This window comes from Cellulosimicrobium sp. EB106-03-01-XG111, assembly GCF_058792115.1.
Map to the genome: position 1 here is coordinate 1 of NZ_JBYTEQ010000030.1, position 51,249 is coordinate 51,249.

41 protein-coding genes and 1 pseudogene are annotated in these 51,249 nt (G+C 74.1%); 14 read left to right on the plus strand and 28 right to left on the minus strand.

The window, feature by feature from the left end:
- On the plus strand, positions 1-726 hold a 726-nt coding region (locus AC3WT4_RS19005), incomplete at its 5' end, for a hypothetical protein (protein WP_492316220.1).
- 100 nt (positions 727-826) lie between these two features.
- On the opposite strand, the gene AC3WT4_RS19010 is transcribed toward AC3WT4_RS19005, so the two are convergent.
- The 3 genes from AC3WT4_RS19010 to fdxA form a co-directional block, all read right to left on the minus strand.
- The gene (locus AC3WT4_RS19010) at positions 827-2,125 is read right to left on the minus strand and encodes a citrate synthase (RefSeq protein WP_021482791.1); all 1,299 of its coding nucleotides are present in this window, start codon (positions 2,123-2,125) and stop codon (positions 827-829) included.
- 115 nt (positions 2,126-2,240) lie between these two features.
- Complete coding sequence (gene dapC, locus AC3WT4_RS19015) at positions 2,241-3,383, minus strand: succinyldiaminopimelate transaminase (protein WP_492316221.1); 1,143 nt, start codon at positions 3,381-3,383, stop codon at positions 2,241-2,243.
- Between the two features lie 19 nt (positions 3,384-3,402).
- Positions 3,403-3,720 (minus strand): ferredoxin, encoded by a 318-nt coding sequence (gene fdxA, locus AC3WT4_RS19020; RefSeq protein WP_024841122.1) that lies wholly within the window; start codon positions 3,718-3,720, stop codon positions 3,403-3,405.
- A 153-nt stretch (positions 3,721-3,873) separates the two neighbouring features.
- On the opposite strand from fdxA, the gene AC3WT4_RS19025 reads away from it, so the two are divergent.
- Entirely contained in the window at positions 3,874-4,176 is a 303-nt protein-coding gene (locus AC3WT4_RS19025; RefSeq protein WP_034651460.1) for a putative acetyltransferase, read from the plus strand.
- A gap of 75 nt (positions 4,177-4,251) precedes the next feature.
- On the opposite strand, the gene AC3WT4_RS19030 is transcribed toward AC3WT4_RS19025, so the two are convergent.
- From AC3WT4_RS19030 to AC3WT4_RS19070, 9 genes are all read right to left on the minus strand, one after another.
- Positions 4,252-5,253, minus strand: coding sequence for a prephenate dehydrogenase (locus AC3WT4_RS19030; RefSeq protein WP_492316222.1), 1,002 nt, complete (start codon positions 5,251-5,253; stop codon positions 4,252-4,254).
- Positions 5,250-6,197, minus strand: coding sequence for a prephenate dehydratase (locus AC3WT4_RS19035; RefSeq protein ID WP_108049894.1), 948 nt, complete (start codon positions 6,195-6,197; stop codon positions 5,250-5,252). The genes AC3WT4_RS19030 and AC3WT4_RS19035 overlap by 4 nt, the downstream gene beginning before the upstream one ends.
- Positions 6,194-7,093, minus strand: a complete 900-nt coding sequence (locus AC3WT4_RS19040; RefSeq protein ID WP_074809229.1) for a hypothetical protein — start codon at positions 7,091-7,093, stop codon at positions 6,194-6,196. Before AC3WT4_RS19040 ends, AC3WT4_RS19035 begins: the two co-directional genes overlap by 4 nt.
- Positions 7,094-7,123: 30 nt before the next feature.
- Entirely contained in the window at positions 7,124-10,408 is a 3,285-nt protein-coding gene (locus tag AC3WT4_RS19045; RefSeq protein WP_492316223.1) for a VanW family protein, read from the minus strand.
- A gap of 76 nt (positions 10,409-10,484) precedes the next feature.
- Complete coding sequence (locus AC3WT4_RS19050; RefSeq protein WP_492316224.1) at positions 10,485-10,934, minus strand: hypothetical protein; 450 nt, start codon at positions 10,932-10,934, stop codon at positions 10,485-10,487.
- A 10-nt stretch (positions 10,935-10,944) separates the two neighbouring features.
- Complete coding sequence (locus tag AC3WT4_RS19055) at positions 10,945-11,964, minus strand: PIG-L family deacetylase (RefSeq protein WP_492316225.1); 1,020 nt, start codon at positions 11,962-11,964, stop codon at positions 10,945-10,947.
- A 13-nt stretch (positions 11,965-11,977) separates the two neighbouring features.
- A complete protein-coding gene (typA, locus tag AC3WT4_RS19060) occupies positions 11,978-13,888 on the minus strand; it encodes a translational GTPase TypA (protein WP_074809226.1) in 1,911 nt (636 codons plus the stop codon).
- A gap of 181 nt (positions 13,889-14,069) precedes the next feature.
- Positions 14,070-15,812 carry a BCCT family transporter gene (locus AC3WT4_RS19065; RefSeq protein ID WP_492316226.1) on the minus strand — a complete coding sequence of 581 codons (1,743 nt, stop codon included), beginning with the start codon at positions 15,810-15,812 and terminating at the stop codon, positions 14,070-14,072.
- Positions 15,813-16,074: 262 nt separating this feature from the next.
- Complete coding sequence (locus AC3WT4_RS19070) at positions 16,075-17,907, minus strand: ABC transporter ATP-binding protein (protein WP_492316227.1); 1,833 nt, start codon at positions 17,905-17,907, stop codon at positions 16,075-16,077.
- Between the two features lie 65 nt (positions 17,908-17,972).
- Between AC3WT4_RS19070 and AC3WT4_RS19075 the strand changes: the two genes are divergently transcribed.
- Positions 17,973-18,551, plus strand: a complete 579-nt coding sequence (locus tag AC3WT4_RS19075; protein WP_492316228.1) for a PH domain-containing protein — start codon at positions 17,973-17,975, stop codon at positions 18,549-18,551.
- 65 nt (positions 18,552-18,616) lie between these two features.
- On the opposite strand, the gene AC3WT4_RS19080 is transcribed toward AC3WT4_RS19075, so the two are convergent.
- The 6 genes from AC3WT4_RS19080 to AC3WT4_RS19105 all read right to left on the minus strand — a co-directional run bounded on the left by AC3WT4_RS19080 (position 18,617) and on the right by AC3WT4_RS19105 (position 27,194).
- Positions 18,617-19,654 carry an ABC transporter permease gene (locus AC3WT4_RS19080; RefSeq protein ID WP_492316229.1) on the minus strand — a complete coding sequence of 346 codons (1,038 nt, stop codon included), beginning with the start codon at positions 19,652-19,654 and terminating at the stop codon, positions 18,617-18,619.
- Positions 19,651-21,180, minus strand: coding sequence for an ABC transporter permease (locus tag AC3WT4_RS19085; RefSeq protein WP_021482266.1), 1,530 nt, complete (start codon positions 21,178-21,180; stop codon positions 19,651-19,653). The genes AC3WT4_RS19080 and AC3WT4_RS19085 overlap by 4 nt, the downstream gene beginning before the upstream one ends.
- Positions 21,181-21,418: 238 nt before the next feature.
- Positions 21,419-23,284 carry an ABC transporter family substrate-binding protein gene (locus tag AC3WT4_RS19090; protein WP_492316230.1) on the minus strand — a complete coding sequence of 622 codons (1,866 nt, stop codon included), beginning with the start codon at positions 23,282-23,284 and terminating at the stop codon, positions 21,419-21,421.
- Positions 23,285-23,610: 326 nt separating this feature from the next.
- Complete coding sequence (ychF, locus tag AC3WT4_RS19095) at positions 23,611-24,696, minus strand: redox-regulated ATPase YchF (protein WP_257418162.1); 1,086 nt, start codon at positions 24,694-24,696, stop codon at positions 23,611-23,613.
- A 51-nt stretch (positions 24,697-24,747) separates the two neighbouring features.
- On the minus strand, positions 24,748-26,334 hold the full coding sequence (locus AC3WT4_RS19100; RefSeq protein ID WP_257418164.1) for a hypothetical protein: 1,587 nt from the start codon (positions 26,332-26,334) through the stop codon (positions 24,748-24,750).
- Positions 26,316-27,194 carry an ABC transporter ATP-binding protein gene (locus AC3WT4_RS19105; RefSeq protein WP_083385291.1) on the minus strand — a complete coding sequence of 293 codons (879 nt, stop codon included), beginning with the start codon at positions 27,192-27,194 and terminating at the stop codon, positions 26,316-26,318. The genes AC3WT4_RS19100 and AC3WT4_RS19105 overlap by 19 nt, the downstream gene beginning before the upstream one ends.
- Positions 27,195-27,314: 120 nt before the next feature.
- Between AC3WT4_RS19105 and AC3WT4_RS19110 the strand changes: the two genes are divergently transcribed.
- The gene (locus tag AC3WT4_RS19110; protein ID WP_257418167.1) at positions 27,315-28,823 is read left to right on the plus strand and encodes a DNA recombination protein RmuC; all 1,509 of its coding nucleotides are present in this window, start codon (positions 27,315-27,317) and stop codon (positions 28,821-28,823) included.
- Between the two features lie 52 nt (positions 28,824-28,875).
- Here the strand turns inward: AC3WT4_RS19110 and AC3WT4_RS19115 are convergent, their stop codons facing one another.
- Positions 28,876-29,955, minus strand: coding sequence for a 4-hydroxy-3-methylbut-2-enyl diphosphate reductase (locus AC3WT4_RS19115; RefSeq protein WP_342804001.1), 1,080 nt, complete (start codon positions 29,953-29,955; stop codon positions 28,876-28,878).
- A 197-nt stretch (positions 29,956-30,152) separates the two neighbouring features.
- Between AC3WT4_RS19115 and AC3WT4_RS19120 the strand changes: the two genes are divergently transcribed.
- The 4 genes from AC3WT4_RS19120 (at position 30,153) to AC3WT4_RS19135 (ending at position 34,269) form a co-directional block, all read left to right on the plus strand.
- Entirely contained in the window at positions 30,153-31,559 is a 1,407-nt protein-coding gene (locus tag AC3WT4_RS19120) for a polysaccharide deacetylase family protein (protein WP_257418168.1), read from the plus strand.
- A gap of 70 nt (positions 31,560-31,629) precedes the next feature.
- Positions 31,630-32,958 carry an exodeoxyribonuclease VII large subunit gene (gene xseA, locus AC3WT4_RS19125; RefSeq protein WP_492316231.1) on the plus strand — a complete coding sequence of 443 codons (1,329 nt, stop codon included), beginning with the start codon at positions 31,630-31,632 and terminating at the stop codon, positions 32,956-32,958.
- A gap of 58 nt (positions 32,959-33,016) precedes the next feature.
- Positions 33,017-33,310 carry an exodeoxyribonuclease VII small subunit gene (locus AC3WT4_RS19130; protein WP_074809210.1) on the plus strand — a complete coding sequence of 98 codons (294 nt, stop codon included), beginning with the start codon at positions 33,017-33,019 and terminating at the stop codon, positions 33,308-33,310.
- Positions 33,307-34,269: a carbohydrate kinase family protein gene (locus tag AC3WT4_RS19135; RefSeq protein WP_108049875.1), complete on the plus strand. Its 963-nt coding sequence runs from the start codon at positions 33,307-33,309 to the stop codon at positions 34,267-34,269. The genes AC3WT4_RS19130 and AC3WT4_RS19135 overlap by 4 nt, the downstream gene beginning before the upstream one ends.
- A gap of 84 nt (positions 34,270-34,353) precedes the next feature.
- On the opposite strand, the gene AC3WT4_RS19140 is transcribed toward AC3WT4_RS19135, so the two are convergent.
- The 4 genes from AC3WT4_RS19140 to AC3WT4_RS19155 form a co-directional block, all read right to left on the minus strand.
- The gene (locus tag AC3WT4_RS19140; RefSeq protein WP_074809206.1) at positions 34,354-35,607 is read right to left on the minus strand and encodes an ABC transporter ATP-binding protein; all 1,254 of its coding nucleotides are present in this window, start codon (positions 35,605-35,607) and stop codon (positions 34,354-34,356) included.
- Between the two features lie 91 nt (positions 35,608-35,698).
- Complete coding sequence (locus AC3WT4_RS19145) at positions 35,699-36,550, minus strand: carbohydrate ABC transporter permease (protein WP_034651432.1); 852 nt, start codon at positions 36,548-36,550, stop codon at positions 35,699-35,701.
- A complete protein-coding gene (locus AC3WT4_RS19150) occupies positions 36,550-37,596 on the minus strand; it encodes a carbohydrate ABC transporter permease (protein WP_257419253.1) in 1,047 nt (348 codons plus the stop codon). Before AC3WT4_RS19150 ends, AC3WT4_RS19145 begins: the two co-directional genes overlap by 1 nt.
- A complete protein-coding gene (locus tag AC3WT4_RS19155; RefSeq protein ID WP_257419252.1) occupies positions 37,593-38,885 on the minus strand; it encodes a sugar ABC transporter substrate-binding protein in 1,293 nt (430 codons plus the stop codon). Before AC3WT4_RS19155 ends, AC3WT4_RS19150 begins: the two co-directional genes overlap by 4 nt.
- A gap of 130 nt (positions 38,886-39,015) precedes the next feature.
- On the opposite strand from AC3WT4_RS19155, the gene AC3WT4_RS19160 reads away from it, so the two are divergent.
- Positions 39,016-39,693, plus strand: coding sequence for a carbonic anhydrase (locus AC3WT4_RS19160; RefSeq protein WP_043659766.1), 678 nt, complete (start codon positions 39,016-39,018; stop codon positions 39,691-39,693).
- A 121-nt stretch (positions 39,694-39,814) separates the two neighbouring features.
- Entirely contained in the window at positions 39,815-41,260 is a 1,446-nt protein-coding gene (locus AC3WT4_RS19165; RefSeq protein WP_257419251.1) for a class II fumarate hydratase, read from the plus strand.
- Positions 41,261-41,342: 82 nt separating this feature from the next.
- Here the strand turns inward: AC3WT4_RS19165 and AC3WT4_RS19170 are convergent, their stop codons facing one another.
- A complete protein-coding gene (locus AC3WT4_RS19170; RefSeq protein ID WP_108049867.1) occupies positions 41,343-41,831 on the minus strand; it encodes a MarR family winged helix-turn-helix transcriptional regulator in 489 nt (162 codons plus the stop codon).
- A 75-nt stretch (positions 41,832-41,906) separates the two neighbouring features.
- Between AC3WT4_RS19170 and AC3WT4_RS19175 the strand changes: the two genes are divergently transcribed.
- Complete coding sequence (locus tag AC3WT4_RS19175; RefSeq protein WP_492316232.1) at positions 41,907-43,283, plus strand: FUSC family protein; 1,377 nt, start codon at positions 41,907-41,909, stop codon at positions 43,281-43,283.
- Here AC3WT4_RS19175 and phoH2 read toward each other — a convergent pair.
- The 3 genes from phoH2 to AC3WT4_RS19190 all read right to left on the minus strand — a co-directional run bounded on the left by phoH2 (position 43,280) and on the right by AC3WT4_RS19190 (position 47,278).
- The gene (gene phoH2, locus AC3WT4_RS19180; RefSeq protein WP_232422972.1) at positions 43,280-44,560 is read right to left on the minus strand and encodes an RNA 5'-3' helicase PhoH2; all 1,281 of its coding nucleotides are present in this window, start codon (positions 44,558-44,560) and stop codon (positions 43,280-43,282) included. The genes AC3WT4_RS19175 and phoH2 overlap by 4 nt on opposite strands.
- Before the next feature lie 460 nt (positions 44,561-45,020).
- A complete protein-coding gene (locus tag AC3WT4_RS19185) occupies positions 45,021-46,661 on the minus strand; it encodes a DHA2 family efflux MFS transporter permease subunit (protein ID WP_492316233.1) in 1,641 nt (546 codons plus the stop codon).
- Positions 46,658-47,278 carry a PadR family transcriptional regulator gene (locus AC3WT4_RS19190; protein WP_257416969.1) on the minus strand — a complete coding sequence of 207 codons (621 nt, stop codon included), beginning with the start codon at positions 47,276-47,278 and terminating at the stop codon, positions 46,658-46,660. The genes AC3WT4_RS19185 and AC3WT4_RS19190 overlap by 4 nt, the downstream gene beginning before the upstream one ends.
- A 204-nt stretch (positions 47,279-47,482) precedes the next feature.
- Between AC3WT4_RS19190 and AC3WT4_RS19195 the strand changes: the two genes are divergently transcribed.
- From AC3WT4_RS19195 to nhaA, 3 genes are all read left to right on the plus strand, one after another.
- A complete protein-coding gene (locus AC3WT4_RS19195; protein WP_492316234.1) occupies positions 47,483-48,937 on the plus strand; it encodes an amidase in 1,455 nt (484 codons plus the stop codon).
- The gene (locus AC3WT4_RS19200; protein ID WP_257416971.1) at positions 48,904-49,488 is read left to right on the plus strand and encodes a DUF1697 domain-containing protein; all 585 of its coding nucleotides are present in this window, start codon (positions 48,904-48,906) and stop codon (positions 49,486-49,488) included. Before AC3WT4_RS19195 ends, AC3WT4_RS19200 begins: the two co-directional genes overlap by 34 nt.
- Positions 49,489-49,663: 175 nt before the next feature.
- Positions 49,664-50,980 carry a Na+/H+ antiporter NhaA gene (gene nhaA / locus AC3WT4_RS19205; RefSeq protein WP_257416972.1) on the plus strand — a complete coding sequence of 439 codons (1,317 nt, stop codon included), beginning with the start codon at positions 49,664-49,666 and terminating at the stop codon, positions 50,978-50,980.
- Positions 50,981-51,000: 20 nt separating this feature from the next.
- On the opposite strand, the pseudogene AC3WT4_RS19210 reads toward nhaA, so the two are convergent.
- Positions 51,001-51,249, minus strand: a pseudogene (locus AC3WT4_RS19210) (plasmid partitioning protein); the annotation flags it as partial.

The following is a 51,249-nucleotide window of genomic DNA, read 5'->3' on the forward strand; positions in this document are numbered from 1 at the left end:
GCGGTGTGGCTCCTCCCCCCCCCCCCCCCCGCGACCATCGGGCTCGCGACCGCGCTGCAGGAGTCGCGGCTCGTCAACATCGACTACGGCGACCGCGACTCCGTGGGCCTGTTCCAGCAGCGGCCCTCGCAGGGGTGGGGCACCGTCGCGGAGATCATGGACCCCGTCTACTCGACCAACACGTTCTACGACGCGCTCGAGACGGTCGAGGGCTACGAGGGCATGGAGGTCACCGTCGCCGCGCAGACCGTCCAGCGGTCCGCGTTCCCCGACGCGTACGCGCAGCACGAGCCCCGCTCGCGCGCGTGGGCGTCCGCGCTGACCGGCTGGTCGCCCGCGTCGCTCACGTGCGACCTCGCGGCGGTGCCCACGGCGGAGGTACCGGAGGACGGCGACCCGACCGAGCCGTTCCGGGAGCGCGCCGCGCGCGACCTCGGCGACGCGGTCCGCGTCGCACCGTTCGACGGCGGGACCGGGGGCACGGTCGCCGTCGACGCGTCCGCGCTCCCCGCGGCCGCGGAGGACGGCGGCGTCGAGCGCTCGGCGTGGGCCGTCGCCCAGTGGGCCGTCGCGACGGCCGACGCCACGAACGTCGTCGCCGTCGAGGTGGGCGACCGCCGCTGGTCGCGCGACGGCTCGACGTGGACGACCCCCGACCCGGCCGACCTCGCCCCGCTCGACCCGGGCACCCTGCGCGTCCACGTCGCCGTCCCCGACGCGTCCTGACCGACCGCCGCGGGACTGCGTCGGGCGCGGGGGGCGACAGACGGCGAACGCCGCGCCGCTCACCGGGAGGTGAGGGGCGCGGCGTCCGGAGGAGGGATCGTCAGCGGTCGGAGACGGCGACGTAGTCGCGCTCGGTCTCGCCGACGTAGACCTGGCGCGGGCGGCCGATCTTGGTCTGCGGGTCCTTCATCATCTCGCGCCACTGCGCGATCCAGCCGGGCATGCGGCCCAGCGCGAAGAGCGGCGTGAACATGGCGGGCGAGAAGCCCATGGCCTTGTAGATGAGGCCCGTGTAGAAGTCCACGTTGGGGTAGAGCTTGCGCTCGATGAAGTAGTCGTCGTTGAGCGCGATCTCCTCGAGGCCCATGGCGATGTCGAGGAGCTGGTCCTTCTTGCCGAGGGTGGAGAGCACGGCGTCGGCCGACTTCTTGACGATCGCCGCGCGCGGGTCGTAGTTCTTGTAGACCCGGTGGCCGAAGCCCATGAGGCGGACGCCGTCCTCCTTGTTCTTCACCTTCTTCATGAAGGTGTCGACGTCGTACTCCGCGCCCGCGATCTTGTCGAGCATGGTGAGCACCGACTCGTTCGCGCCGCCGTGCAGCGGGCCCGAGAGAGCGTTGACCCCGGCCGCGACGGACGCGTAGAGGTTCGCGTGCGAGGACCCGACGACGCGGACCGTCGACGTGGAGCAGTTCTGCTCGTGGTCGGCGTGCAGGATGAGCAGCTTGTCGAGCGCGTCGACCACGACCGGGTCCGCCTCGTACTGCTGGTACGGCGTCGCGAACGTCATGCGCAGGAAGTCGTCGACGTAGCCGCGCGAGTAGTCCGGGTAGAGCAGCGGCTCGCCGACGCGGCGGCGGTGCAGGTACGACGTGATGGTGCGCGACTTCGCGAGGAGCAGGACGGTCGCGAGCTCGACCGTCTCGTCGTCGAACGGGTCGAGCGACTCGGGGTAGAACGTGGACAACGCGTTGATCGCGGACGACAGCACCGCCATGGGGTGCGCGTTGCGCGGGAACGTGCCCATGAACGTGCGGAAGTCCTCGTGCACGAGCGTGTGGCGGTTGACGCGCTCGACGAACGCGTCGAGGGTCGCGGCGTCGGGGAGCTCGCCGTGGATGAGGAGGTACGCGACCTCGAGGAAGCTCGACCGCTCGGCGAGCTGCTCGATCGGGTACCCGCGGTACCGGAGGATGCCGGCCTCGCCGTCGATGTACGTGATGCTCGACTCGCACGACGCGGTGTTCATGAAGCCGGGGTCGACGGTCACGAGGCCGGTCGACTTGAGCAAGGAGGACACGACGATGCCGTCGTTGCCCTCGGTCGCCGCGACCACGGGCAGGTCCTGCGCCTGGTCGTCGACGAGGAGGCGGACCTTCGCCTGCTGAGTGGTGGTCATGGTTCCCTTCCTGCTGCTGCTCGCGCCGTTGCCGCGCGGTCGACCGTACCCCGCCTCACCCGCACGTGACCAATCAGGAACCGTCACGAGAACACCACACCCGCTGTGATCCAGGTCACGCCAGCGGGAGGCCTCCGGAGAGTCGAGCGGCGGCCTCGTGGACCCGCTCGTCGGTCGCGGTGAGGGCGACGCGCACGTGCCCCGCGCCCTCGGTCCCGTAGAACGCCCCGGGTCCGACGAGGACGCCGCGGTCGGCGAGCGCGGAGACCGTCCGCCAGCAGCCGCCCCCGGCCTCTCGGGCGGGGCGCGACCACAGGTAGAGGCCCGCCTCGGAGTGGTCGATCGCGAGGCCCGCGCCGGTGAGCGCGGCGACGAGCACCTCGCGGCGGCGGGCGTACACGTCGCGCTGCGCGGCGACGTGCGCGTCGTCGGACAGGGCCGCGACCATCGCGGCCTGGACCGGCGCGGGGACGATCATGCCGAGGTGCTTGCGCGTCGCGAGCAGGTCGGCGACGAGCGCGGCGTCCCCGGCGACGAACGCCGCGCGGTAGCCCGCCATGCTCGACTGCTTGGAGAGCGAGTAGGTGACGAGCAGACCCTCGTGCGAGCCGCCGCACACCGCCGGGTCGAGCAGGCTCGGGACGCCGGTCGTCGTGAAGGGCTCCGTCCACGCGAGCTCCGCGTAGCACTCGTCGCTCGCGACGACCGCGCCGATCTCGCGGGCCGCGGCGACGACGCGCGCGAGGTGCGCGGCGTCGAGGACCCGGCCCGTCGGGTTGCTCGGGGAGTTGACCCAGACCAGCCGCACGTCGTCGCGGCCCGCCCACTCCTCGACGTCGTCCGTCGCGAGGGGCGTCGCGCCGGCGAGGCGCGCACCGACGTCGTAGGTGGGGTAGGCCGTCCGCGGGTGCACCACCACGTCGCCCGGGCCGAGCCGCAGGAGCGCGGGCAGCAGCCCCACGAGCTCCTTGCTCCCGACGGTGGGGAGCACGGCGTCGGGGTCGAGGCCGGGGACGCCGCGGCGACGGGCGAACCACGCGGAGACCGCCTCGCGCAGGGCGGGCGTCCCGTGCGTCGTCGGGTAGCCGTGCGCGTCGGACGCGGCGGCGAGCGCGTCGCGCACCACGGCGGGCGTCGGGTCCACCGGGGTGCCGATGGAGAGGTCGACCACGCCGCGGGGGTGCGCTCGCGCGCGCTCCGCGTACGGGGTCAGCGTGTCCCAGGGATAGGCGAGACCGGAGAGGTCGGCGAGTCCCACGAGCGCCGGCGCCGAGGGCTCAGGCCTGCGGCGGCAGGGCGGCGATCATCGGGTCGTCCTTCTCGATGAGACCCATCTTCGCGGCGCCGCCGGGCGAGCCGAGGTCGTCGAAGAACTCGACGTTGGCGCGGTAGTAGTCGCTCCACTCCGTCGGCACGTCGTCCTCGTAGTAGATCGCCTCGACGGGGCAGACCGGCTCGCACGCGCCGCAGTCGACGCACTCGTCCGGGTGGATGTAGAGCGACCGCTTGCCCTCGTAGATGCAGTCGACAGGACATTCCTCGATGCACGCCTTGTCCTTGACGTCCACGCACGGCTGGGCGATCACGTAAGTCACGACCGAGTACCTTTCTGGTTCGTCCGGACCCGGCCCGGCGAGGGGCGAGGTCATGACAGGGGCATGCACGACTAGTATCGCTCAGGTCGGGCGGTGCCCGACCCTCTCTGACCAGCCCGTGGACGAACGTCACACGACCCGAGGAGCCGCCGCGTGCCCGACTCGCCCTGGACGACGTGGGCACCGGGGACGCGAGTCGTCGTCCGTCGCAGGCTCTCGCCCGACGACGCGGCGGCGGCGGGCAAGCCCCTCACCGACGTGATCGGGGTGGTCGTGGAGACCACCGCGACCACGCTCGTCCTGCGCGAGGACGCGGGCGGCAGCGCTCCGCCGCACCGCGGCCACGGCCCGCGCGACGACGCCCCTCCCCTGGTGTCCGTACCGCTCGACGCGATCGTCGCCGGCAAGCCGGTCCCGCCGCGGCCGCCACGGCGTCCCGCGTCACGCCCGGACTGACGACCGGGCCGACCGACGACCGGAACGATCGACCCGGCCCGCCACGGGGCGGGACCGGGATCCAGGGGCCGGCCCTCAGGCGACGACGACCGCCCGGTCCTCGACGCCCACGACGACGGCGCCCCGTGCCCCGGCCGCCGTGAGGGTCTCGCGCCAGGTGCCCGCGTCGTCGAGGTCGACGCGCACGGGCTCGCCGGTGCCGCCTGCCGCGGCCCGCACCGGGTCGGGCCGGTCGAAGAACTCGCCCACGGGCGCGTTGGACTCGAGCGCGCGGACGAGCTGCTCGAGGTCGCGCACGACGACGCGCAGCGCGGACGCCACCCAGGCGGCGTTGTCCGTGACCATGGCCTCGGTCCGGCGCGGGTCGGTGCGCCCCACGCGCGTCGCGTCGCGGAAGCTGCCCGCGGCGAGCCCCAGCGCGACGTCGCGCACGGGGGCGTCGGCGACGACGCCCAGGAGCTCGGTGGCCAGCACGTGCGGGACGTGGCTGACGAGCGCGGTGGACTCGTCGTGGACGTCGTCGGTGAGCACGTGCACCGTGCCGCCGAGCGGGCCCACGACGAGCCGCAGCACGGCCGTGAACGCATCCGGCCGCGTGCTGGCGTCCACCGTCACGGCCCAGCGCGCGCCCGCGAGCATCGCCGGGTCGGACGCCTCGAAGCCCGAGTGCTCGGTCCCGGCCATGGGGTGCGCCCCGACGTACCGGGCGTCGAGCCCGGCCGCCCGGACGGCGTCGCGCACCGCGCCCTTGACGCTGCCGACGTCCGTGACGACCGTCGCGCCCCGCACGTGCCGGGCGACGTCGGTCGCGACCGCCCGCATGGCGCGCAGGGGCACGGCGAGCACGAGGACGTCCGGCTCCTCGGCGCAGACCTCCGCGACGTCGCCGACGACCCGGAGCCCCGCGGCCCGCGCCGCCGCGCGCGTGGTCGCCGTGGCGTCGTAGCCGGTCACCTCGACGCCCTCCTCGTGCAGGAGCCGCGCGACCGAGCCGCCGACGAGCCCGAGGCCGACGACGCCGACCCGGACCACCGGGCGCGGCGCGCCCGGCTCCGGCACGGCTCCCGCGGCGGTCACCACAGGAGCCCTGTCGCGCGGTCCGCCGTGCCGGTCGACGCGTCGACGCTCCCGACCGGGACGTGCGCGGCGTCGACGTCGGCGTGGACCGACTCGTCGAGCTCGCCGCGCGCCGGCACGACCCCGAGCGTCTTGAGCGCGTCCCCGGCCCGGACGAGGTCCTCCAGGACGGCGCGCACCGGCGCGTCCCACGGTGCGCCGTCGACGGTGAGGACGAAGACGTACGTCCCCGCGACGGCCTTGAGCGGTCGCGTGATGAGGCTCGACAGGTTGACGCCCCGCGCGCCGAAGGCCTGCGTGATGCGCGCCAGCACGCCGGGTCCCGTGACGACGGGCGTCACCGCGAGCATCGTGCGCCACGACGTCTCGCCGCGACCCCGTGCCCGGCCGAGCGCCGCGGCGGCCTCCGCGCGCGGCGCCAGCACGAGGAACCGGGTGCGCGCGCCCGCGAAGTCCTCGACCGCGCGCTCGACCGTCTCCAGGCCGTAGAGCTCGCCGCAGATCGTCGGGCCGAGGGCGACCTGGTGCGGCCCGGCGTCACGGCACGCTGCGGCGTTCGACGACGCCGCGACCGGCGCGAGGTCCGTCCGGCGCACGAAGCCCTGGCACTGCGCGAGGCCGTGCGGGTGCGCGGTGACCTCGGTGAGCTCGCCGTGGCCCGGGCGCGCGAACGCGTCGAACGAGATGTCGAGCACGACCTCGTCGACGGCGACGACGCTGGCGCTCCCGACGATCGCGTCGAGCGAGGGCACTACGTACCCCTCGACCGTGTTCTCGATCGCGACGACGCCCCGCTCGTGCTCGCCCGCGGCCACGCCCGCGAAGACGTCCGCGACGGTCGTGCGCGCCGCGAGCCCGAGCCCGGTCCGGCCGTGCGCCGACGACCACGCGGCCGCCGCCTGGTGGGTGAACGACCCCTCGGGGCCGAGGTACCCGACGCTCACGCGTGGACGGGGTCGGGGGCGGTCGCCCAGCGCGGCTCGAGCGCGTCGGGGCCGGGCACGAACTCCTGCCCGGGCAGGACCGCGAGGACCCGGTGCGCGACGCCCCGCTCGCCGAACCCCGCGACGAGGCCGTCGAGCGTCGTCGCGTCGGGGCACGAGAACGCGCAGAAGAAGATGTGCGGTCCGGCCTGCGAGCGGTGGCTGCGCAGGTGCTGCAGGTCGATCCCGGCGGCGGCGACCAGCGCGAGCGTCTCCTGGAGCGAGCCGCGGTGGTCGTCCCGGGGACCGAACGCGAGCCACACCTGGGCGACGCCCTCGGCCCGAGGCGCCGCGTCGCGGCTCTCCAGGAGGCCGTACCAGACGGGCGCGCCCTCCCCGAGGAGCTCGCTGCCCGGGAGCTCGGCGTAGCCGAGCGCGGCGAGCGGCCCGTGGGCCACCGAGCGCTCCACGACGAGGCTGCCGTCGGCGCCGGCGAGCGCGACGCGCTCCTCCAGCGTGGTCCGGGTCGGGACGAGCGACGGGCTGACACCCATCGTGCGCAGCACGTGGCGCCGGTCGCGCATCCCCGCCTCGTCGACGACGACGTGCCCCGTCAGGTCGCGGGCCGCCGTCGACCGGCCGACCCAGACCCACTGCGACGGCACCGCCGACGCGCCGGTCAGCACGAGCGACGGCGGCGCCGCGAGCAGCGCGCGCTCGAGCTCGTGCGACGGCTGCGCGGGGTGGCCCAGGTGCACGACGGCGGCCAGCGCGTCGATGCTCGCGACGGTCGACAGCGTCGCCGTCGTCGACCCGAGGTCGAGCAGCGCCTCCGTCGGGTCGCCGTCGACCCATCCCGCCGCCGTGGCCGCGAGCAGCGCCTGCGCTCCCGACTCCCGTTCGCTGCGTCCGAGCATGGGACCTCCGTGGTGTGTGGGTGGGCCGGCCTACTCGCAGACGACCGCGTTGTCCGGCTTGTAGGTCCACCGGTAGGACTCGTCCTTGACGAGCTCGCCCTCGCGGTAGACCTTGCGGTAGTTCGTGATGGAGAAGCCGGGGCTGCCCGCGGGCGTCGGGGCGCAGTCCGCGCCCGAGTGCGTGACGGTCGTCGGCTGGACCACGTTCGACTTGCCGCTCGACGACGTCTCGACGTCGTAGTACTTGGTGCTCCAGATCGCGACGTGCAGCTGACCGCCGCCGACCCAGGACTGCATGAGGACGCCGTACGGGGTGTCGTTCTTGAACTTCATGTCGATCGACCCGACGAAGATCGTCGCCTCGCGACCCGCCGGGTAGCGCTCGAACCAGTAGCTGTGCGGCCGGTGCTCGACGTCCTCGAGCCCCGCGAAGAAGCCCGCGTTGTACGTGGTCGTGGCCATCTGCGACAGCCCGCCGCCGACGCCCTCGGTGTGGCGCCCGCTCTCGACGATGCCGGCCGCGAAGTAGCCGCCCTCGAGCGTGATGGGCGACAGCGTGTCGACGAGGGAGAAGGTCTCCCCCGGCTTGACGAGGGTCCCGTTCACCTTCTCCGCCCCCCGCTGCAGGTTCGCGGTGCGGACGGGGACGTTGGGCACGACCGTCGAGAACTCCGACACCTTCTCCTTGATCCCCAGCGCCTCGAGCGCCGCGACGGACTGCTCCGGGTCCGACTCGACGAGATCGACCGTGACCGTACGCTCGTCGCCCGAGGCGGCCGTCGTGACGGCCGTCGCGATGGCGGTCGGGTCGATCGTCGTGCCGGGCTCGCCCCCCTCGATGACCGGCGCGCCGTCGCGGAAGACGAAGTGCGCGTCGTCCGCCGCGGTGAGCAGGTCGTTCGTCCGGTCGACCACGGACTGGACCAGCGCCGGACCGTCGAAGGTCAGCGTGAGGACGCCGTCCGTCGCCGCGAAGGAGGCCGCCGCCGCGAGCGCCTCGGGGGGCAGCTCGGGCGACTGGCCGCCGACGGACACGACGACGGGCGCGGACACGACCTTCTCCGCCAGGGCGAGCGCGGCGTCCGTCTCGTCCTGCGTGATCGTGGGCTCGACGGGCTCGGTGGGCAGCTCGACCGGGCCGTCGGTGACGAGCCAGCTCTCCGTGATGGTCGCGGGCACCTCGTCGGTGACCAGCGCCGAGCCGTCGGCGGCCGGCGTGCTCGTGGGCGCGCCGTCGACGAACTGCACGGCCCCGTCCACGGGCTCGATCTCCAGGGTGCCGCGCAACGCCTCGACCTGCCCCTCGAGGGCCGCGTCGTCGACCGTGACGAGGGGCTCCGCGTCCTTGCCGCCGAACAGGTGCTGCCAGAGGCGCGCCGGGTTCATCGAGAACGACGTGAGCTCCTCGGCCGTCCCCGCGGCGTCGAAGGTCAGGCCCGCCGTCGCCGGGTCGAGCGTCGTGCTCGCCTCACCCGCCGAGAGGGTGATCGGCTCGGCCGCACGCGGCCCGAGCTCGGACTCGAGCCGGTCCTCGGCCGCCGTCCGGGACAGGCCCCCGACGTCGACGCCGGCGACGCTCGTCCCGCTCGGGACCTTGTCGGAGAAGAACCACTGGGCACCCGTGTACAGGCCGCCCAGGACCAGGACGGCGACCCCCGTCCACAGCAGCCCGCGGGCCCAGCCGCGCCGCGGCCCGTCCTCGTCGAAGCCCTCGAAGGGAGAGGCCTCGCGCGAGTCGTCGGGCGGGACCGGCGTGAACGCGCTGGGTGCGGCGGTCGCCGCGGTGCCCGACGGCGCGGTCGTGCCCGGGCCGTCGGCCGGGCCGGTGGCACCCGCAGGAGCGGCAGCGTCCGGCGTCTGGCCCGCGGCCGTGGGCTCGTCGGGCGAGGCCGGCGAGAGGATCGAGGTGCGCACGACGGGCGCGGGCCGGGACCACGGGTCGACGGGCGGGATCACCTGCGTCGCGTCGGGCGCGGTGCCGCTCCCCCCGTCCGCGGGCCGGCCCTGGTCGCCCTCCTGCGCGGGGACCACGGGCACGACGGCGGTCCGCTCGGCCGCGCGCTCGTCGGCCGGGTCTCCCCCGGCCGGCTCTCCCCCGGCTGGGGCGGCCGACCGGTCGGTCGACGTCGCGTCGCCGGACGGGCCGCCCGCGGACGGCGCTCCGGACGCCGTGGCGTCGGCCGCGGCCGCCGGGACGTCGGACGCGGGAGCGTCCTGGTCCACGTCGCCCGCCGGCGCGGCGGCCGAGGGATCGGCCTGCGCGCCCGGGGACGGGACGAGCACGGCCGGGACGTTCGGGTCGAACGCGAACACGCGCGGGACGTACGGCTCCTCGTCGCCGTCGTCCGCACCGGCGTCGGTCCCGCCCGACCCGCCGGCCTGCGCGTCCGGGCCGGCGGCGTGGTCCGCGGTGCCAGCGTGCCCCGGGGTCTCGGCAGCGCCGGCCGCCGGCACGCCGGCGACCGTGGCGTCGGGGGTGGTCGGCGTCGGCGCGCCGGGCGCCTCGACGGGGTCGACCCGCGACACCTCCGGCGCCGGGGCGTCCGCGACGGACGCGTCCGTCCCGCTCTCGGCCCGCGTGCCCGCGCCGGGCTCGACGGCAGGGCTCGCCGCAGCACCGGCGAGTGCGCCCGTACCGGTGGCCGCGTCGGTCCCGGCAGCCTCGTCGGCCGCAGCGGCAGGGGTCGAGACGTCGGCACCCGGACGCGCGTCCGCGTCGGCCGGGAACGGGGCCGACGTCGGGGTCGGGGTCGCCGTGCCCGGCGCCACCGAGCCGTGCTCCGAGGCGCCGGCGGGCTGCGCGGACTCCTGCTGCGGGGTCGCGGCCGGCTCCGGGGCGGCGGCCGGCTCCGAGGGAACGTCCGCCGAGCGATCCTGCGCGGCGGCGTCGACGGCGGGAGCGTCGACGGCGGGTGCGTCACCCGTGGTCGCGGCGGTGCCGGTCGCGTCGGTGCCGGTCGCACCGGCGGTCGCAGCCCCGGTCGCGGTGCCGGCCGCGGTGCCCTGCGGTTCCGCGGGGGCCGGCACGTCGTCCGTCGGGGTCACGCCGGGGTCCTCAGCCGCAGGGCCGGGCTCGGCCGGCTCCACGCCCGCCGGACCGGGGTCCACGGGCGAGGTCGGGGCGGAGGCGTCCGGGACGGTGTCCACCGGTCCGTCCGTCGGCGTGGTCGCGGGGACGTCGCCGGGAGCGTCGGTCGCCTGCGCGTCGGGGCCGGGCACCGTCTCGGGAGCCGAGGGCTCGACCGTCTCGGCGGGCTCCGGCACGGCGTCCTGAGGGGAGTCGAGATCGGCGTCTCGGTCGGTCGGCTGACCCATCCACTGTCTCCGTGACGAAAGGCGCGCGGCGGTCCGCGCGACGACGAGGGGTGTGCGGGGATCCGCACGGCGAATACTAGCGGGACGCGAGGGGGTTCTCGGGTCCGTCGTGCCTGGTGGGACGCCCGTGCTGGGCCGTGCGGACCGGGCGGTCGCTGAACCACGACCGGGGCAGGAAGGCCGCCGCGGCGACCACGAGCATGCCGCCGTAGATCCAGACGTACCCGACGGGCTCGCTCGGCACGAGCACGTCGCCCCCCGGCCCCTCGAGCGAGAGGAGCTGCACGACGACGACCCACCCGACACCGAACCCCAGGAGACCCGCCATCCCGCCCCAGGCGCGGGCGAGCGTGGCCGCCGCGAGGACGGTCAGCAGGGCGAGCACGATGCCGAGCCCGGCCCCGCCCGGGAGGTCGACGCCCAGGAGGTGCGCCCGGTGCGCGACCGTGCCGACGAGACCGACGAGCGCGCCCACGAGCGCGCACGCCACCCCGCGGCCCACGAGCCGCCCCATACCGGTCTCCACGGGTCCCAGGCTAACGGGTGGGTCCCGGGCGGACCTGGTCGCCCGGGAGAGCCTGGCCGGAGGGAGCGTAGAACTCGTGTGAAGGGACGGGCGCCAGCACGTCGTTGCTCAGGGCGTACCACCCGAGCAGCACCGGCTCCTCCCCGGCACGCGCGCCGGCCGACGTCACGTGCTGGACCTGCGTCGCGTGCGCGCGCATCGCGGCGAGCACGTCGTCGAGCACGGGCCCCACCGGCACGCCGACGAGCACGCGCAGCGACGCGTCGGGACGCGCGAGCGGGGGCAGCTCCTCGTCCGGGTCCGGGAGCGTGAGCCGCGCGTCGGCCGCGAGCAGCTCGCGCGCACCAGGGTGCTCCGCGAGGGCTCGCCGCGCGGCGCGCACCGTGGTCTCGGGGGCGACGACCTCCCACAGCGCGGGCACCGGCTCGCCGTCCGCGGCGAGGAGCTCGAGCGCGCGCACCGCGACGTCGTGGGCCCGGACGTGGTCGGGGTGGCCGTAGCCGCCGCCCGCCTCGTACGTCGCCACGACGGCGGGGCGCCGGTCCCGCACCACCGCGGCCAGGCGCACGGCGGCCTCGTCGAGCGGGACGCCGACGAACGCGCGCGGCGGGAGCTGCCCGGCCGCGACGCCTCCGGCCACGCCCGGCGCGACCCAGGCCATCCCGGAGTCCTCGAACCGCGCGGGCGCCCCGCCGTCGGATGGCCCCCCCGGGCTCGCGACCGTGTCGAGGAAGACGTGGTCCCGCACGCCGAGCGCGGCGAGCGCGCGGGCGAGCTCGGTCTCGCGGAACGCGGCGAGCGCGGGCCCGTCGCCCTCGAGGTGCCCGACGCCCGTCGGGTGCGCAGGGGTGTCGATCACCTCGCCCCGCTCGCCCCGCGTGCACGTCACGACGGTGACCGGCTCGCCCGCGCGGGCCCAGGTCGCGAGCAGCGCGCCCGTCGCCAGGGTCTCGTCGTCGGGGTGGGCGTGGACGGCCAGCAGGCCGCCGTCGGGCACGACGGCGGCCTGCGGGCTCTGCGGGACGGTCACCCCGTGGGTGGCGTCAGGCGCGCTTCGCGCGCGAGACCGCGCGGGCGCGCTCGGTCTGGTCGAGGACGACCTTGCGGATGCGGACGACCTCGGGCGTGACCTCGACGCACTCGTCCTCGCGCGCGAACTCCAGCGACTCCTCGAGCGTGAGGTGGCGCGGCGGGACGAGGTTCTCGAAGTTGTCGGCCGTCGAGGACCGCATGTTCGTGAGCTTCTTCTCCTTGGTGATGTTCACGTCCATGTCCTCGTTGCGCGAGTTCTCGCCGACGATCATGCCCTCGTAGACCTCCTGCGTGGGGTCGACGAAGAACGAGCCGCGCTCCTGGAGGTTGATCATCGCGAACGGCGTCACCTTGCCCGCACGGTCGGCGACGAGCGAGCCCGTGGTGCGGGTCTCGATGGGACCGGCCCACGGCTCGTAGCCCTCGGAGATCGACGACGCGATGCCGGTGCCGCGCGTCTCGGTGAGGAACCGCGTGCGGAACCCGATCAGACCGCGCGCCGGGACCATGAACTCCATGCGGATCCAGCCCGTGCCGTGGTTCGACATGGTCTCCATGCGGCCCTTGCGCTGGGCGAGGAGCTGGGTGACCGCGCCGAGGTACTCCTCGGGGACGTCGATCGTCATGCGCTCCATGGGCTCGTGCGTCTTGCCGTCGATCGTGCGCGTGACGACCTGCGGCTTGCCGACCGTGAGCTCGAAGCCCTCGCGGCGCATCTGCTCGACGAGGATCGCCAGCGCGAGCTCGCCACGGCCCTGGACCTCCCACGCGTCGGGGCGGTCGGTCGGGAGCACGCGCAGCGACACGTTGCCCACGAGCTCGGCGTCGAGGCGGTCCTTGACCTGGCGGGCCGTGACCTTGTGGCCCTTGCCGCCCTTGCCCGCGAGCGGCGAGGTGTTGATGCCGATGGTCATCGAGATGGCCGGGTCGTCGACCGTGATGAGCGGCAGCGGGCGCGGGTCGTCGGGGTCGGTGAGCGTCTCGCCGATCGTGATGTCGGCGATGCCCGCGACCGCGACGATGTCGCCGGGCCGGGCCTTGTCCGTGGGGACGCGGTCGAGCGCCTTCGTCTCCAGCAGCTCGGTGATCTTCACGCTCTGGAGCGTGCCGTCGTGGCGCGCCCACGCGACGACCTGGCCCTTGCGCAGCTCGCCGTTGAAGATGCGCAGGAGCGCGAGGCGACCGAGGAACGGCGACGCGTCGAGGTTCGTCACGTGCGCCTGGAGCGGCGCGCCCTCGTCGTACGTCGGGGCGGGGATCTTCTCGAGGATCGTCGTGAAGAGCGGCTCGAGGTCCTCGTTCGAGGGGAGCTGACCGTCCAGCGGCTGGTCGAGCGAGGCGCGACCGGCCTTCGCGGACGCGTAGACGACCGGGACGTCGAGGATCGCGTCGAGGTCGAGGTCGGGCACCTCGTCCGCGAGGTCGGACGCGAGGCCCAGCAGCAGGTCGGTCGCCTCGGCGACGACCTCGGTGATGCGCGAGTCGGGTCGGTCGACCTTGTTGACGACGATGATCACCGGGAGCTTCGCGGCGAGCGCCTTGCGGAGCACGAACCGGGTCTGCGGGAGCGGGCCCTCGCTCGCGTCCACGAGCAGCACGACGCCGTCGACCATGGACAGGCCGCGCTCGACCTCGCCACCGAAGTCGGCGTGGCCCGGGGTGTCGATGACGTTGATCGTGATGCCGTCGGGCTCGCCCACCGCGGCGGCCGCCGGGCCGGCGTACCGCACCGCGGTGTTCTTCGCGAGGATGGTGATGCCCTTCTCGCGCTCGAGGTCACCGGAGTCCATGACGCGCTCGTCCACGTGCTGGTGCGCGGAGAAGGCGCCGGACTGGCGCAGCATCGCGTCGACGAGCGTGGTCTTGCCGTGGTCGACGTGGGCGACGATCGCCACGTTGCGCAGGTCGGAGCGCACAGACATCTACGGTTCTCATTTCGTGGGGTACGAGGGGCGACGACGGCCGGCCACCTCAGCGCGCACGACGGCGGGCTCGGCCCGCCGCAGCATCACGGAGCACGGGCCGTCACCCGGGCTCGGCTATACTACCGGGTCCGCGCTCGGGACACCATGCCCGCCGTCGTGCGCCCTCTGGACGGCCCCCTCAGGAGGGCGTCTTGCGCCGCGGTCGGCGCACGAGCGCGCGCCACCGGTCGGGGCGGTCGGGGTACAGCTCCTCCCACTGCTCGGAGATCGACTCCGACACGCGCGTCGTCACGTGCTCCGTGAGCGCGGCGCGCGCCGCGCGGCGCTCTGCCCGCAGGATCGCGGCGTGCTCGACCCGCAGCGCGCGCACCGTGGACACGGCCATCCCGATCATGACCACGGAGAACGGCAGCGCGATGAGGATCGCCGCCGTCTGCAACGCCTGGAGGCCGCCCGCGAGCAGGAGCGCGATGGCCAGCAGCCCCGAGGTGCCCGCCCAGAAGATGCGGCTCCAGGTGGGCGGGTTCGGGTTCCCCCCGCTCGCGAGCATGTCGACGACGAGCGAGCCCGAGTCCGACGACGTCACGAAGAAGATGACGATGAGCACGATGCCCACCACCGCGAGGACGTTCCCGAGGGGCAGGCCGTCGAACAGCTGGAAGAGCGCGGTGTCCGTGTCGACCTCCCCGTCCACGAGCATGCTCCCGGGCTCCATGAGCTCGCGGTACAGCGCCGACCCGCCGAACACGGAGAACCAGAGCGTCGTGACGATCGTCGGGACGAGGAGGGTGCCGAGGACAAACTCGCGCACCGTCCGCCCGCGCGAGATCCGGGCGATGAACACCCCGACGAAGGGAGCCCAGGAGATCCACCAGCCCCAGTAGAAGATCGTCCACTGCGACTGCCACTCGAGGCCGGCCTGGCCCTGGAAGGCGGTGGTGTCGAACGTGAGGCGCACGACGTTCTGCAGGTAGTAGCCGAGCGACTGGACCCACTCGCGCAGGAGGAACAGGGTCGGGCCGAGGACCAGCACGAGCGCGAGGACCACGCCGGCCAGGATCATGTTTCCGTTCGACAGCCACTTGATGCCCTTGCCGAGTCCGGACACGACCGACAGCGTCGCGAGCGCCGAGATCGCCACGATGAGCCCGATCTGCAGCGCCGTGCTCGGCTCGACCACGTCGAGGTAGCCGAGCCCGGCGGAGATCTGGAGCACGCCGAACCCGAGCGACGTCGCGACGCCGAAGACGGTGCCGATGATCGCGACCACGTCGATGACGTCGCCGAGGCGCCCCTTCACCCGGTCGCCGAACAGCGGCTCGAGCGCCCACCGGATCGAGACGGGGCGACCCTTGCGATGGATCGCGTACGCGAGCGCGAGACCCGCGACGACGTAGATCGCCCACGCGTGGATGCCCCAGTGCAGGTAGCTCTGCCCCATCGCGGCCTGCGCGAGCGACGCGTCGCTCCCGTCGACGCCGGGCTTCGGGCTCACGTAGTGCGAGAGCGGCTCGGCGACGCCCCAGTAGACGAGCCCGATGCCCATCCCGGTGGCGAACAGCATCGCGAACCACACGGGCAGCCGGAAGAGCGGCGTCTCCTCGTCCTTGCCGAGCACGATGTCGCCGAAGCGGCTCAGCCCCATCCACAGCGAGAAGACGACGAACCCCGCGACGACGATCACGTAGTACCAGCCGAAGGCGCCGATGACGTCGGTCTGGAGCGTGTCCAGCACCGCCGTGACGGTGTCCGTGAAGAGCACCGTGAGCAGGACGAAGACCAGGATGATGCCCGCCGCCGGGTAGAAGACGCGCGGGTCCGGACGGCCCGTCCGGGGGGCGTCGGGATCGTGCGCGGACACGACCGGGGCGGAAGCGGTCTCCGGGCCGACGGCGTCCGTCGCCCCGGCGTCCGTCGTCACGGCTCCCTCGTCGCGGGGCGTGTCGGCCCCTCGCCCGTCGGGCGCCGGTGCGGCCTCCTCGTCACGTGCTGGCTCGCGGGGCGTCTCGTGGTGCGGGGCGTTCATGGCCTCAAGGCTTGTCGGACGCGCGGACCCCGGCAACCGGAGCGCGAGCTCCGACGCCCGGAGCGCCCGTCCTGGGAGCCGGAACGCCCCGGGGACGGCCGCGTGCGCGGCCGCCCCCGGGGCGTCGTGATGGCTCGGCGAGCCGTGGAGCGTGCGGTCAGAAGCCGGCGCCCGCGGTGGGCGGGGCGCTGCGCTCGTGGTCCACGTCCTCGCGCGCCGCCGCGAGCGCGCGCTCCTCGTCCGCCAGCGAGGACACCTCGTCGTTCGCGATGTCGCGGGCGGCGGCCTCGAGGAGGGCGTCGCGAGCGGCGCGACGCTCGCGCTGCGCGGCCGGGTCCGGCACGGGGACGGCGGCGAGCAGGCGCTGCGTGTACGCGTGCTTCGGCTCGTGCACGATCTGCGACGTGTCGCCCACCTCGACGAGCTTGCCCTTGTGCATCACGGCGATGCGGTCGGACAGGAGCTCCACGACCGCGAGGTCGTGCGAGATGAACAGGCACGCGAACCCGTGCTCGCGCTGCAGGTCGGTGAACAGGTCGAGGACCCTCGCCTGGACCGACACGTCGAGGGCCGACGTCGGCTCGTCCGCGACGAGCAGCTTCGGCTCGAGCGAGAGCGCCCGCGCGATGCCGACGCGCTGGCGCTGACCGCCCGAGAGCTCGTGCGGGTAGCGGTTGCGCATGGCGCGGGGAAGCTCGACCTGGTCGAGCAGGCGCTCGACCTCACGGCTGAGCTCCTTGCCCTTGACGCCCTTGTGCAGCATGAGCGGCTCGCCGATCGACTCTCCGATCGGCAGGCGGGGGTTGAGCGACGACCCCGGGTCCTGGAACACGATGCCAACCTCGGTGCGCAGCGGCCTGAGGTCCTTGGGCCGGGCGCCCACCATGTCCGTCCCGACGATCTTCAGCGAGCCGGCCGTGACGGGCAGCAGACCCACGGCCGCGCGGCCGATCGTCGTCTTGCCGGAGCCGGACTCGCCGACCAGGCCGACGACCTCGCCCTGGTGGATCTGGAGCGAGACCTCGTCGACCGCCCGGAAGGACGCCTGCCGCCCGCGGCCCGGGTACTCGATGATCATGTCCTGCGCGTCGAGCACGAGCGGCCGCTCCGGGACCGGCGTGCCCGCGGGCACGCGGTCCGTGGCGGTCGTCGTGCCGCGCTTGGAGCCGAGGTGCGGCACGGCCTCGAGGAGGCGCACCGTGTACGGGTGCTGCGGGTTGCCGAAGATCTCGGCCGACGTGCCGCGCTCGACGACCTGGCCGTCCTTCATGACCATGATCGAGTCCGCCATGTCGGCGACCACGCCCATGTCGTGCGTGATGAGGATGATCGCCGCGTCGACGCGGTAGCGCAGGTCGCGCAGGAGCTTGAGGATCTCCGCCTGGACCGTGACGTCGAGCGCCGTGGTCGGCTCGTCCGCGACGAGGAGCTTCGGGTCGCACGCGAGCGCCTGCGCGATCATCGCGCGCTGGCGCTGACCGCCGGAGAGCTGGTGCGGGTACGCGTCGAAGCGGCGCTCGGGCTCGGGGATCTCGACGAGCCGCAGGAGCTCGATCGCGCGCTTCTTCGCGTCGGCGGGGCCGACGTTGAAGTGCGTCCGGATGGTCTCGACGATCTGGAAGCCCACCGTGTAGACGGGGTTCAGCGCCGTCATCGGCTCCTGGAAGATCATGGAGATCTCCTTGCCGCGGACGTGCCGCAGCGAGCCGTGCGACATGCCGATGAGCTCGCGGTCGCCGAGCTTCGCCGAGCCGCTCGCGCGGCCGTTCGGCGGGAGCAGGCCCAGCAGCGCGAGCGACGACTGGGACTTGCCCGAGCCGGACTCGCCGACGATCGCGAGGACCTCACCGGAGTGGAGGTCGTAGCTCACGTCCGCGGCCGCGGGGTACCAGACCTTGTCGACGTAGAAGTCCACGCCGAGGTTGCGCACGGTCAGCACAGGGCTGCCCTGGCGCGCGGCCGGGGCCGCGGGAGACGTCTCGATGGCCACGCTGATCAGTGTCCTTCCTGCTGGAGCGGGCGCTCGTGGCGCCGCGACTCTGCGAGCATGGGCGCATGGGTCCCACGCTGGTCTTCCGTTCGACGTACGGCCGAGTTCTCACGGTGGCGACGGGCGTCGTCGCCGTCGCCCTGGTCGTGGTCACGGCCGTGACGGGGGACGTCGCCGCGGTCCTGGGAGCTCTGCTCCCCGCCGCGCTCGTCACGTACCTCGTCTGGATGCTGTTCTGGCGTCCCGCTGTGGAGGTCTCCGACGGCGGGGTCGAGGTCCGCAACGTCACGCGCACCGTGCACGTGCCGTGGACCGCGTACGAGGGCGTCGACACCCGCTACTCGCTCGAGGTGCGCTACGCGGGCGGACGCGTGACCGCGTGGTCCGCACCCCGGTCGAGCGGCACGGCCCGCTGGTTGCGCAGCTCGCGACGACGCGCCGTCGGCCAGGAGCAGGTGGTCACCGGGGCGAGCGCCGAGGCCGTGGCCGACGCCGTGACGCAGCGCCACGCGATGCTCGCGGCGGCCGGCCACCTCGACCGCGCCGCCCAGGGAGCTCCCGGCGCGCGCTCGACGTGGCACGTCGTGCAGCTCGCCGTGCTGGCCGCGCTCGCGGTGGGGGCGGTCGTGGCGCTCACCGCCTGACCGCGGCGCGCCGCGCCGCCCGAGAGGTCCACGACCTCCCGGGCGGGCGGCGACGACGGCGGTCATCAGCTGGCCCCGGCCTCGCCGGTCGCGCTCGGCGCCGTGGCCGCCGTCGGGCGAGCGACGCGCTGGGCGCGGGCCATCTTGCGCTCGGAGGGGATGCGCTTCTGGCGCGGGTCGAACGCGTCACGCAGGCCGTCGCCGATGAAGTTGACGCACAGCGCGATGGCGACGATGAACAGACCCGGCCACCAGAACAGCCACGGGCGCGTGGCGAACGCCTCCTGGTAGTCGCTGATGAGCTTGCCGAGCGAGGTCGCCGGCGCCTGGATGCCGACGCCGAGGTAGCTCAGCGCGGTCTCCAGCAGGATCGCCGAGCTCATGAGGAGCGTGACGTTGACGATGATCACGCCGACCGCGTTCGGCAGCATGTGCTTGAAGATGATCCGCGTGTCGCTCGCGCCCGCGACGCGGGCGGCGTCGACGAACTCGCGCTCGCGCAGCGAGAGGAACTCGCCGCGCACGAGACGCGCGAGCGGCGGCCACAGCACGAGCCCGAGGAACGCCCCGAGGATGAGCGCGTTGCTGCCGCCGGAGAGCAGGGCCAGCACGGCGCCGATGACGATGACGGGCATCGTGATGATGAGGTCCGTGAACCGCATGAGCCACGAGTCGGTACGACCGCGGTAGTACCCGGAGAGCGCCCCGACCAGCACGCCCGCGATCGTCGCGATGACGCCGACGGAGAGCACCACGAGGAGCGAGGTCTGCGTGCCCTGCATGACGCGCGCGAACACGTCGCGACCCGCCTCGTCCTGGCCGAAGATGTGCGCCTCGGACGGTGCACCGCCGTTGACCAGAGGGTACGTGGAGCCCTGCCCGGACGGCTTGTAGGCGTACCAGCCCTGCCAGCCGCCGATGCCGATCGAGGTGATCGCGAGCGCGACGATGCCGACGAGCACGACGAGCGCGACCACGGCGCCCTTGTGGTGGAAGAAGCGACGGCGGACGATCTGGCCCTGGGACAGGCCCTCGACCTCGCGCAGCTCGATCTGGTTCTCGACCGCGCCGCTCTGCGACGCGTCGTTCGGTGTGTTGGTCATGCGTTCACCCGGATCCGCGGGTCGAGGGCTGCGTAGATGAGGTCAGCCACGATGTTGGCGATGATGGCGAGGGCCGCGACGATGACGAGGTACGCCATGACGGGGTCGATCTCGCCGCGTTGCAGCGCGTTGAGGAAGAGCAGGCCCATGCCGGGCCGGGCGAACACCTTCTCGGTGATGATCGCGCCGCCCAGGAGCGTGATGACGTCGATGGGGACGATCGTCGCGAGCGGGATCAGCGTGTTGCGGAACCCGTGGCGCATGACGACGGTCCGCTCGGGGAGCCCCTTGGCCCGCGCCGTGCGGATGTAGTCCTGGCTCATCACCTCGAGCATGCTGGCGCGCGAGTAGCGCGTGTACCCGGCGAACTGGATGAGCACGAGCGCGATCGTCGGGAGCAGCAGGTGGGTGTACTGGTCGAGGACCTGCACCCAGAAGTTGCCGCCGAGGTTCGGCGTGCTGTTGCCGATCGTCGGGATGGGCCGGCCGTTGATCGCCGGTGCGCCGAAGTACGCGGGCCAGACCGACATCACCTTGTCGACGAAGACCATGGACCCGACGAGGAACGCGGTGATGGCCGCGGCACGCGCGGACACGCCCTTGTCGGGGCCGCCCCAGGCGTACCCGACCCCGATGCCGACGCCGACGGTGACCACGGCGAGCACCAGCACGATCCACCAGTTGTCGACCTGCTTGAGGACCGACTGGATCGGGAAGTAGACGACGACCCCGATCAAGACGGTGGTGAGCGACGCATAGAGCGCGCGGCGGTTCTTCAGCCCCGAGACGAGCGCGGTGATCGCGAAGGCGAGCGCGGCACCGGTGACGACGATGATGACCGGACCGAGGTTCGGCTTCTCCCACCAGCCGGAGAGCTGCAGGTAGAGCAGCGCGAGCGCGCTCGCCGCGAAGCCCAGGCCGAAGACCGTGAGCCGCCGCCGCGCGGTCCCGCCGAAGGCGAGGGACCACAGCAGGCCGGAGATCGCGCCGATGCCGACGATCACGAGGATCGAGAGGTTCGGGTCGCGGAGGAAGTCGTTGAAGCCGATCGCGCCCCACTGCTTGAGCAGGACGGCGACCCAGAAGGCCGGGAGGGAGTAGAGCACGAACGAGACGAAGATCGTCAGGTAGTCGAAGGTGCTGTACTGCCGCAGCGCGCTGACGATGCCGACCATGACGCCGAAGACCACGGCGAGGACGGTCGCGGCGGCGACGAGCTGGATCGTCGAGATGACGGCGCCCTGGAGCAGGGTCGAGACGGACTGGCCACTCTGCCAGGCCGTGCCGAGGTCGCCGGTGACGAAGTCGCCGAGCCACTTGAAGTAGCGGATCACCGACGGGGTGTCGAGATCGAGGTCGGCGGTGCGCTGGGCGATCAGCTGGGCCTTGTTGGGCTTCGTGCTCGACTCGAGATCCGCGAAGATGTACGGCCGGATCGCGGCGTCGACGAGCAGGTACATCGCGAACGTGGACACGAGGAGGGTCGCCAACCCTGCCAGCACACGCCGCGAGATGAAGGAGAACATCGGAGGTCTTACCTCGCTGGTCGGTAGGGACCCCGGGTCAGGGGCCGGTCGATTCTACGCGCGGGTCTCGCGTGGTCGTGAACCGAGGGCCCGGGACGCCGCGGGTCTGGGCGTCGGGGCGGGTGCACGCGAGGACCGGGGGCCCCGGGCGGACAGCCGCCGGGACCCCCGGTCTCACACCTGGACGGCCCTGCCACCGCACGGGGCGGCGGCAGGGCGCGTCTGGGACTCAGGGCACTCAGCCCTCGAACGTCCAGTTCCAGAACCCGTGGAAGATCGTCGGGCTGATCGTGATCGACTCGACGCCCTTCAGGTTCTCGTCCCAGCCCTGGATGGCGGGGAACTGGAAGATCGTCACGCCGAAGCCGTCGGCCCAGAGGTTCTTCTCGACCTCGAGCTGGAGCTGGAACTGCTCCTCCGGGTCGGTCGAGACCTGGAGCTTGTCGAGCGCGGCGTCCACGGCGGGGTTGTTGTACTTGCCGTAGTTGTTGACGCCCGGGTTCGGCGCCCAGCGGAAGTTCGCGTCCGACTCGGTGACCGCGGTCGAGGTCGACTGCCAGCCGAAGAGCGACGCGTCGTACTGGTCCTGGCCGGTGGCGAGGAGCGTGCCCCACTCGGCGGCCGGGCGGCCCGTGTCGACGATCTCGAAGCCGGCCTGCGCCGCGGTGTCGGTGATGAGCGCGAGCTCGTTCACGCGGCGCGTGTTCTCGTTGTTGTACGCGAAGCGCACCTGGACCGGGGTGGCAACGCCGGCGTCGGCGAGCAGCTGCTTCGCCTTCTCCAGGTTCTCCGCCGCCTTGGAGGCGTCGTAGAAGTCCGAGCCGTTCTCGGCGACCATCTCGTCGTAGTTCGGCGAGCCCGGGAGCAGGATGTTCGAGTTGCGCACCTCGGCGTCCGGGTTCAGCGGCTTGATGAGGTTGTCGACGATCGTCTGACGCGGGATCGTCAGCAGGAACGCCTGGCGCACGGCCTTGGCCTTCTCGGCGTCGCCGCCGTACCTGGCCGGGTCGAACGGGCCGCCGTTCTGGAAGACCAGGTCGACGTGCTCGTACGTGCCCTCGATGCCGGAGTGGGTCTCGACGCCGTCGAGGCCCTCGAGCGCCGTGCGGACGTCCGCGGAGGCCTGCGGGCCGATGAGGTCGACCTCACCGTTCTCGAGCGCCTGGACCTGGGCCATCGGGTCGTCGATGTACCGGACCGTGATGGTCTCGACCGAGCCCTTGTTCTTGCCCTTGAAGTCAGGGTTCGCCTTGAGCGTGAGGTACTGGTTCTCCTTGTACTCCTCGAGCGTGTACGCGCCGTTGGAGACGTAGAGCGACGGGTCGTCCGGCAGCGAGGTGAACTCGAAGCCCTCGTTCCAGAACTTCGAGATCTTCGCCAGCGCCGCGGTGTCGTTGTTGAGGATCGCGTCGCGGACGGCGGCCTTGGCCTCCTCCGGGTCCTCGATCTCGAGCGCCTTCTGGCCCACGACGTGCGCCGGGACGAACTCGTTCGTCCAGCTCAGCTCCCAGTCACCGAACGGCTTGTCGTACACCACGGTGATCGACTTGTTGTCGTCCGAGATCTCGGGGTTCTGCGAGATGAGCGCGACGCCCGGGTCCGAGCCGTCGAAGTAGACACCGGCGTCCACCTCGGCCTGGTTCGTGACGTTGCCCTCTTCGTCCGTCTGGGCCTCGACCGTGTTGAACTTGCCGGACTGACCGGCCCAGTCCAGCAGGATCTCCGTCGCGTCGACCGGCGTGCCGTCCGACCACTTGGTGTCGTCGCCGAACGTGTACTTCACCGTCAGCGGGTCGTCCGAGAGCTTCTCGTACGTGCCGAACGACTCGTCCTTGACGATGTTCAGGTCGGCGTCGTAGTAGCTGAAGCCCGAGTTGAGCATGTAGTTGATGACGGCGTTCTGCGTCGCGTTGCCGTTCTGGGAGCTCAGGTTGAGCTCGTTGAGCGGAGCCTCCCACGCGACGGTGACGGCGGTCGCGGTGTTGATGCCCGCGTCGTCGCCGCCGTCGGTCTCGCCCTCACCCGACGTGCCGCTGCACGCCGAGAACAGCAGCGCCCCCGTGACCGTCACGGCCAGGGCGGCACTCGTGCGCCTGATCTTCAATGTTCCTCCTCCAAGGGATGGTGGGCGCGGACGAGCGGGCGTCGATCGCCCCTCGGCCGCCCCGTCGCTCGCGCGCTCGCCCGGGGGTCGGCGCGCGTGGACGGGCATGCCCACCACGGTTTGAGGCCACGCTACCCAGCAAGTTGCGAAGGATCTCCCCCTTGCCCGGTTGCGGCAGGTGATCGTTACCGAGTTGATACTGGCCGGTACGGGCGCGTTTCCGGGCCGCGACGGCGGGGAAACACGCGCGAAACGTCCGGGCCCGGACGCACGGACGCCCGCCGCGTCTCACGATGCGGCGGGCGCCCAGGGCTGTGACCTGCGTCTCAGACGTTGAAGCGGAACTCCACCACGTCGCCGTCGGCCATGACGTAGTCCTTGCCCTCGACGCGCGCCTTGCCCGCGGCGCGCGCCGCGGCGACGGAGCCGGTCTCGACGAGGTCTTCGAACGAGACGACCTCCGCCTTGATGAAGCCGCGCTCGAAGTCGGTGTGGATGACCCCGGCCGCCTGCGGCGCCGTCCACCCCTTGCGGATGGTCCACGCGCGCGCCTCCTTGGGCCCGGCGGTGAGGTACGTCTGCAGGCCGAGCGTGTCGAAGCCGACGCGCGCGAGCTGGTCGAGGCCGGCCTCCGTCTGACCCGACTCCGCGAGCATCTCCTTCGCCTCGTCGGGTTCGAGCTCGACGAGCTCGGACTCGAACTTGGCGTCGAGGAAGATCGCCTGGGCGGGCGCGACGAGCGCGCTCAGGCGCGCCTGGAGGTCCTCGTCGGCGAGGCCCGCGTCGTCGGTGTTGAACACGTAGATGAACGGCTTCGCCGTGAGGAGCTGCAGGCCCGCGACGTCCGCGAGGTCGAGGCCCGCCGCGGCGGCGCCCTGGAAGAGGGTCGTGCCGGACTCGAGGACCGCCTGCGCCTTCTGGGCCGCGTCGAGGAGGGCGGCGTCGCCCTTCTTGATCCGGACCTCCTTCTCGAGGCGCGGGACCGTCTTCTCGAGCGTCTGGAGGTCGGCGAGGATCAGCTCGGTGCTGATCGTCTCGATGTCGCCCTCGGCGTCCGTCGAGCCCTCGACGCGGACGACGTCCGGGTCGGAGAACGCGCGCGTCACCTGGCAGATGGCGTCGGCCTCGCGGATGTTCGCGAGGAACTTGTTGCCGAGCCCCTCCCCCTCGCTCGCGCCCTTGACGATGCCCGCGATGTCGACGAACGACACCGTGGCGGGCAGGACGCGCTGGCTGCCGAAGATCTCGGCGAGCTTGTCGAGGCGCGGGTCCGGGAGGGACACGACGCCGACGTTGGGGTCGATCGTCGCGAACGGGTAGTTCGCGGCGAGGACCTGGTTGCGCGTCAGGGCGTTGAAGAGGGTGGACTTGCCGACGTTGGGCAGGCCGACGATGCCGATAGTGAGTGCCACGTCGGCCGAGTCTACGGGCCGGGACCGCGGCGCGCGGTCCCGGCCCGCGCGTCAGGCGTACGACAGCACGCGCTGGAGGAGCTCGGGCGCCCGGCGGTCGTAGGTGCGTGCGCCCCACCGCACGCCGATCACGAGGACGACGGCACCCACGACCACGCCGACCGCGAGGGTGACCCACCCGAGCACGGGCAGGTCGGCGACGATCGCGATGACGCCCGGGACGAGGAACGGGAGCGACAGCGCCAGGACGAGGAGCATCGCGACCGTCTGGGCGGCGAGGGTGGCCATCGCGGCGCCCTGCGGCTGCTTGAACGGGCTGTCGCCCGGCTTGGGCACCGGGTAGAGCAGGCGCGCCGACGTCGCGCTCGAGATGCCCGTCGAGGTGAGCAGCGTGCCCGCGGTGAGACCGAGCAGGGCGGGCAGCGCGTCCCAGCGTCCGGCCACCGCGACGGAGACCAGCGCGAAGAGGAGGGTCACGGCCCCGCCGGCGACGAGCACGGGGAGCGCCCGGCCCCAGCGGTCCGCCCGCCCCGGGACGCCCGACGACACGTGCAGCGCGAACGCGGTGTGGTCGTAGGCGATGTCCGCCGAGATGGAGAACCCGAGGATCCACGCCGTGAAGGGCGCGAGCGCGAGGAAGATCTCCGAGCCGGTGCCGCCGCCGACGACGAGCAGCACGACGGGGATGAGCGGGACGACCGCGATCGACCCGGAGTAGCGCGGGTCGCGCAGCCAGTAGGTGGCCGTGCGCGCCGCGACGGCACCCGTGGGCGTCGCGGGAAGACGTGAGAAGAAGCCGAGGCCCTTGGCACGGCCGCCCCCGCCGGAGGTGGGCGGCGTGACGAGGGCACGTGCGAGCGACTTGTCCCACACGACCCACGCGACCGCGAGGGTCGCCAGCGCGACGACGAGCCGCGCGAGCGCGAGGCCCCACGCGCCGTCGTGCACCGCGGCGCCGAGGCCCCACGGCGCGCCGAACGGCGTCCAGGCCGCGACGTCGGCGAGGCTCGTCGCCATGCCGCGCACCGCGTCGCCGTCGACCGGGCCCTCGCCCAGCTGGGACCCCAGCCACGCGAACGCGGGCCCGATGAGGACGAGCGGCACGAACGCGGCGATCGTCACGACCTCGCGGTAGCGCCGCGACTCGAGCAGGGGCGCGAGCGCCGTCGTCGTCGCGCGCGAGCCGACGACGCAGAGCGCGACCGCGACGACGGCGCCCACGAGCGCGGCGAGGACCGCGAGGGGCGTGCGCCACCACGCGAACGACGCGCCGAGCGCCGCGAGGGCCGTGACGATGCCCGGGATCGAGACGACGCCCGCGACGGCGAGGCCCGCGAGCAGCCGGCGCTGCGGGATGCCGAACAGCACGAAGCGCTGCGGGTCGAGGGTCGCGTCCACGCCGAACGCGAAGAGCGGGATCACCCACCAGCCGAGGACGGCGAGCGCCCCGGCGAGGATCGTGATCGACCCCGCGAGCGCGGCGTCCTCGGTGCCGAGGACGACCATCCCGACGACGAGCATCCCGACGACGAACAGCCCGTAGAGGACGCCGACGACGAAGCCGATGGTCTGCCACACGCTCCGGCGGAACGAGTTCCCCATGAGCGTGAGCTTGAGCCTTACGAACTGCGCAACCACGCGAGGCCCTCCGTGCTCTGCCGACCGCCCACGAGCTCGACGAACCGGTCCTCCAGGCTCTGGTCGCCGCGCACCGCGTCGACGGTGCCCGCGGCGAGCACGTGCCCGCCCGCGACGACCGCCACGTGGTCGCACATGCGCTGGACGAGGTCCATGACGTGCGACGACACCACGACCGTCCCGCCGCTGGCGACGTAGCCGGCCAGGATGTCGCGGATGTTCGCCGCGGAGACCGGGTCGACGGCCTCGAACGGCTCGTCGAGCACGAGCGTGCGCGGCGCGTGGATGAGCGCGGTCGCGAGCGCGATCTTCTTCGTCATGCCCGCGGAGTAGTCGACGACGAACGTGTTGGCGTCCTTCGCGAGGTCGAGGGCCGCGAGCAGCTCCGTGGTGCGCTCGGCCACCGTGTCGCGGTCCATGCCGCGCAGCAGGCCCGCGTAGGTGACGAGCTGGGCGCCGGTGAGGCGGTCGAAGAGGCGGACGCCGTCGGGCAGGACGCCGAGCTGGCGCTTGCCCGCGGCCGGGTCGGCCCACAGGTCCGTCCCGTGGACGTGCGCGGAACCGGCGTCGGGCCGCAGAAGGCCCGTCGCCATGGAGAGCGTCGTCGTCTTGCCGGCGCCGTTGGGGCCCACGAGGCCGTAGAACGAGCCGGCCGGGACGTCCAGGTCGATGCCGGCGACCGCGATCTTCTCCCCGAAGCGCTTCCACAGCGCGCGCAGGGACAGCGCGGCGGTGGGGTCCGGGGGCGCGGGCTGCCCGGGGGGAGCCGTGGGCCGGGGGTCGGGCGCGACGCCCGGCGCGAGGCCGGGGGCGGGCGCGCCGGAGGGCGCGACGGGTGGCACGGGGTGGGGATCGACCATGCCGCCAAGGTAGCGGAGCCCCCGGGCGCACGGCGGTGCCTTTTGTCACGACCTGCACGACGACGTCCGCACCGCGCGCCGACCGGCCGTGCTGTCGGTGCCCCGTGGGAGGGTGCGGCCATGGACTCCTCGGGATGGTTGCTCTTCGCCGTCGGACTCGTGCTGGGGCTGGTGGTCGGCGCCGCGCTCGTGCTCGCGGTGCGCCGCGCCTCGCCCGACGCCGCGGGCGCGGAGGTCCGCCGTCTCACCCAGCTCCTGGGCCAGGCACAGCAGGACGCCGCGCGCGGCGCGGGCCTCGCCGAGCGGCTCGAGGCGGAGCGCGAGGGCTTCGCGCGCCAGCTCGGCGCGGCCCAGCGCAGCGCCGACGAGCGGCTCGACCTCGCCCGGGCCACCCACGAGCAGCAGCTCGCGGAGCTGCGGGCCGCGGCCGAGCGCCGCGTCGCGGAGATCCAGGGCGACCACCGGCGGCTCGAGGCCCAGTTCGAGGCGCTCTCGCGCAAGGTGCTCGCCGCGGGCACGGAGCAGTTCCTCGTGCAGGCGGAGGAGCGCATGCGACGCAGCCAGGAGCAGGGGGCGGCCGAGCTCGCGCGCCGCGAGGAGGCCGTGCGCCACCTGGTCGAGCCGCTCGCCGGCGCGCTGGAGAAGGTGCGCGCGGAGGTCGCCGAGGCCGAGCGCGCCCGCCTCGCCGCGCACGGGAGCCTCACGGAGCAGGTGCGCGGGGTGCGCGACGCGTCCGAGCTGCTGCGCGCCGAGACGTCGCAGCTCGTGACGGCACTGCGGTCGTCGCAGGTGCGCGGCGCGTGGGGCGAGCTCCAGCTCCGGCGCGTGGTCGAGGCCGCGGGCATGCTCCCCCACGTCGACTTCGTCGAGCAGGACCAGGTCGCGACCGACGACGGCGCGCTGCGCCCGGACATGGTCGTGCGGCTCGCGGGCGGCAAGCAGGTCGTGGTCGACGCGAAGGTCGCGTTCCTCGGCTACCTCGACGCCCAGGGCGCCACCGACCCGGCCGTGCGCGCCGACCGCCTGGCCGCGCACTCCCGCCACATGCGCAAGCACGTCGACGACCTCGGTGCCAAGCGCTACTGGGACCAGTTCGGCCCGGCGCCGGAGTTCGTCGTCATGTTCGTCCCGGCGGAGTCGTTCCTCTCGGCCGCGGTCGAGCAGGACCCGTCGCTCCTCGAGCACGCGGTGTCGAAGAACGTCGTCATCGCGACGCCCATGACGATGGTCGCGATGCTGCGGACGATCGCCTACGCGTGGCGGCAGGACGCCCTCGCGACGAACGCGCAGCAGGTCCTCACGCTCGGCAAGGAGCTCCACGGGCGGCTCGCGGTCATGGGGTCGCACCTGGCGAAGCTCGGGCGCCAGCTCCAGAGCGCCGCGGACTCCTACAACCGGACCGTCGGCTCGCTCGAGACGCGCGTGCTCGTCAGCGCGCGGCGGTTCGCGGACCTGCACGTGGTCGACGACGAGCTGACGACGCCCCCGACGGTGAACCCGCAGCTCAGCGCCGTGAGCGCGCCCGAGCTGCTCGCGTCCGTCAACGAGTCCGTGGTCGCGATCGACGAGCGCCCCGAGGACCGCGACGAGCCCCGGCGGGAGCCGTCGGCCGGAGGGGCGAGCGCCTGACCGCTCCCCCGGGGCCGACCGCGACGGCCGACCGCCGCAGCCGACGCCGGCGTCAGACGGGCTGGACGGAGAGCGAGGTGCGGCCGCCGCGGGCGGGGCGCCCGCCGTCGGCCGTCGAGCCCTTGAGATCGGCGCGCAGCTCGCGCGGCAGCGAGAACATGAGGTCCTCCGTGGCCGTGCGGACCTCCTCGACCGCGCCGAACCCGCGCTCCGCGAGGTAGGCGAGCACGTCGTCCACGAGGATCTCCGGCACGGACGCACCCGAGGTCACGCCCACGGTCGTCGCGCCGTCGAGCCAGGTCGGGTCGATCTCCTTCGCGTGGTCGACGCGGTACGACGCCCCGGCCCCCGCCTGGAGCGCGACCTCGACGAGGCGCACCGAGTTGGACGAGTTCGCCGAGCCGACGACGATGACCACGTCGGCGTCGGGAGCGAGCTTCTTCACCGCGACTTGGCGGTTCTGCGTCGCGTAGCAGATGTCGTCGCTCGGCGGGTCCTGGAGGGTCGGGAACTTCTCCCGCAGCCGACGGACCGTCTCCATCGTCTCGTCGACGGAGAGCGTCGTCTGGGAGATCCACACCACCTTGTCCGGGTCGCGGACCACGACGTCGTCCACGTGGTCGGGCGAGTCGACGACCTGCACGTGGTCGGGGGCCTCCCCCGCGGTGCCCTCGACCTCCTCGTGGCCCGTGTGGCCGATGAGCAGGATGTCGTAGTCGTCCTTGGCGAAGCGCACGGCCTCCTTGTGCACCTTCGTCACGAGCGGGCACGTGGCGTCGATCGTGTCGAGGTTGCGCGCGGCCGCGGCCGCCTTCACGGCAGGCGACACGCCATGGGCGGAGAACACGACGCGCGCGCCCTCCGGCACCTCGTCCGTCTCGTCGACGAAGATCGCGCCGCGATCGCTGAGCGTCTCGACGACGTACTTGTTGTGCACGATCTCCTTGCGCACGTAGACCGGCGCGCCGTAGTGCTCGAGCGCCTTCTCGACCGCGACGACGGCGCGGTCGACGCCCGCGCAGTAGCCGCGCGGCGCCGCCAGCAGGACGCGCTTGCGGGTCCCGTCGACGGCAGGGGTCGCGACGGGGCGGTCGGTCGGGGACGCGGACGAGCCGGCGGGGAGGACGCTCACGCTCCCGAGTCTAGGCGAGCGGCGGTCGCCCGACCCCGGTGAGGCCGGTCACCCACCGCCCGACCTCGACGTCGTCACGAGCCGCGCGCGAGGAGCACACAGACCCTCCGCAGCCGCGGCCTGCCGCACGCGTGTCTCGCCCGCCCGCCGGGCGCGTCGGGTCGACGTCCGTGCCGCCGCCCCCCAAGATCGAGGGCATGAGCGACGACCCGGGCGGCACGACGTCACCCGCGCCCGACGCGCCCCGACGGCGCCGCCGGGTGTGGTGGTGGCTCGTCCCGCTGCTGCTCGTCGTCGTCGCGGCGGCCGTGGTGGTCGTCGGGACGCTGGAGCACCGCTCCTGGGTCGCCGCGGTCGAGCGCTACGACGCCGACGTCGCGCGCGTGACGCAGGACGCGACGGACGGCCGCGCGAGGGCCGAGGCGGCGTACCTCACGCGGCTCGTCCCGACGAGCGCCGCCGAGGTCGCGGGCGCGGCGCTGCTCGCCGCGAGCGAGGGCCAGGTGGACGACCCGGCGGTCCGCGAGCCCTTGGCCACGGCGCTCCAGGCGGCCACCGCGCTCCGCACGACCCCGGTGGCCTACCCGGAGGAGGACCGCACCGTGGACGCGCTGTCCCGCCCGAACCCGCTGCACCCGGGCTCGCGTCCCGCCGTCCACGTCGAGGTCGTGACAGGCTCCGAGCCCACGGCGGACGCCCTGCACGAGGCCGCCTCCGCCGTCGTCGAGGCGGCGGAGCCCGTCGCGACCGCGCAGCGGCAGTGGGCGTACGACGGCCTCGACGCGGCGGCGGCCGAGGGTCGGCCCGTCCTCACGGAGTCGGCCGGCCTCGTCACGGACGAGGGCACGCGCACGACGCTCGACGGGCTGCTGGCGCAGGCGACGACGACGCTCGACGCCGGCCCGGGCGGCGCCCCGGTCGCCGAGACCGTGGCGCTGCGCGACGCGGTGCTCGCCGCGACGGAGGCCGTCTGGTCGGACCGGCTGGCGCTCCAGCTCGCCCAGCGGCGCGACCAGGCCCGGGCGACGGGCGTGGACTGCGCGGTCGAGCGGTGCGTGGCGCTCACGTTCGACGACGGCCCGGGGCCCGACACCGAGCGGCTCCTGCAGGTGCTCGCGGAGAAGCACGTCTCGGCCACCTTCTTCCTCGTCGGGAGCAACGTCGAGCAACGCCCCGGGGTCGTGCGCGACACGGCGGCCGCGGGCCACCTGCTCGCGAACCACACCTGGGACCACCCCCAGCTCACGACCCTCGACGACGACGCCGTCCGCGAGGAGCTCGCGCGCACCCAGGCGGCCATCGAGAGCGCCGCGGGGATCACCCCGACGCTCCTGCGGCCCCCGTACGGCGACGTCGACGACCGCGTGCGGTCGCTCGCGCTCCGCTCCGGGCTCCAGGTGGTGCTGTGGAACCTCGACACGCTCGACTGGAAGACGCGCGACGCCGCGGAGACGCGACGCCGCGCGGTGGAGGGCGCGCGCCCGGGCAGCGTGGTGCTCATGCACGACATCCACGCCTCGACCGTCGACGCCGTGCCCGGGATCGTCGACGACCTGCGCGCGCAGGGCTACCGGCTCGTCACCGTCGACCTGCTCGCGCCCTGACCGCCCGAGCGGCGCGCTCGGCATCGTGGCGCGTTGGGTGGGCGTGGGTGGGGTGCGGCAGGCTGGTCCCGTGACCGCCTCCGTCCCGCTGCCCGACGACGCCCCGCGCCCGGGTGCCGCGTCCGCCGGTCCGGCGGCGCGCGGCCCCCTCCCGGCGCGTGCGCTCGAGACGAGCGCGGAGCACCCGTGGCCGGTCCGGCTCCTGTCGCGCAAGATCGAGCAGTACGTCGAGCGGATGGCGCCGGTCTGGGTCGAGGGCCAGGTGGTCCAGCTCAACCGGCGCCCGGGCACGTCGACGGCGTTCCTCACGCTGCGCGACACGGACCTCGACATGTCGCTCCCGGTGTCGGCGGCGTCCCGCGTGCTGCAGGGCGCGCCGGTGGAGGAGGGCGCGCACGTCGTCGTGCACGCGAAGCCGGTGTTCTGGACGCGGCGCGGCACGCTCCAGCTCCAGGCGCGCGAGATCCGCCCCGTCGGCGTGGGCGAGCTGCTCGCGCGGATCGAGCACCTCAAGCGCGTGCTCGCGGCGGAGGGCCTGTTCGACGCCGACCGCAAGCGACCCCTGCCGTTCCTCCCGGCCGTCGTGGGGCTGGTGTGCGGGCGCGAGTCCAAGGCGGAGCACGACGTGGTGGTCAACGCGCGCGCCCGCTGGCCCCAGGTCCGGTTCGAGATCCGCGAGGTGGCCGTCCAGGGCGCGCACGCGGTGCAGCAGGTGGGCGACGCGATCCGCGCGCTCGACGCCGACCCGGAGGTGGAGGTCATCGTCGTCGCGCGGGGCGGGGGCGCCGTCGAGGACCTCCTGCCCTTCTCGAACGAAGCGCTCGTGCGCGTCGCGGCGGCGTGCCGCACGCCCCTCGTGAGCGCGATCGGCCACGAGACCGACTGCCCGCTGCTCGACCTGGTCGCGGACTACCGCGCCTCCACCCCGACGGCGGCGGCCAAGCGGGTGGTGCCCGACGTGACGGAGGAGCGCACCCGCGTGGCGCAGGGCCGTCAGCGCCTGCGCAGCGCGATCGCGGGGCGCGTGTCCCGCGAGCAGGCGGGCCTCGACGCGCTGCGGTCGCGGCCCGTGCTCGCCGACCCCGGGCGGATGCTCACGGACCGGCAGGAGCGGGTCGGCGCCCTGCGGGACCGGGCACGCCGGGCGCTCGACGCGCGGCTCGTGCGCGCGGCGGGCGAGGTCGGCCGGCTCGAGGCCCAGGTGCGGGCCCTGTCCCCGGCCTCGACGCTCGAGCGGGGGTACGCCGTCGTGCAGCGGGCCGACGGGCACGTGGTCCGCTCCCCCGCCGACGTCGCGACGGGCGACGCCGTGCGCGTGCGACTCGCGCACGGCGCGCTGGACGCGGCGGTCACCGGCACGCACGACGACGGACCCGCTCCCGGCCGGGAGGCGTCGTGACGCGCCCGCGCCGGTTCCCGACCGCCCGCCGGACGACCGGTCGGGCCATGACGCACAGATGGGGTTGAATACTGCCGTGACTTCCTTTGACAACGCTGTCACGCCCGACGTGTCGACGCTCTCCTACGAGCAGGCGCGCGACGAGCTCGTGCAGGTCGTCGCCCGGCTCGAGGCCGGGGGCGAGCCGCTCGAGGACTCGCTCGCGCTCTGGGAGCGGGGCGAGGCGCTCGCCGCGCGCTGCCAGGAGTGGCTCGACGGCGCGCGCGCCCGCCTCGACGCGGCGCGCTCGCAGGACGAGGCGCCGGCACGCGGCACGACCGACCCCGACGACCCGACCGGAGACGACGCATGAGCACCAGCACGGACCCCGCCCAGCCCGCCGCCGCGGCGCCCACCGAGCACGTCCTCGTCGTGGGCGAGGCGCTCGTCGACGTCGTGCACCGCGCCGACGGCAGCGTCGCGGAGCACCCCGGGGGCAGCCTCGCGAACGTCGCGCTCACGCTCGGGCGCCTCGGTCGCGACGCCCGGCTCGCCACGTGGCTCGGGCAGGACGCGCGCGGCGAGGCGGTGCGGGCGTGGCTCGACGACTCCGCCGTGACCCTCACGCCCGGCAGCACCGACGCCCCCACGACGAGCGTCGCCACCGCGCACCTCGACGCGCACGGGGCGGCCACGTACGAGTTCGACCTGGAGTGGCGCGTCCCGGCGGGCACGGCTCCCGACGCCGGCACGCTCGCCGTGCACACGGGCTCCATCGCCGCGGTGCTGGAGCCCGGCGCGTCCGACGTCCGCGCGCTCGTCGCCGCGGCGCGCGACACCGCGACGATCACCTACGACCCCAACGCCCGGCCCGCCCTCATGGGTGACCCCGCCGACGCGCGCACCCGGATCGAGGCGCTCGTCGCGCTCGCCGACGTCGTCAAGGTGAGCGACGAGGACGTGGCGTGGCTCGTGCCGGGCGCGGACCCGGTCGCCGTCGCGCGCGAGTGGCTCGCCCTCGGTCCGGCGCTCGTCGTCGTGACGTTCGGCGGCGAGGGCGCGGTCGCCGTCACCGCGGCGGGCGAGCAGCGCGTCACGGCCCCGCGCGTCGAGGTCGTCGACACCGTCGGGGCGGGCGACTCGTTCATGGGTGCGCTCCTCGACGGCCTGTGGGACGCCGGGCTGCTCGGCGCGGACCGGCGCGAGGCGCTGCGTGCCATCGACGCCGCCGTGCTCGCGGACGTGCTGCGCCGCTGCGTCGCGGTCGCCGCCGTCACCGTCTCGCGCGCCGGGGCCAACCCGCCGCGACGCGCGGAGCTCGCCTCCGCCTGAGCCGGAGCACCGCGCGGAGGCCCGTCGACGAGCCCGGACACGGCTCGGCCGCCCGGGCGACAGCCCGGGCGGCCGAGAAACGCGTCAGACCTGCGCGTCCTGCTTCTGCGCCCGCTCGAGCGACCGCTTGCGGTCCTCGACGTTCTCCTGCTCGATGCGCTCGGCCTCCGCGTCGTCGCGCGTGAGGTTCTCGCTCGTCTCCGGGTCGAAGATCATCATCTTCGTCGGGTCGAACCACAGGTCGGTCACGTCGCCGTCGCGCGCGCGCGACGCCGAGTCGAGCGCCACGACGAACTGCGTGCGCACCCCCTCGCCGTCGAGCTCGCGGTCCAGCTCGTCGAGCTGGCCCTTCACGGACTCGTGCATCTCGAACGGGACGTAGGCGTAGAGCTCCGCGCCGAGCCACTCGGTGACGTCGATCTGGGCCTCGAACGTGTGGCCCCGGTCCTTCTTCGCCGGGTCGACGAGCCGCGCGTCCTCGAAGTGCTCGGGCCGCAGGCCGACGATCACCAGGCCGCGGTCGCCGACGGCCGTCGCGATGCTCTCCGGCATGTCGAACTCACCGAACGGCAGCGTGATCTTCCCGCCCGAGACCTCGCCGGGCAGGAAGTTCATGGGCGGCGTGCCGATGAAGCCCGCGACGAACAGGTTGACCGGCTGCTCGTAGAGGCCGCGCGGGCTCGCGACCTGCTGGAGCACGCCGCGGCGCAGGACGGCGACGCGGTCGCCGAGGGTCATCGCCTCGGTCTGGTCGTGCGTGACGTAGACGGTCGTCGTGCCGAGGCGGCGCTGGAGGCGCGCGATCTCGGTGCGGGTCTGCCCGCGCAGCTTGGCGTCGAGGTTCGACAGGGGCTCGTCGAAGAGGAACGCCTTCGCGTCGCGCACGATCGCCCGGCCCATCGCGACGCGCTGCCGCTGGCCGCCCGAGAGGTTCGCGGGCTTGCGGTCGAGGTGCTCGCGCAGGTCGAGCATGTCGGCCGCGCGCTCGACCTTGCCCCGGATCTCCTCCTCGCTGTGCTTGCCCTTCGCGAGGCGCAGCGGGAACGCGATGTTCTCCGCGACCGTGAGGTGCGGGTAGAGCGCGTAGTTCTGGAACACCATCGCGAGGTCGCGCTCGCGCGGTGCCTTCTCGTTGACGCGCACGCCGTCGATCTCGAGCTCGCCCGCCGTGATGTCCTCGAGCCCGACGATCATGCGCAGGACGGTCGACTTCCCCGAGCCGGACGGGCCAACGAGGATGACGAACTCGCCGTCCGCGATGTCGAGGTTCACGTTGTCCACGGCGAGGAACCCGTCGCCGTAGCGCTTGACGATGTCCTTGAGGGTGATCGACGCCATCAGCTCTCTCCTCGGGTGCGGCGTGCGGCACGGTGCCCGGCGGACCGGGGCGGCGTGCGGTGGTGGACGGGGCGGGCCGGGGACGCGGTGCTCATCCCTTCACCGCCCCCTGGGTCAGGCCCGAGACGATCTGGCGCTGGAACAGCACGACGAGGATCACCACGGGGATGGTCACGACGACCGCGGCCGCGGAGATCGCCCCCGTCGGCTCCTCGAAGTAGGACGCGCCGGTGAAGAACGCGAGCGCCGCCGGGACCGGTCGGGCCGCGCTCGTCGACGTGAGCGAGATGCCGTAGACGAAGTCGTTCCACGCGATGAAGAACGCGATGAGCGCGGTGGTGAACACGCCCGGCGCGGCGAGCGGGACGATCGCCTTGCGGAACGCCTGCCACGGCGTCGCGCCGTCGACCTGCGCGGCCTGCTCGAGCTCCCACGGGATCTGGCGGAAGAACGCCGCGAGCGTCCAGATGGAGATCGGGAGGGTGAGCGACAGGTACGGGATGATCAGGCCGAGCCAGGTGTCGTAGAGGCCGATGTTGCGCCAGAGGTTGAAGAGCGGCGTGACGATCGACACGACGGGGAAGATCGAGACGCCGAGCGCCGTCGTGAGGATGAGGCGCTTGCCCGGGAAGTCGAGGCGGGCGATCGCGTACGCGCACAGCGTCGCGAGCACGACGGCGATGACCGTCGCGATGAGCGAGATGCCGATCGAGTTCCGCAGCGCGGAGAGGAACAGCTCCTGCGCGGAGCCGCCGGACGCGAGGATCTGCTCGTAGTTGGCGGTGCTCCACTGCGGCGGCAGGAACGTCCCGGAGTTGATGTCGCTGGGCCCCTTGAAGCTCGTCATGAAGATCGACAGCACGGGGAACAGCGCGCCGACGAGGACGACGACCGTGATGACGGCCCACCAGATCTTGGCCTTGGTGCTGAGGACGCTGCCCATCACTTCTCCCCCCTCGCGCCGGCGAGATCCACCTTGAAGAGCTTGATCGCGATGAAGCAGATGAGCACGACGCACAGGAACAGCAGGACCGAGATCGCGGAGCCCATGCCGATCTGGAGCTGGCCGATCGAGGTGCGGTAGGCCAGCAGGGACAGCACCTCGGTGCCGTTCGCGCCGTTCGTCATGATGAAGACGTTGTCGAAGATCCGGAACGCGTCGAGCGCGCGGAACAGGACGGCCACCATGATCGCGGCCTTCATGTTCGGCACGATGACGCGCGCGAACCGCTGCCAGGCGGTCGCGCCGTCGACCTTCGCGGCCTCCTCCAGGTCGCCCGGCACCTGCGCCAGGCCGGCGAGGAGCAGGAGCGAGATGAACGGCGTCGTCTTCCAGACCTCGGACGCGATGATGACGAACAGGCTGGTCCCCTGCTGCGCGAACCAGTTGAGGTCGGGGCCGACGCCGGGCACCCAGTCGAACCAGTGGTTGACGTACCCGGACGTGATGTCGAACGCGTAGAACCACGCGAACGCCGAGACGACCGTGATGATGCCGTAGGGCACGAGGATCGCGGTGCGCAGGAGCCCGCGCAGGCGCTTGATCGCGCGGTGCATGACGAGCGCGAGCGCGAACCCGAGGATCAGCTCGATGACGACCGTGACGACCGTGATGAAGAGCGTCACCCCGAGGTCCCGCCACCACACGGAGTCCGTGAGGATCACGACGTAGTTGTTGAGCCCGACGAACGCCCGGTCGTCGGGCGCGGTGAGCTTGTAGTTGAAGAGCGAGTCGTAGACGGCCTGCAGGATCGGGTACAGCGTCACGGCGAGCATGACGACGAACGCCGGCCCGGCGAGGTACCAGCCGAGGCGGGCCTCGGCCCGGGAGCGGTCGCTGCGCGCGGCCTTCGCCGCGGCGTCCGGCGTGCCGCGGGTCCCCGACCGGGAGGCGGCCCCGCCGCGCCGCGGGTCGGCCTCGGTCGTGGTCGACGGCGTGGTGGCGTGCCGGCCGCGGGGCGCGGGCTCGGTAGGAGGTCCGGCGTTCACAGGAGTCGCTCCCCTCGCAGGACGGCGGTGATGAACTCGGTGGACTCCTGCGGCGTCGTGTCGGGGTCGACCGACGCCGGCGGGTACCACGTCTGCTGGAGGCCCGTGGAGACCTCGTTGTAGAACGGCGTCTGCGGCCGCGGCGCCGCCTGGTCGAGCGAGTCGCGGATGACGTCGTACATGGGGAACGCCTTCTGGACGTCCGGGTCGTCGTAGGCCTTGATGCTCGCGGCCGGGTTGCCGTTGGTGACGAAGTACTCGGCCTGGTTCTCGGGGCTCACGATGCACTGCGCGGCCTCGTACGCGAGGTCGGTGTGCTTGCCGAACGCCCCGATGCCGAGCGAGATGCCGCCGTAGGGGGGCCGGGCGTCCTCGCCCTCCGTCGTGCGGGGGTACAGCGCCCAGCCGATGTCGTCGAGGAGCGCCTGGTCGAGCGACCCGGCCTCGACGGCGCCCTGGGTGGACGACCAGACGAACGGCCAGTTCACCATGAACGACCCGCGGTCGCCCTGGAACTTGGTGAGCGACGCGGGCTCGTCCTCGCTCGGCAGGCCCGGCCCGCCGACGCCCGAGGTGCCGATGCCCCCGATGATCTCCGCGGCGGCCTTGCCCGCGTCTGTGTCGAGGCCGAGCTTCACCTCGTCCGCCGGGGCCTCCGGGTTGTCGATGATGTGGCCGCCCGCGCCCTCGACGAGCGCGTTGATCCACACGGTGAGCGACTCGGCCTTGGCGCCCTGGACGGCCAGGAGCTTGTCCTGGTCCTGGGCCGCCTGCATGATCTGCTCCCACGTGACGGGCTGCGACATGTCGAGCCCGGCCGCCTCGGCCACGGACTTGCGGTACCAGAGGAGCTGCGTGTTCGCCCAGAACGGGATGGCGACCAGCTCGTCCTTCCACGTCGAGGCGTCGATCGCGCCCTGCACCACGTCCTGCGTCGTCGCCTGCGCGACGTCGTCGGGCACGGGGGCCAGGAAGTCGGCCTCGGCGAACTCGGCGATGAAGACCGGGTCGAGGCTCATGATGTCGATCGACGAGTCCTTCGCCGCGAGGCGGCGCGCGAGCTGCTCGCGCTGCGACGCGGCGTCGCGCGGCAGCAGCTCGGTCGTGATGCGGTACGCGCCCCCGGCGGCCTCGGTGCAGGCCGCCGCGATGTCGGCCTGGCCCCCGTTGTCCGGGTTGATGTACCACGTGAGCTCCGGCGTCCCGTCGTCGCCCGGGCCGCACGCGGCGAGCGGCGCCACGAGCCCCACGGCGACCAGGACGGCGAGCGCTCGGGTGCGTCGGCGCACGTCAGCTCCCCTCGGTCGCGGCTTCCCCGAGTACCGGGGGTGTCACCCTCCATGGATACCGCCCCCCGGCCGGGCCCGCCATGCGAACGGGCACGCGGGGCACGCCCCGACCTGCGCGATGATGGGAGCCATGACCTCTCCCGCCCCCGCACAGCCGGTCCGTTCGCTCACCCCCGCCGAGGCGTGGGCGACGCTGCGGACCGGGAACGACCGCTTCGTCGCCGACGCCCCCCTGCACCCGTCGCAGGGCGCGGACCGCCGACGCGAGACGTCGGCCGCGCAGCACCCGCACACGGTCCTGTTCGGCTGCTCCGACTCCCGCGTCGCGGCGGAGATCATCTTCGACCAGGGTCTCGGGGACATGTTCGTCGTGCGGACGGCGGGGCACGTGGTGGACACGACGGTGCTCGGCTCGATCGAGTACGGCGTCGAGGTGCTGTCCGCTCCGCTCGTCGTGGTGCTCGGGCACGACTCGTGCGGCGCCGTCGGCGCGGCGGTCGAGACCCTGCGGACGGGCGCGCAGGCGAACGGGTTCGTCCGGGCCGTCGTCGACCGCGTCATCCCCTCCGTGGCGAAGATCACCGGCGCCGGGAACGGCACCCTGGAGAACCTCGACCCCGCCGTGCTGCGGCGCGAGCACGTGCGCAACACGGTCGACATGCTGCACTCCTACTCGGCCGGCCTCGCCGCGGCCGTCGCCGAGGGCCGCTGCGCGATCGTCGGTGTCGAGTACGACTTCGCCGAGGGCCGCGCGCACCTGGTCGACGTCGTGGGCGACGTCGGCGAGCAGCCCCGCGCCGACGCCTGACCCCACGGCCCGGACCGCTCCGGCGGTCCCGGCGCGGTCGCGGAGGACGCGCTCCCGCGACCCGCGTGACCTCGCTCACGCGGGTTGCGGGCGCCCGCGCGCGGTGCGGCAGGATGGCCCCATGACTGCATCTCCCGAGGCTCCCGGCGCCGCCGCCGGCGCGGCCGCACCGACGACCGAGTACCGCATCGAGCACGACACCATGGGCGAGGTGCGCGTGCCCGCGCAGGCCCTCTACCGCGCGCAGACGCAGCGGGCGGTGGAGAACTTCCCCATCTCGGGCACCCCGCTCGAGCGCGGCCACATCGAGGCGCTCGCCCGCGTGAAGAAGGCCGCGGCCCGCGCGAACGCCGAGCTCGGCGTGCTCGACGAGGACGTCGCCGCCGCCATCGTCGCCGCGGCCGACGAGGTCGCGTCGGGCGCGCACGACGCGCACTTCCCGGTGGACGTCTACCAGACGGGGTCCGGGACGTCGTCGAACATGAACACCAACGAGGTCCTCGCGACGCTCGCGACGCGCTCGCTCGGGCGCGACGTGCACCCGAACGACCACGTCAACGCGTCGCAGTCGTCGAACGACGTGTTCCCCACGTCGGTCCACGTCGCCGCGACGGCCGGGGTCGTGCGCGACCTCGTGCCCGCGCTGGGCCACCTCGCCGAGGCGCTCGAGGCGAAGTCGGCCGAGTTCGCGACGGTCGTGAAGTCGGGCCGCACGCACCTCATGGACGCCACGCCCGTGACGCTCGGCCAGGAGTTCGGCGGGTACGCCGCCGCGATCCGCTACGGCATCGAGCGGCTGGAGTCGGCGCTCCCCCGCGCCGCGGAGGTCCCGCTCGGCGGCACCGCCGTCGGCACCGGCATCAACACGCCCGCCGGGTTCCCCCAGCGCGTCATCGCGCTGCTGGTCGAGGACACGGGCCTGCCCCTCACCGAGGCGCGCGACCACTTCGAGGCGCAGTCCTCGCGCGACGGCCTCGTCGAGCTGTCGGGCGCGCTGCGCACGATCGCCGTCTCGCTCACCAAGATCTGCAACGACCTGCGCTGGATGGGCTCGGGCCCGAACACCGGCCTCGGCGAGATCTTCATCCCGGACCTGCAGCCGGGCAGCTCGATCATGCCGGGCAAGGTCAACCCCGTCGTGCCCGAGGCCGTCCTCATGGTCGCCGCGCGCGTGATCGGCAACGACGCGACCGTCGCCTGGGCCGGCGCGTCGGGCTCGTTCGAGCTCAACGTGCAGATCCCCGTGATCGCGCAGGGCGTCCTCGAGTCGATCCGGCTCCTCGCGAACGCGTCGCGCGTCCTCGCGGACAAGACCGTCGCGGGCATCACGGCCAACGTCGAGCGGGCCCTCGCGCTGGCCGAGTCGTCGCCGTCGATCGTCACGCCGCTCAACCGCGTCATCGGCTACGAGGCGGCGGCGAAGGTCGCGAAGCACTCCGTCAAGGAGGGCCTCACGGTCCGCCAGGCCGTGATCGACCTGGGCTTCGTCGAGCGCGGCGAGGTCACCGAGGCGCAGCTCGACGAGGCGCTCGACGTCCTGTCGATGACGCGCCCGCCGCAGGCCTGAGCGACCAGCCGGAGGCCGGGCGGAGCGGGGACGACCCGCTCCGCCCGGCCTTCGTCGTCCCCGGCGTCGCGGGGGGAGGAGGTCAGTAGTCGACGGGGTCGAGGCGGCGCAGCACGACGGCGAGCAGGCGCGCGAGCTCCGCGTGCTCGGCCTCGTCGAGGTCGACCAGCGCGGCGCGCTCGCGGTCGAGCTGCTGCGGGAAGACCTCGTCGACGAGCGCCGTCCCGGCGTCCGTGAGCGCGACGAGGACGCCGCGCCGGTCGCGCTCCGCGACGGTGCGCTCGACGAGGCCGGCGCGCTCGAGCCGGTCGAGACGCTTGGTGATCGAGGCGCCGGGGGCGCCGGTCATCGTGGTGACCTCGCCCGCACGCAACGGCCGCCCGGCGCGGCGCAGCGCCGCGAGCACGTCGAACTCCGCGCGCGAGACGTCGTGCCGCGCCGCCGAGCGTTCCAGCGCCGCCTCGAGCAGCGCGGCGACGCGCCGCAGCCGGGCACCGACCGCCGACGTCGCGGTGTCGAGGTCCGGCCGCTGCTCAGCCCACTCCGCGCGCACGCGGTCGACGTAGTCCACGGACCCAGGATAGGGCGAGGCTCACAGTCTTTCACCGGTGAAACACCAAGGAATAACCGGTAGGCTGGTCCGTCGATGCCCCTCTCCTCCCCCGCCCGCCCGGCGCTCGCGCCCGTGCGCGCCGCCGCCCAGGACGTCCTCGACCCCGCCCACCTCCGCGCCGCCCTGCGCGTGAGCCCCGCCGACGCGACGGTCGCCGCCGCGCTGCGCTGCGGCGCCGCGGTCGCGCTCGCGATCGCCGTCCCGGGCCTCCTCGGGCGTCCCGACCTCGCGGCGTTCGCGTCGCTCGGCGCGCTCACGTCGCTCTACGGCCGGTACGACCCGTACCGCCGTCGGGCCGCGCTCCTCGCCACCGTCGGCACCCTCATGACCGGCACGATCGCGGCGTTCACGCTCCTCGCCGCGGCGGGCACGCCCGCGCTCGTCACGACCGCCGCCGTCGCGCTCCTCGCCGCCGGGGCCACGGCCTTCTGCCTCCTCGTCCGCACGGGCCCGCCCGGGGCGACGATCGTCGTCTTCGCCGCGGGCGCGGGCCTCGCGGGCGCACCGACGCTCGCCGACGTCGGTCCGCGCGCGCTCGCGGCCGCGTGCGGCGCGCTCCTCGCGTGGCTCGTGTGCACGGCCGGCGTGCTCGTCCGCCCGACGGCGCCCGCACGCCTCGCGGTCCGCCGCGCCGCCGACGCCGTGCGCGCCGCGGAACGACCCGGGGCGGCCCCGCACGCCGCGACCGCAGCCCGGGGCGCCGTCGCCCGGGCGCGCGACGTCCTCGCGGACGACGCGTCGTGGCGGCGACCTCGGGCCGCGGTCCCCGCGCTCGCCGCGGAGCTCGACGCGGTCGAGCGGGCGCTCGACGCGACCGGCGTACCGCGCGGCGACACCGTCCCGGCGGTCCGGACGACCCTGCGCGCCCAGGTGCGGTCCCGGGCCGCGGCGCCCTGGCGCCTCCCGACCGTGCGCGTCGGCGTCGCGGGCCTCGTCGCCGGTGCGGTCGCCGCCGTCGCGGGCCTCGGGCACGCCGCGTGGGCGACCATGGGCTCGACCGCGGTGCTCCAGGGCGAGTCGGCGCGCCACGCCGTCGTGCGGGCGCTGCAGCGCGGGGCCGGCACGGTCGCGGGCGCGCTCCTCGCCTGGCCGCTGCTCGCCGCGCCGCTCGGGTTCTGGGGGACGGCCGCCGTCGTCGTCGTGCTCCAGACCGTCACCGAGACGATCGTGGGCCGCCACTACGGGCTCGCGATGCTCACCATCACGCCCATGGCGCTGCTCATGACGTCCCTCGCGCACCCCGCCGACCCGTCGGCGCTCGCGCTCGACCGCGCGCTCGACACGGTCCTGGGCGCCGTCGTCGGCATCCTCGCCGTCGTCCTCGTGCACCCGCGCGTGCCCCGCCCCGGCCGGGACGCGCGGGAGGGGACCGGACGACCCTCCCCCGCGCGTCCCGGCACGCCCGGCTAGACCTCGATCGACTCCAGCATCTCCGTGACGAGCGCCGCCACGGGCGAGCGCTCGGAGCGCGTGAGCGTGACGTGCGCGAACAGCGGGTGGCCCTTGAGCGCCTCGATGACCGCGGCGACGCCGTCGTGCCGGCCCACGCGCAGGTTGTCGCGCTGCGCGACGTCGTGCGTGAGGACGACGCGCGACGACTGCCCGATGCGGGACAGCACCGTGAGCAGGACGTTGCGCTCGAGCGACTGCGCCTCGTCGACGATGACGAACGCGTCGTGGAGCGAGCGCCCGCGGATGTGCGTGAGCGGGAGCACCTCGAGCATCTCGCGGTCGATCACCTCGTCGAGCACCTGCGGCGAGACGAGCGCCCCGAGGGTGTCGTAGACGGCCTGCGCCCACGGGTTCATCTTCTCGGCCTCGGAGCCGGGCAGGTAGCCGAGCTCCTGGCCCCCGACGGCGTAGAGCGGCCGGAACACCATGACCTTGCGGTGCTGCCGGCGCTCCATGACGGCCTCCAGCCCGGCGCACAGCGCGAGCGCCGACTTGCCCGTCCCGGCCCGCCCGCCGAGCGAGACGATCCCGACGCTCTCGTCGAGCAGCAGGTCGATCGCGACGCGCTGCTCCGCCGAGCGCCCGTGCAGCCCGAACACCTCCCGGTCGCCCCGCACGAGCTGGACGTGCTTGTCCGCGGTGACGCGCCCGAGGGCGGACCCGCGCGGCGAGTGCACGACGAGACCGGTGTGGCAGTGCAGCGGGCCGGCCGCCTCCACGACCTCCGGGTCCAGGCTCGTGAGCTCGACCGACTCGTGCTCCCAGAGCGCCGCCGCCTCCGCGTCGGTGAACGAGATCTCGCCCATCCCCGTCCAGCCCGAGTCCACGGCGAGCTCGTGCCGGTACTCCTCGGCGCGCAGGCCCACGGCCGACGCCTTGACCCGCATCGGCAGGTCCTTGGACACCACCGTGACGTCGTGGCCCTCCGCGGCGAGGTTCGCGGCGACGGAGAGGATGCGGGTGTCGTTGTCGCCCAGCCGGAACCCGGCCGGCAGCACGCCCGGGTCGGTGTGGTTGAGCTCCACGCGCAGCGTCCCGCCGACGTCGCCGACCGGGATCGGGGCATCGAGCCGGCCGTGCTTGACGCGCAGGTCGTCGAGCATGCGCAGCGCGCTGCGCGCGAAGTACCCGAGCTCGGCGTGGTGACGCTTGGCCTCCAGCTCGGTGATGACGACGACCGGGAGGACCACGTCGTGCTCCGCGAACCGCCCGATCGCGCGGGGGTCGCTCAGCAGGACCGAGGTGTCGACGACGAACGTGCGGCGCGCGCCGTCCGGTGCGCCGTCCTGCGGGGTGGGTGAGGTACCGGGGGTGGGTGAGGTACCGGGGTGGGCGGTGGGTGAGGAATGGACCACGAGGGCTCCCCTCCGGCGCACGCGCGCCGTTCTCTCTCTGGGCGAGGCGGGCGACCGGCCGTCGGGCCGTGGGTGACACGGCTCAGCAGCGCCGGTGCCGGCCCTCCTGAGCGGAGCGTGAACCCCATCGGCTGGCCTCCCGGAGGACGACGAAGGTGCCGTCCGTCTCCTCGAAACTACGCCCGTGTGATTCCGGTCACCACCCCCGACACGCCTTCGCGCGAGGTTTAACCCACCGTTCACGCGGAGGCTGCACCCCGGGCACGCGAGATCGACCCGAGCGCCCGAGACCGGCCCTCCCCGGGGGCCGACGTCGTGGCGGTCGGGTCGATCTCGCGCGTCAGTGCTCGACGTGCTTCGGCGCCATCGCGATCGCGGCGACGAAGCCGAGCACGAGCACGACGGCCGTGACCGCGAGCGTCTGCCCGACGGCGGTCGCGAAGCCCTGGTGGAACGCGGTGGTCGCGGCGTCCCTGACCTGGCGCGCGACGTCGTCGGGCACCCCCGGCGGGAGGTCGAACGAGCCGCCCTGGCCGCCCTGGAGCGACCCGGCGTTCGCGAACCCGTCGACGAACTGCTGGCGGAGCTGCTCGGGCAGCGACGCGGCGGCGTCCCGCGCGGCGGCGGGGAGCGTCACGGCGAGGCGCGCGGTGAGCGTCGCGACGATCGCGGCCGACCCGATCACGCCACCCACCTGGCGCGTCGTGTTGAACGCGCCCGCGCCGGCGCCCGCGGTGCGGTGGTCGAGGCCCGACGTCGCGAGGTTCGCGAGCGGCGAGAAGACGCACCCGGTGCCGATGCCGAACAGCGTCATGGGGAGCACGATCGTCACCACCGACACGCCCGGCCCGACGACCGCCGCGAGCCACCCGATCGCGACCGCGAGGACGCCGAACCCGGTCGCGACGACCCACTTCGCGGGCACGCGGTCGGACAGGCGTCCCGCGAGGGGCGCGACGATGCCCGAGACGAGGGACCCCGGGAGGTTGACGAGCGCGGCGTGCAGCGGCGAGAGGCCGAGGATCGACTGGAGGAAGATCGTCAGCGGGAAGAAGATGCCGATCATCGCGAAGGACACGGACATGCCCGCGACGTTCGCGAGCGAGAAGTTGCGCGAGCGGAACAGGCGCAGCGGCAGCAGCGCGTCGTCGCCGAGACGGCGCTGCCACAGCACGAACGCGGCCAGCACGAGCAGCCCGACGCCGATCACGCCCCACACCGTGACCGGGCCGGTGATCGTGCCCCAGTCGTACGTCTGGCCCTCCTGGAGCCCGAAGACGACCGCGAAGAGCCCGACGACGGACAGCACGACGCCGACCACGTCGAACGAGCGCTTGTTCGTCGCGAGCCGCGGCAGCCGCACCAGGGCGAGCCAGAGCGCCACGACCCCGACCGGGACGTTGACGAAGAAGATCCACTCCCAGCCCCACGACTCGACGAACAGACCGCCGAGCAGCGGGCCGGCGATCGTCGCGACGCCCGCCGTCGCGCCCCACAGCCCCATGGCCGCGCCGCGCTGCCGCGGCGGGAAGACGCGCGTGATCATGGCCATGGTCTGCGGCGTCATGAGCGCCGCGCCGACGCCCTGGACCACGCGGGCGGCGATGAGCATCCCGATCGAGCCCGACAGCCCGCACCACGCGGACGCGAGCGTGAACACCGCCAGGCCGACGACGAACACCGGCTTGGGCCCGTACCGGTCGCCCAGGCGACCGGCGAGCAGGAGCAGCACCGCGTACGAGAGCAGGTAGGCGCTGTTGACCCAGCCGACCGCGACGAGCGACGCGTCGAGCTCGCGCTGGAGCGTGGGGACCGCGATGTTCACGATCGTGGTGTCGACCATGATCATGAAGAAGCCGAGGATCAGCGGCGGCAGGATGCTCCAGGCGCTGCGGCCGTGGAGGTCGACGAGGGGCACGACGCGCGAGCCGGCCTCGGCGGGTGCCGGGGCCGGGCCGGCGCCCGGGGCGGGAGTGGTCACGAGGACTCCTGAGGTGAGGTCGTGCGGGAGAGGCGGAACGCGGGCCCGGGCTCCTCGGTCCAGCTCAGCGCGCCGGACGTGACGTCCGCGATGGTCGCGTCGAGCCAGGCGATCTCGGCCCGGGTCTGGTGGAGCTCGAAGTGGGCGTCGAGCAGGTAGCGGCGGGGCAGGCCGCGCGCGACCACGTCGTCGAGGCCCTCGAGCACCCCGTCGATCGCGGCGGCGAGCGCCGCACGGCGCTCGCGGAGCAGCGTGAGGGCGTCCTCGCGCGGGAGGTCGTGCACGAGCGCGAGCCCGACCGGGAAGGCGGGGTACTCGCGCGGCGTCTCGCGGACGAGGTCGCGCGTGCGGGCGTCGTGCGCCGCCACGCCCGCCGGAGTGATCGCGTAGAGGGTGCGCTCGGGGCGGTTGCCGTCCCGGTCGACGCCCGCGCGCTCGACGAGGCCGTCGCGCTCGAGGCGGTCCACCGCGTGGTAGACGGCGCCGGGGTTGAGCCGCACGAGCCGGTCGTCGCGCCGCTTGCGCAGGCGCACGAGCATCTCGTACGGGTGCATGGGCTGCTCGAGCAGCACGGCGAGCACGAGGGTCGCCGTGGGGCTGAGGCGCGGGGAGGTCACGGTGGTCTCCGGGACGGGACGGCGGGCCGGCGGGTGGGGAGCCACGCCCGGCTGGAATATTCCGGTTGGAATATACGCCTCCCGCTCGACCGGTGTCGACCGCCGGGGCTCCGTGCGGGCGGAGGTCACGCGCGCGGAGTCGCGCGGGCGGGGTCGCGCGGGCGGGGTCGCGCGGGCGCGGCGGCGCGCGTAGGTTCACGAGCCATGAGCGCCCCCGAGCTCCTGGACCTCGACGCGACCGCGCTCGCCGGTGCCCTGCGCGCCGGCGACGTCTCCCCCGTCGAGGTGCTCGACGCGACGCTCGACGCCGCCGCCGGGGTCGGCGCGGACGTCGGCGCCTTCACCGTGCTCACCCCTGACCTCGCGCGCACGCAGGCCCTCGCCGCGCAGGACGCGCTCGTGGCGGCGCGACGCGACGGCCGCGAGGGTCCCCACGACGGCCTCCCGCCGTTCCTCGGCGTCCCCTGCCCGGTCAAGGACCTCACGATGGTCGAGGGCGTGCCGATGCGCGCCGGCTCGGCCGCGATCGACCCGTTCCTGCCGCCGTCCGACGACGGCGTCGTGACGCTCCTGCGCCGTGCGGGCACGGTCATGGTCGGCAAGACGTCGACCCCGGAGCTGGGCCTCCCCTGCTACACCGAGCCCGACGTCGGACCGACCGCCCGCACCCCGTGGGACCTCGCACGGTCCGCGGGCGGGTCGAGCGGCGGCGCGGCCGCCGCGGTCGCGGCGCGCATCGTGCCCGTCGCGCACGGGAGCGACGGCGGCGGCTCGCTGCGCATCCCCGCGAGCGCGTGCGGGCTCGTCGGGCTCAAGCCGTCGCGCGGGCTCGTGAGCCCGGGCCCGTACGGGGTCGACGGCGCGGGCCTCGCCACGCACGGCGTGCTCACCCGGTCGGTCCGCGACACCGCGGCGTTCCTCGACGTGCTCGCGCACCCCTGGCCCGGCGACACGTTCACCGCACGCCTCGGCGCCGCGCCGGACGGGCGACGGCTCCGCGTCGGGCTGCTGCTGGAGCCCGTGATCGCCGCCGGCGCCCCCGTGCACCCGGCGTGCGCCGACGCCGCCCGGGCCGCGGCGGAGCTCCTCGTCCGGCTCGGGCACGACGTCGTGGAGATCCCGCCCCCGTTCGGGGCCGAGCGCTGGGACGCGTTCGCGGCGCTGTGGTCCGTCGGGGCGCTCCAGGCGCCCGTCCCGCCGGAGCGCGAGCACCTGCTCGTGCCGCTCACGCGGTGGCTGCGCGAGCGCGGGCGCGCGGTGAGCGGGCTCGCGTACGCGACGGCGCTCGCCGGGGTGCAGCAGCTCACGCGCGAGGTCGCCGCCGCGTGGTCGGGGGTCGACGTCGTGCTCTCCCCCACGCTCGCGCAGCCGCCCGCGCTCGCCGGCAGGCAGCGGGACGACGACGACCCGGCCGCCGACTTCGCCGCGCAGACGGCGTTCACGCCGTGGACGAGCGTCTGGAACCTCACGGGGCGGCCCGCGGTCTCCCTCCCGCTCGGCGAGGCGCGCGTCACGGACCCCGACGGGTCGTCCGCGACCGTCCCCGTCGGGGTGATGCTCGGCGCGGACCACGGCGACGACGCCCTGCTGCTGACCCTCGCGGCGCGCCTCGAGGAGGCCGCGCCATGGTCCCACCGTCGCCCGGGGGCCTCGTCGTGACGGCGTACGTGTGCCTGCTCTTCGCCGTGAACGTGGGCGGGCGCAAGGTCCCGTCGACCGCGCTGCGCGACCTCGCGGGCGAGCTCGGGCTCGCGCACGCCCGCACGGTCGTGAACAGCGGGAACCTCGTCGTCGGGCCGGGGTCGTCCGGCGCGGCGTCGCCCGCGGCCGTCGCGCGCCGCCTGCACGACGGCGTCGCCGAGCGCTTCGGCGTGGACGCCGCCGTGGCCGTGCTCACCACCGAGCGCCTCCGGAAGATCGTGCGCGGCAACCCGCTGCCCGACGACGCCGCCGAGCGTCCGGCCGGGCTGCTCGTCCACGTGGGCGAGGAGCCCGTCGACCCGGACGCGGCCGGCGCGCTCGGGCCGCGGCTGACGACCGAGCGCGCCGCCGTCGCGAACGGCGTCCTCTACGTCGCCTACCCCGACGGCGTCGGGCGGTCGAGGCTGACGACGGCCGTCCTCACGAAGGCGGCCGGGACCCCGGTGACCGGTCGGAACTGGAACACGACGACGCGCCTCCTCGCGCTCGCCGAGGACACCCCGTCCTGACGCGCGTGGCGCGACGACCGCCGGGAGACTGGACCGCGAGCCGGGCACGTCGACCGCGAGGGGTGCGCCGCCCTCGAGCGACGCCCCGTAGAATCGTGGGCGGTGTGCCGGGAAGTCTGGTCGGCCACGGTCCGCGACGCGGCCGTGCGACACGACAGCGACCCCCGGGAGCACGATGACCCACGCCGCCCTGCCCTCCGGCCCTCCGGCCACCCCGCGCGCCACGCCGCCCTCCCCGGGCGAGCGCCTGCGCCGCTGGGTCGGCCGCGAGACGACCGGTGGCGCCCTCCTCATCGGTGCCGCGCTGCTCGCGCTGGTCTGGGCGAACTCGCCCTGGCGCGAGTCGTACCTCGCGCTGTCTAGCACCGTCGTCGGCCCGTCCTCGCCGCTCCACCTCGACCTGACGCTGTCGACGTGGGCCGCCGACGGCCTGCTCGCGATCTTCTTCTTCGTGGTGGGCGTCGAGCTCAAGCAGGAGTTCGTCGCGGGCAGCCTGCGCAACCCTAAGCAGGCGGGCGTCCCGGTGCTCGCGGCGATGGGCGGCATGGCGGTGCCGGCCCTGATCTTCGTCGCCGTCCTGCTGACCACGGGCGACCCGGGCGCCCTGCACGGGTGGGCGATCCCCACGGCGACGGACATCGCGTTCGCGCTCGGCGTGCTCGCCGTGTTCGGCCGCGGGCTCCCCGTCGCGATCCGCACGTTCCTGCTCACGCTCGCGGTCGTCGACGACCTGCTCGCGATCGTCGTCATCGCGATCTTCTACACCGCGGAGCTGCGGTGGGGCTACCTCGGCCTCGCGCTGCTCGCGGTCGCGCTCTACGCCGTCCTCGTGCGGGCTCGCCGCACCCGCTGGTGGCTCCTGCTGCCCGTCGCGGCGGTCGCGTGGGCGTTCATGCACGAGTCGGGCGTCCACGCCACGATCGCGGGCGTCCTGCTCGGCTTCACCGTCCCCGCGCTCGCGGTGCACGGCGAGCGCGAGTCGCGCACGCACCGCTTCGAGCACACGATGCGCCCGGTGTCGCAGGGCGTCGCGCTGCCGGTGTTCGCCTTCTTCGCCGCCGGCGTCTCGATCGTGGGCGGCGAGACCCCGGTCGGCGAGGTGCTGACGCAGCCGGTCGTGCTCGCGATCGTGCTCGGCCTCGTCCTCGGCAAGCTCGTGGGCGTGCTCGGGGTCACGGCGCTCGTCACGCGCTTCACGCCGTTGCGCCTCGCTCCCGGCATCGGCGTGCGCGACCTCCTGCCCGTCGGGTTCCTCGCGGGCATCGGCTTCACCGTCTCGCTGCTCATCGCGGAGCTGTCGTTCCCCGACGCCGAGCACACCGACGGCGCGAAGATCGCGATCCTCGCGGCGTCCACGATCGCGGCGGTGCTGGCCACGCTCGCGCTGCGCTGGGACGCCCGCCGGGCCCGCTCGAACGACATGAACCGCGACGACCTCCCGGACGACGTCACCGACTTCATCGGTGACCCGAGGGACCGCCTGGAGCACTAGCCCGAGCGGGCCCGCCCTGCTCAGCAGGCGGCGGCGACCTCGAACCGGCCGGGCGCGGCCTCGCGCAGCGTCGTGACCGTCGTGTCGCCCTGCCCGAGGTACGCGAGCGAGCCGACCGCGTAGTACGGGTTGTACGGGTGCACGCCGTAGGAGATCGCGCGCCCCGCGGCCCGGTGCTGCGCGTTCGTCGCGGTGCCGCACCACGGCCCGGTCGGCGCCTGGACCGTCACCGTGACCTGCGCGGTCGACGCGTTCCCCGCCGCGTCGAC

What these genes read in the sequence shown, in the direction of transcription:
- AC3WT4_RS19080 (WP_492316229.1), bottom strand. Translation starts at nt 19,654, where the DNA reads ATGACCAACACACCGAACGACGCGTCGCAGAGCGGCGCGGTCGAGAAC.
- AC3WT4_RS19105 (WP_083385291.1), bottom strand. Translation starts at nt 27,194, where the DNA reads ATGGTCGATCCCCACCCCGTGCCACCCGTCGCGCCCTCCGGCGCGCCC.
- AC3WT4_RS19145 (WP_034651432.1), bottom strand. Translation starts at nt 36,550, where the DNA reads ATGGGCAGCGTCCTCAGCACCAAGGCCAAGATCTGGTGGGCCGTCATC.
- AC3WT4_RS19010 (WP_021482791.1), bottom strand. Translation starts at nt 2,125, where the DNA reads ATGACCACCACTCAGCAGGCGAAGGTCCGCCTCCTCGTCGACGACCAG.
- AC3WT4_RS19200 (WP_257416971.1), top strand. Translation starts at nt 48,904, where the DNA reads ATGGTCCCACCGTCGCCCGGGGGCCTCGTCGTGACGGCGTACGTGTGC.
- AC3WT4_RS19195 (WP_492316234.1), top strand. Translation starts at nt 47,483, where the DNA reads ATGAGCGCCCCCGAGCTCCTGGACCTCGACGCGACCGCGCTCGCCGGT.
- AC3WT4_RS19110 (WP_257418167.1), top strand. Translation starts at nt 27,315, where the DNA reads ATGGACTCCTCGGGATGGTTGCTCTTCGCCGTCGGACTCGTGCTGGGG.
- AC3WT4_RS19045 (WP_492316223.1), bottom strand. Translation starts at nt 10,408, where the DNA reads ATGGGTCAGCCGACCGACCGAGACGCCGATCTCGACTCCCCTCAGGAC.
- AC3WT4_RS19085 (WP_021482266.1), bottom strand. Translation starts at nt 21,180, where the DNA reads ATGTTCTCCTTCATCTCGCGGCGTGTGCTGGCAGGGTTGGCGACCCTC.
- AC3WT4_RS19075 (WP_492316228.1), top strand. Translation starts at nt 17,973, where the DNA reads ATGGGTCCCACGCTGGTCTTCCGTTCGACGTACGGCCGAGTTCTCACG.
- AC3WT4_RS19130 (WP_074809210.1), top strand. Translation starts at nt 33,017, where the DNA reads ATGGGGTTGAATACTGCCGTGACTTCCTTTGACAACGCTGTCACGCCC.
- AC3WT4_RS19140 (WP_074809206.1), bottom strand. Translation starts at nt 35,607, where the DNA reads ATGGCGTCGATCACCCTCAAGGACATCGTCAAGCGCTACGGCGACGGG.
- nhaA (WP_257416972.1), top strand. Translation starts at nt 49,664, where the DNA reads ATGACCCACGCCGCCCTGCCCTCCGGCCCTCCGGCCACCCCGCGCGCC.
- AC3WT4_RS19160 (WP_043659766.1), top strand. Translation starts at nt 39,016, where the DNA reads ATGACCTCTCCCGCCCCCGCACAGCCGGTCCGTTCGCTCACCCCCGCC.
- AC3WT4_RS19175 (WP_492316232.1), top strand. Translation starts at nt 41,907, where the DNA reads ATGCCCCTCTCCTCCCCCGCCCGCCCGGCGCTCGCGCCCGTGCGCGCC.
- AC3WT4_RS19165 (WP_257419251.1), top strand. Translation starts at nt 39,815, where the DNA reads ATGACTGCATCTCCCGAGGCTCCCGGCGCCGCCGCCGGCGCGGCCGCA.
- AC3WT4_RS19135 (WP_108049875.1), top strand. Translation starts at nt 33,307, where the DNA reads ATGAGCACCAGCACGGACCCCGCCCAGCCCGCCGCCGCGGCGCCCACC.
- AC3WT4_RS19120 (WP_257418168.1), top strand. Translation starts at nt 30,153, where the DNA reads ATGAGCGACGACCCGGGCGGCACGACGTCACCCGCGCCCGACGCGCCC.
- typA (WP_074809226.1), bottom strand. Translation starts at nt 13,888, where the DNA reads ATGTCTGTGCGCTCCGACCTGCGCAACGTGGCGATCGTCGCCCACGTC.
- AC3WT4_RS19040 (WP_074809229.1), bottom strand. Translation starts at nt 7,093, where the DNA reads ATGCTCGGACGCAGCGAACGGGAGTCGGGAGCGCAGGCGCTGCTCGCG.